This is a genomic window from Streptomyces shaanxiensis (genome assembly GCF_039537145.1).
GTDB lineage: Bacteria > Actinomycetota > Actinomycetes > Streptomycetales > Streptomycetaceae > Streptomyces > Streptomyces shaanxiensis.
The window spans coordinates 244144-301814 of sequence record NZ_BAAAZY010000008.1 but is presented as its reverse complement, the minus strand read 5'-3'; the positions used below and the strand labels follow the sequence as shown (position 1 = coordinate 301814).

Below are 57671 nucleotides of genomic sequence, written 5' to 3'. Positions count from 1 at the left end.
GGACCTGCCGGTCGAACTCCCCGGCACCCGGGACCAGATCACCACCCGGGGCCTGGCGGAGTTCGTCGCGCTGAGGTCGGAGGTGGGGCGGGCGGTGCGCAACCGGTAGGCCGTCAGCCCAGGCGCACGTCCTGCCACACCAGCCGGTGGTCGGACGTCGGCACCGTCTTCCCGTCCCCGACCAGGCGGTACAGGGGGTCGTCGGACGTCGGCCAGAAGACGCCGTTCGCGCCCGGTATCAGCCCCTTGGACGGAAGGACGTAGTCGACGCGCAGATTCCCGGGAGCGGTGTCGCCGAAGTCGGAGGTGTCGTATGCCGGGTTGCCGGTGTGCGAGGCGTTGGCACCGCCCTGGAGCCTCGCGGCCTCCACGCCGCCCGCGCTGGACGGCGGGTTGGCCGGGAGGTTCACCGCGGGATGGTCGAGCAGCTGCCGTATGGCGTGGTCGAAGCTGTCGCCGTCGTACGGGTCGGCGTTGTTGTCACCGGCGATCACGAACCGCGCCCCGGGCCGCAGTCCGCCGCACACGCCCTTGTCGTCGTACAGGTAGGAGCTGCGCCGACGCCCGCCGATGTAGTCGGCCCAGAGCCGGATCTCGTCGTGGTTGCGCCGTCCGTTGCGGTCCTCGGCGCCGTCGAAGGTGGGCGGCGTCGGGTGCGAGACCAGGAAGTGCACGGTGGAGTGCCCGATGCGCACCGGCACGTCCCAGTGGCTCTTCGACGACAGCCGCAGGATCGCGCGGGCCTCCTCGCTGTAGTAGCCCGGAGGCATGATGTGGCCCGGCATGTCCTTCCACAGGAAGCGCTGGAAGGTGCGCACCGCGCGCGTGTCGATCGGGTACTTCGACAGGACGGCCATGCCGTACTGCCCCGGGAACCAGCCGTAGCCGAAGGCGTCCTGCCCGTACGCGTCCGAACCGGGCGTCGTGACGGCGCCGTTCTTCCCGTCGAGGTCCACCCCGGTGGCGACGCCCGTGTTCACCGGGCCGGTGAAGTGGTACGGGTAGCGGACCGGCTCGGCTCCGTTGTGGCCGACGGACAGGTAGTTGCGCAGGAACAGGCGGACGGCTCTGCCCTGCTCGTCGTAGTCGAACTCGTTGATCAGCAGGATGTCCGGGTCGACCCGCTGGATGGTCTCGGCGGCGTTGCGCGCCTGGGCGTTGTCCGGCGTGGACAGGTCGGTGATCAGCGCGCCCTGGGCGGAGCGGTTCAGGGAGGCGTTGAAGGTGGCGAACCGAACGGACCGGCGGCCGTGCCGCTCGGCCGCCGTGGCCGGGAACGCCGCGGTCGTGGCCAGCGCCGCCCCGGCCAGGGAGGCCAGCGCGGTGCGGCGGGAGGGAGATCGGGAGAGAGATGCGGTGTGGTTCATCGCGACTCCGGGGAGGGAGAGGGACACGGGGGACACATGAAGCTCGAAAAGTCTGCGCGCGTAGAGATGAACGCCACAAGGCCCGGCGAGAACTCCCGGATTCACCCACGATTCACGCGATGGTGTGATCATGTGCCGCGCCGCGGATGCCTGTTGGGACCCGGGGGTAGGGCCGGGCCATGACGCAGCAGCCCTTCGAACTCCCGCACTTCTACATGCCGTATCCCGCGCGGCTGAACCCACATGTCGACGAGGCGCGTGCCCATTCGACCGAGTGGGCACGCGAGATGGGCATGCTGGAGGGATCCGGGGTCTGGGAGCAGGCCGACCTCGACGCGCACGACTACGGACTGCTCTGCGCCTACACCCACCCCGAGTGCGACGCCGACGCTCTCTCCCTCATCACCGACTGGTACGTGTGGGTCTTCTTCTTCGACGACCACTTCCTGGAGATCTTCAAGCGCACCCAGGACCGCGCCGGCGGCAAGGCCTATCTGGACCGGCTCCCACTGTTCATGCCGATGGACCTGTCGACCCCGATGCCCGAGCCGCAGAACCCGGTCGAGGCGGGCCTCGCCGACCTGTGGACGCGTACGGTGCCGGCGATGTCGGTCGACTGGCGCCGCCGGTTCGCGGTCGCCACCGAGCACCTCCTCAACGAGTCCCTGTGGGAGCTGTCCAACATCAACGAGGGCCGCGTCGCCAACCCCGTCGAGTACATCGAGATGCGCCGCAAGGTGGGCGGCGCCCCCTGGTCGTCGGGCCTGGTGGAGTACGCGACGGCCGAAGTCCCCGCCGCCGTCGCGGAGTCCAGGCCACTCAGGGTCCTGATGGAGACGTTCTCCGACGCCGTGCACCTGCGCAACGACCTGTTCTCCTACCAGCGCGAGGTCGAGGACGAGGGCGAACTCAGCAACGGCGTCCTGGTGCTGGAGAAGTTCTTCGGCTGCACCACCCAGGAAGCCGCCGACACCGTCAACGACGTCCTCACCTCCCGGCTCCACCAGTTCGAGCACACCGCCCTCACCGAAGTCCCCGCCGTGGCGTTGGAGAAGCGGCTCACCCCGCAGGAGGTCGCGGCGGTGGCGGCGTACACCCAGGGGCTGCAGGACTGGCAGTCCGGGGGCCATGAGTGGCACCTGCGCTCCAGCCGGTACATGAACGAGCACGCCGTCTCCACCGCCCCCTGGCGGGGCCTGACCGGCCCCGGAACCTCCGCCGCCGACATCGGCGCGCTGCTCGCCTCGGCGGGTGCGGAACGCCTGCGCGCCTACACGCATGTGCCGTTCCAGAAGGTCGGCCCGTCCCGACTGCCCGACTTCTACATGCCGTTCCAGGTGGAGCTGAGCCCGCATCTGAACGACGCCCGCCCGCGCCTGACCGAGTGGATGCACCGCATGGGCATGCTCCAGGAGGGTGTCTGGGACGAGGACAAGCTCGCCGCCTACGATCTCCCGCTGTGCTCGGCGGGCCTCGATCCGGACGCCACACCGCAGGCCCTCGACCTCAGCGCGCAGTGGCTGGCCTGGGGCACCTACGGCGACGACTACTACCCCCTCGTCTTCGGCAACCGCCGCGACCTGGCCGCCGCGCGGCTCACCACCCAGCGGCTGTCGGACTGCATGCCCCTCGACGGTGAGCCGGTGACGGTCCCCGTCAACGGCATGGAACGCGGCCTGATCGACCTGTGGGCGCGTACGACGGCGGACATGACACCCGACCAGCGACGCACCTTCAAGGACTCGGTGGACGTCATGACCGAGAGCTGGGTGTGGGAGCTGTCCAACCAGCTCCAGAACCGCATCCCCGACCCCGTCGACTACCTGGAGATGCGCCGCGCCACCTTCGGCTCCGACCTCACCCTCAGCCTGTGCCGGATGGGCCACGGGCCCGCCATCCCGCCGGAGGTGTACCGCAGCGGGCCCGTGCGCGCGCTGGAGAACGCCGCCGTCGACTACGCCTGCCTCATCAACGACGTCTTCTCGTACCAGAAGGAGATCGAGTACGAGGGCGAGATCCACAACGCGATCCTCGTCGTGCAGAACTTCTTCGGCATCGACTACCCCACCGCGCTGGAGGTCGTGCACGATCTGATGACCCAGCGCATGCAGCAGTTCGAGCATGTGGCGGCCCACGAACTTCCCATCGTCTACGAGGACTTCGGGCTCTCGGACGAGGCTCGGGAGATCATGGGCAACTACGTCGTCGACCTGCAGAACTGGCTGGCGGGCATCCTGCACTGGCACCAGCAGGTCGACCGTTACAAGGCCGAGTACCTGGCCCGCCGCGCCCACGGCTTCCTGCCGGACCGCGCGCCCGCCGTGCCCGTCCTCAGCTGACCTCCCACACCCGGGTGGCAGTCTCCTCGGCGAGCTCTCGTACGCCCTTCGCGGCGTTCTCCGAGAGCTCGCCGAGTATCGCGTCGGCGGCCGTGAGGAGAGCGCGGGCATCCTCCGGAAGGTCCGCGTCGGCCAGGGCGAGGGTCAGCCGGTAGTGCTCCTCGGCGATGAAACGGCCCAGGTTCACACCCTGCCAGTGCTGCAGGGAGTCGTCCGAGGGCTCCGCCAGGATCTCGACCAGAGCCGCCAAGGTCCGGACGGCCTGCGAGAGTTCACCGGCCGCACGCTCCAGGCGGGCCTGGTCCAGGCGGGCCGATACCCGGTCCCACGCCGACTCCTGCAAAGCGGTGTACAGGCGCTGGGCGCGCAGTGCCTGGGGCAGGTCGCCGAGCTCCTCGAAGTCGTGGGCGAGGGCGCGCAGTGGGGCCGTGGTCAGCGCACGTGGCGCGTGGGGGCGGCGGAGTCTGCTCTGGTCCATGAAGATCCCGTCGAGCTCGCGGATCAGCGAGACCCGGGCGAGTTCGGTCATGCCCTGGTCCCGGGCCAGGTCGGTCCAGGTGCCCACCGGTTCGTCCTCGGGATCCGCACCGAACAGCGAGTCGTCGAGCCCTCGCGCCCACTCCCGCAACTCGTCCGAACTCGCGCCCGCTTCCGGCATCCCGCCGAGGCCGCACGCGGTGTCGAAGTCCGTCTCCCGCACCTCGTGCAGCAGCGGCAGATCCCGGGTGTCGCCGCGCAGCCCCACCAGCACGGCGGCGAGCCGCAGTTCGTCCGTCATCGAGGACTGCGCCTCATGCCGCACCAGATGACGCAGCAACTGCAGGTCCCCCTCGGCGCGGTCGAACTGCGCGGCCCGCAGGGCGAGTCGACGCCGTACGGGATCCTCGGCGACCGCGTCCAGGGCCGTGCGGTCGCCCGCCCGCAGCAGCGCGAGGTCGGCGCGGCCCGCCGCGAGTACCGGCTCCCACAGCGGAGGAACCGGCGGGCCGAGCAACTCGTACGCGCACCCCTCGTCGGCGTTGAGCAGCACGAAGTCGGGCTCGGTGCGCAGGAGTGCGGCATGCAGCATGCCCACGAGCTCGACGGGGGAGCGCTCCGGGAAGCCCAGCGCGGTGCGGAGTTCGGTCCGCTCCTCGTCGATGCCGTGGTACTCGCGGATCTCCTCCTCGGTCTCCGCGACGCACGCCAGGATCTTCTCCGCACCGTCGTCCGGCGACAGGCGTGTGTAGTCGTGCCAGCCGGGCAGGCCGATCATGATCTCGAGCGCCTCGTCGACACCGGAGCCGATGATCCCGGCGCTGCCCTCCGAGTCGGCGTACAGCATCGAGCCGTCCGCGCACACGAAATACGTACCGCCCGTGTCGTCCCCCGCCACCATCTCCAGCGGCCCGCCCGAGGCGAGGCGGACCTCCTCGACATGGCCGTGAGCAGCGCGGGCCAGGTCGAAGTTGAAGGGGAAGGCGGCCAGTTCGGCCAGGCGGGGGTTCTGCCGGAGCAGCCGCAGCGCGTGATCGGTCATGTCACAGAACGTAACAGCCGCCGCTGACAACGGACTTCCGGCCTCCGGGTGCCATTTCCGAAACTTTTCGTACGGAACGGGATATTCCGGGAACTTCGGCGGTGCGCCGCGAGTCTTCTGGGATGAGGGGAACAGACGACGAGAACACACGGGGGTGTTCGACCTTGACCGACATCATCGAGAGGTTCACGGACAGCGACGCCAAGACCGAGACGGGGGAGCGGTCGCTCGACACCGGCGAGCTCACGCCGTACGTGGCCCCGCTGCCCGTCCCGACCGTCCTGCGCCCGGCCTCCGACGACGTCCTGCGTGAGACCGAGATCGCGCTGCGCCCGACCTGGGTCCGCCTGCACCCGCAGCTGCCGCCGACCCTGATGTGGGGGTACGACGGCCAGGTGCCGGGCCCGACCATCGAGGTGCGGCGCGGACAGCGGGTGCGCATCGCGTGGACCAACCGCATTCCCAAGGACGGCGAGTACCCGGTGACCTCGGTGGAGGTGCCGCTGCGTACGGACGGCCGCCCGCAGTCCTCCACCGAGCCCGGCCGCGACGGCGTGGAGCCCAACAAGGACGTCGCCGCCCTGCCCGCCTGGTCGGTGACCCATCTGCACGGCGCCCAGACGGGCGGCGGCAACGACGGCTGGGCGGACAACGCGGTCGGCTTCGGTGACGCCCAGTTGTCCGAGTATCCGAACGACCATCAGTCGGTGCAGTGGTGGTACCACGACCACGCGTGACTGAAGAGAGCAACAGGTTATCGCGAACCTCTGACCAGGGGCTATGGCTGGGCAGCAGGAAGCCCCCGCCCGGTGCGTCTCGGGGGATGTACGCACTCAGACGGGGGCAGTCTTCATCCCCAGCGAACGGGCTCAGCGTCGCCGCCTACGCACACGGGGCAGGGAAGCCGTTCGGTCCACCCGCAGCGCCGACACCCGCCGAAGCCACAGCAGCTTTCGCACCAAATTTCACGGTGGCCAGCGCAGCATCCGCATAGTTCGCCGTGCTTCCACAGGGACCAGGGCTCTTCGCCAGGGGTTCGACTTGCGCGGGGAACGGCTCAACGCACCGGCAGCAAGGGCGCTGGAAACGGCGCTACGCGAGACTATGAGCCCGCGCTGAGGCCAGACAGCCCCGTTCACCCGCCGGGGGAGGGCAGAGGAACGGGGCTGGAGGGTTAGGCGCTCCGGACGGGTACAGGGTTGCCGGGCGAGTCCAACCACACATGCTCGCCGTCAGCGTCCACCGTCAACCCGAAACGGTCGAAGCCGGGGCGGCCCTGCTTTTCCCACCAGAGATAGGCGGCCTCCACTTCATCCCAGAGTCGGCGTGGGCCGGACTGATAGACCTCGAATTCCTCTCGGCCCTTTTCGTAGTCCGCCGTTGCCCATGACGTTACGGCCGTATCCCGGAGCCACAGCGTGTATGAGCCGTCGTCGTATGACTCCATCCACGGAAAGGCACTGGGCACCTGCACGCCGATGGCGAACATGATGGGCCAGTCGCCTACAGCATCCGGGGAAACAGCCGTAACGCTGCGGGTGCCGTCCGCTGGCCACTTCCGACCACCGAGGTATTCCCGGACGTGCGTGCGCTGGACTCGCTGAGCGCGAAGCCGCATGAACGCCGACGAGCCGACGAACCAGCCGGAAGCCGATCCATCCCCGGACACGCTCAGCCGCACAACGGCTTCCCCGCCGTACGTCGGTCCCCACGGCGCGAGGATGATCCCGCCCGGCTTCGTCTGCTCGATCCATCGCCGGGGAACGCTGCCGATTGAGGCCGTGGCAATCAGCCGGTCGTACGGCGCTCCCTCGGGGTAACCCTCTGCCCCATCGCCGATGATGGACACGGGATCGAATCCCGCGTCATTCAGGCGTTTACGCGCTTCCCTCGCGCTGGTCCCGTCCAGTTCGACCGTGAACACGTTCTCGCCCCCGAGCCGGTGAGAGAGCAGGGCGGCATTCCAGCCGGTACCGGTGCCGATTTCCAACACCCGCTGACCCGCATCAACGTCCAGCGCATCGAGCATCGAAAACACCATGGTCGGCATAGAACTTGAGCTAGACGGAATCCTGCCTTTTCCGGGGCCGGTGTACGCGCCGTCATCCCATTGCGTCGTAATCGGAGCGTCCTGGTAGACAGCCTCCCACCACGTGTCAGGTTCCTCGCTGCGAATGACTCGGTCACCCTGCCGATTCATGCCAGCGCGCCCCGGCCAGATCACGTCAGGAACGAACAGTTCGCGTGGTACGGCCTTGAACGCTGGCAGCCAATCGGCTTTCAGCGCACCCTTTTCCATGAGTACGGAGGCGAGCCCCTCAGGGCCCGCCCCCTTCGTACCGGGAGTGCTCACTTACTTGCCGTCCGCCGGTCCCTGGCCGTCGTTCGTGTTACCGCCCTCATCCGAACCGCCTCCACCGTGCTTGTTCCCGCTGTCGCTGTCGTCCTGCCCACCGTCGGCCATCGTCAGCCACAAGTCACGCACTTGGGTACCTCCCGGTTGATGTTGCCGCTGGAACCGTCCCGCTGTCTGCGAAACGGCGACGGATATTGATCACCATGGAAGGGGCATCAGTTGCCCACCCGCGCACAAGGGACATGGGACCTTGCAGCGATGATTGCAAGACCAACACCCCTCGAATCCGAAACAGATCGGGCACCAGATTTCCCTATGCCCGGTACACATCCCGCAGTATTCACCGAACGACCACAGCGCATACATGGTCGATACGGGCCTACGCGGGTCTGTGCGTGCCACTACAGGATTTCGCCACGGCTTCGAGCGTTGGCCCTGGCGACTCGTTCCCGCAGCGCCGGACGCTCGATACCAGAATGTGGTGCAGGGTCGGCACCATCAGCCGTAGTACCGAGCGCATCGTCAGGATCCTTGAAGACCAACAACTGTCCGTCGTGGCCGAGCATCCGAATCGCGCTGGACAGTCGGGCCCTTGCGTCGCTCGCCATCGTCGCTCGCCCCTTCTGGTCAACTTCCGTCAGCGCACGGGTTATATCGTCAGCGGTGGGGGCAGGGTCGGGCATCGTAGTTCCCTTTCGAAAAAGGCCACCCCCAGCCGGCTCGGAGATCTACCCAGGTCAGCGGCATGGACGGGGATGGGCGGGTGGTTCGCAATCGTGCAGCGAGGCAGGTACCAAAGTTGGTAGGTGCTGTGGTAGTTACGCGCCCTTAAGTCGCCTGAACTGACCGTCCCAGAGGGAATGATGGGGCTTGCACATAGGTGTGTAGTCGGCGGGGTCCGGCGAATAGGCGAACGGCCCATCTTTCAGGTGCGGCACCATCGGGAGTAGTGACCAGCTGGCGGCTGGCGCGCCGCAGTAGCAGGTGTGGTCGGCGGCCTTGCCACGTTCCTTCTCGATCCGCAGATGTGCGTCCCGGTAACGCCTGTGCGGCTCTCTGTTTGCCCCCGTCTGGCGGCGCTGCCAACGTGCACGGCCAGCGGGTGTCTTGTTGTATTTACGATCCCTCTCGCGAGCACACGGCCGACACAGGTAGGCAAACCCGGACCACGTGTTGGAGGCGCGAATTAGGCTGGTTGCGTCTGTCAGGTTTTCGCATTGGCGGCACGTGGCAGCCAGTAGCTTGCGGTATGGCGGCATGATGGATTTCTCCAGAAACGAAGAAAAGGCCCTGTGCCTGCGGAACCGGTCCCCTGCCGCCAGGAAGAGGGATCAGTTCGACGCAGGCACAGGGCCTTTGGTCTGTGGGTGTACGCGTGGTCTGTGCTGGCGGCACCTACGTACGGAGGGGCACGCGCTTCGTCGTGCCTAATCAGTAACTAGCGAGTCGGTCGCCTGTGTAGAAATGTAGGAATGAAGGGCACTCGGGTTTACCCCTATAGGCCTTAGATGGTTGTGGAAATGGCTACAGAACTACATTTCTACATTCTTGCAGGTCAGAAGGGTATTCTGACGGTGTGTCAGATTTGGAACTACATGGGGGTGCGATCACCCGCCCCTCACTCGCTGTGTAGTTGGGGCGCCGAGGCCCTGTGCGCCCGTCTGAGGGCATGAAAAAGCCCCGCTGGGGGAATCCCGTCCAACGGGGCTGTAAGGCGCTGTGTGAGCCTCTCAGGGCTCTACTGGGCCAGTATCTCCGGGAAGCCGAGCATGGCCTGTTGAAGCCGCTCTGTGCGGTCTATTCGCTGCGCCAGGTACACGCTGTCGTCACCAGCGCTGCGGGCGGCGTAGAGCCTGTCCAGTCGGCGGGCAATGGTTCGGTACTCGACCTCGCGCGCCCATGCGATTTCTTCGGCGTCGAACTGGTCTCTGGTCATCTAAACTGGTCCTTCCCTTAGTGGGAGCACCGGTCAGGTCTCTTCCGTCAAGTCGTGGCCTGACCGGTGCTATTGGTTACCGCTGAATCAGACAGCGGATGCCGTACGGCTCTTCTCCCACGCAACCCACGCGGCCTCTACCGCTGGGTTTACGCTGTCGTCGCGCCATTCAGGCTCAAGCCGATCGAGAATGGGTGTCCGGTCGCCCGGCTTAGTCGGCAGCGAAATCGTCAGGCTCTTACACGCTGCCTTGAAAAGTGCCCGGCGCCCCTCGATGCCTTCGGCCTCCCAGATGGCTGTCAGTGCGTAAGGGTCCATCAGCGGCGTGAGATCAGCTTCCACTGACAGCTCATCAAGCTCTGTGCGCAGTTCGGCAACCAGCTCATCCTGTTGCTTGCGCAGTTCTTCAAATGTGGCCTCATCCATCCGGCCGAACACGAAGAATTCTTTGCGAAGCTTCGCCTGTCGCTCAATGGCAGCGTCATACAGGGCCGTTGTCTTCTGTTTGCGCGCTTCTTTCTCGGGATCGGCGTATGCGAGCCACCGCCGAGCAATGTCATGGATCGTAGGCGACTCGGGGGACAAACTGAGGATGTGGTTTATCCAGAGAACAGCTACGGCCTCATCAACTCGTTGGCGTGAAGTTACTGTGCCTTTGCACGCTGTCTCTCCCTGCGATACGCGGGTCTCGCACCTGTAGTTCGTCCCTCCGTTGCTCATGGGTCCCTTACAGCGAGGGCAGAGCAGAATCCACCCTGCCACTGTCTTGTGCTGGCGCACGCCCCGTCCGGTGCCCTTGGTGCGTCCCTTCCCGCGTTCGCTGCCCGTGCGTCCCGCGAAGATCTTCTGAATCTTGAGCCATTCCGCGTATGTGACGACACCCTCGCCACAGCTCACCGGGTTGCCCTTGTCATCGAGCAACGGCTCAGCGCGCTTGATCCACTTGTCCAGCGGGTTTCCGTCCTCGTCGAATACCCGCTCACGGTCCGGGACCAGACCGGCCCACGCTGGGGAGTGTGCAAGGTGGATGATGGTCTGCGCTCGCCACAGTTTGCCTTTGCGTGTGCGCTTCCCCTCGTTGTTGAGGGTCTGTGCGATCCACTGAGGCACTTTGCCGCTGAGGAGGTACTCGGCGATGCGCCGGGCTAGTGGGTGCTCAGATGCGAGTCGTTTTAGCTTCCTTGAGCCCTTGGGCGAGTACAGGCCAAACGGGGCTATCCCGCCGTGCCAATTGCCCTCTCGTTTTTCCTCATCAGAGCTGGACTGTGTACGGTCCGTGATTGACTTGGCCTCTTCGCGTGCGCGGTCAGCGAGGATTCCGAAGACGATTCGCATGCCAGGCTGTGCGGAGTCCAAGCCTTCACTGGTAGAGACGATCCGGGCGCGCTGCTTTCGCTCAAAATCGTCAATGAGCCTGTCTACGGCGCCCATTCCTCGCCGGGACAGCCGGTCAGTGCGCCATACGTACAGCGTCTTGGAAAGCCCGCGCAGAACGGCGTCACATGCGCTGTCGAATTCCTCGCGCCGTACGTGTGCCTTGCTCGCGCTGCGCTGCTCAAACCAGACGTGCCGGATCTGCTTTCGCTCTTCGTGTGCACGGCGGCAGATATCGCGCAGATGACCACGCAGCGCGGTAAGAGTGTCTTTCTTCTTGGAGCGCCTGAGGTAGGCCTCTGCAAAATCGGCAGGGTCACCGGTCGCTGGTTCCCAAAGCCCTAGCTCTTTGATCTCGTCATCGCTGAAGCCAAGTGCTCGCAGCGCTGGAAGGTCTGCCCGTTCCATCGTGTTCCGTTCGCCGAAGTCGTACCGCCCGTTTGTGCTGGGGCGTCGCAGTCTTCGAGCGAGTCGAACGCCAGGTAGACGGAGGCGAATCGCTGGTATGACTCAAAATCCCAGGTCAGAGGCGGTGTTGCACCCTTCGGCCACGACCACGCCATGAACATCACGCGGTGGAACGTGATGACGGGCCTGTACGGCACCTACCTCGTCCGTGACGACGAGGAGGACGCCCTTCATCTCCCCCGCGGGGACCGGGAGATCCCGCTGCTGCTGGCGGACCGCAACCTCGACACCGACGAGGACGGCCGTCTCAACGGCCGGCTGCTGCACAAGACGGTGATCGTCCAGGCGAAGAACCCGGAGACGGGCAAGCCGGTCTCCATCCCGTTCACCGGCCCGTACACCACCGTCAACGGCCGCATCTGGCCGCACGCCGAGGTGGACGCCGCCTGGTACCGCTTCCGGCTGGTCAACGCGTCCAACGCGCGCATCTACAACCTCGTCGTGGTCGACGAGGACGACAACCCGGTCCCGGGCATCGTGCACCAGATCGGCAGCGACGGCGGACTGCTGCCGCGCCCGGTGCCGATCGACTTCGACGGCGCGCTGCCGACACTCAGCGCGGCGCCGGCCGAGCGCTTCGACCTGCTCGTCGACTTCCGCGCTCTCGCGGGCCGCACGCTCCGCCTGGTCAACAAGGGCCGCAACCAGCCGCCCGGCGTACCCGACCCGGCGGGCGACGTGCGCTATCCGGCGGTCATGGAGTTCCGGGTCGGGGAGAGCTGCGAGGCGGACACCTTCGAGCTGCCCGAGGTGCTCTCAGGTTCCTTCCGGCGGCTCACGCACGACATCGAGCACGGGCACCGGCTGATCGTGCTCACCCCGCCCGCCACCAAGGGCGCCGGCGGTCACCCGGAGATCTGGGAGATGGCGGAGGTCGAGCACCCGGGCGACATCCACGTCCCCACCGAGGGCGTCATCCAGGTCACCGGCCCGGACGGGAGGACCAGGACATACCGGCGCACGGCACGGACGTTCAACGACGGCCTCGGCTTCACCATCGCCGAGGGCAGCCACGAGCAGTGGAGCTTCCTCAACCTGGCGCCCATCATCCACCCCATGCACATCCACCTGGCCGACTTCCAGCTGCTGGGCAGGGACGCCTACGACGTCTCGGGCTTCGACCCGGCGGTGGGCGGCACCCGCGGCCCGATCCGGTTCGACGCCGGTTCGTCGATCCCGCTCGCACCCAACGAGCTCGGGTACAAGGACGTCTTCCAGGTGCCCGGCAACCAGATGCTGCGTGTGATGGGGAAGTTCGACGGCGCATACGGCCGGTTCATGTACCACTGCCACCTGCTCGAGCACGAGGACATGGGCATGATGCGGCCCTTCGTCGTCATGCCCGCGGAGGCGCTGAAGTTCGACCACGGCGGCGGTCACGGCGGTCACGGGGAGGGGCACACGGGCTGACGTACGCGCGCGTGGCGCGTCCCGTGCCGGGGGGGGTGCGTCACGCGCGCGTGGTGGCCTTGCTCGCCGCGTGCTCGACCGCGGCTCGCGCCAGTGCCCGGACGACCGGGTGCGGGCGCGAGCCGTCCCCGGACAGCTCCGGCTGGAAGAGCGTGGCCAGGAAGAAGGGGTGGCCGGGCAGTTCGGCGACCCGGAGGTGGCCGTCCTCGTCGTGCCCGGAGAAGCGCAGCCCGTGCGCGCTGAGGGTGTCGAGGTGGCGAGTGGGTCCGTAGGCACAGAAGTACCGTTCGACGGTTCGCTCCGAGCCGATCACCGACTGGGCGAGCGAGCCGGACTCGATCCGGACCACCGCCTCATGGCCGACCAGCGAGCAGGCCAGGGGTTCGATGAGGAAGTCGTCGGCGTCGGGGTCGTTCTCGGCGTGCGCGACACGGTTCAGTCCGCACACGTCACGGGCGTACTCGAGGAGCGCGTGCTGGAAGCCGCCGCACGTGCCGAGGAACGGGATGCCCTCCTCGCGCGCGGTGCGGATCGCGGACAGCACCCCCGCCTCGCTGCGGTACGGGCTGCCCGGCAGCACCCACACGGCGTCGAAGCCGCGCACCGCGTCGTCGTCCGCCGCGTCCTGCGACGGGATCCAGTAGGCGTCGAGGACGAGCCGGTCGCGTTCGGACAGGGCGTCCAGCAGAAGCGGCACGCGCGTGTGCGAGGCGACATTGGGAGAGCGGTCCCCGACCAGGGCGAGCTTGGCCGTCCGAGCGGCGGTGTGTGTCATGGGCTCATCCTGGGCGCGGCCCCGAGTTCACGTCCAACGATGATTTCTGCATGCTCGATAAGCGAGGCTGATGTCGTACGGGATGCTGTCGGACATGGACCCGCACCTGCTGCGCACGTACGTCACCGTCGCCCGCCTCGCCTCGTTCTCCGAGGCCGCGCGCGAGCTGGGCTACACCCAGTCGGCGGTCTCCCAGCACATCGCCGCGCTCGAACAGGACCTCGGCGCCCCGCTGCTCACCCGCCGCCCCGTCGCGCCCACTGCGGCGGGCACACGGCTGCTGGAACACGCGGACCCGCTGCTGCTGCGTCTGGAGGCGGCCCGCGCGGACGTCGTACGCATGGCGTCCGCACCCGCCCACGGACTGACCCTCGCGGCCTCGTCGACCGCGCTCGGACCACGCGTCCTCGCCGCGCTCCCGGCCTCCGGGGTGACCCTGCGCGTGCTGCCCCGCGACGAGATCCCCGCGGCGGTCGCCACCGGCACGGCGGACCTCGGCCTGGTGGACGGCCTGGCCGCCCCGAGCGACCCGCTGCCCCTGCCCGACGTGGCACCACTGACCACATTCGGCGTGGGCGAGGAGCCCGTCCGAGCCCTCCTGCCCGACACCCATCCGCTCGCCCGGCGCACGGCCCTGCGCCTCGCCGACCTGGCCGACGCCCGCTGGCTCGACGCCCCCGACGCGGGCCTGCCGCTCGCCCACCTCCGCGCCGCGAACGGCGGCCACGGCTTCCGGTCCGCCCTGCGCTACGAGGGCACCGACGTCCGTGCCCTCACCGCGCTCGCCGCCGCCGGTCACGGCCTGACCCTGCTGCCACGCCCAGTAGCCGACGGCGTGCCCGGCACGGTCGCCGTACCCGTCACGGAACCTCGTGTCGTGCACCGGACGGAACTGGTGCACGCGGGGGCACTCGGGGGAGCCGCGGCGGCGCTCGCGCAGGTGCTGGCCGAACGGGAGTGAGGCGGGACCCGCTCGCCGCCCGCCTACCGACGTCCCGTGTCCGTCGTGACGTCCATGGCCTCTTCAGGGGCTTCCCGTTCCTGACCACCGGTCAGTCTCACTCGATCGTGGCTCGTTGTGCGCCGGTGCGCAGGGTAGTCACCAGGCGGAGGCGATCCGATGGAACAGACTGCGTTGCGACCGAAGCCCATGCCAGGTCAGGGGCCCGGCGACGGCGACAGGCCGGGCCCCGGCGCACGGCGCCCGCACGCCGCGCCCCCTCGACGCGGCCGACGGCTCACGACCCTGCTGCTCGCGCTGCTGGCCGGGCTGGTCCTGCTCCTGTCCGGAGTCGGACTCGGTGCGATGGGGGCCACGGTGATCGGTATGAGCAGACTCGCCGAGCTGCGGCACCAGGCGGAGCAGGGCGCCCCCGGAAGCCCGGCCACCTCCGCACTGCCCGGTTCCTCGGCCCGGCCGTCCCGGTCGTCGCCCTCCGCGTCGACTCCCGCCGCCGTCGCGATCCTCGGCGTGGAGGCCGTGGACGCCGAGAAGCCGGGTGCCCTGGTCGTCGGCGTGCACGTGCCCGGTCCCGGATACGCGGCCGGCCTGGTCCGGGGCGACGTGGTCCTCGCGTTCGACAGGACCCGCGTCGACTCGGCCGCCGACCTGGCGCGCGCCGTCGCCGGGGCCCGCCCGGGCCGCGACGCCGTCCTGACGGTGCGCCACCGCAGCGGCGGCTACCAGCAGCTGAGAGTGGTCCCGGGCGTCGTCACCTGACCGCCCCGCACTCCCGGTCGAGGACGCGAAAACCACTCGCCACGCTCCGTCGACAGGGCCACGATGACCCCATGCCGACCAGCCTCATCGCCTTCCTGGGGGCGTGTACCCTCGTCGCCGCCTCGCCGGGGCCCAGCACCGTGCTGATCATCAAGCAGTCCCTGCACAGCAGGCGCTCCGGATTCCTGACCGTGCTCGGCAACGAGACCGGCGTCTTCATCTGGGGCGTCGTCGCCGCGTTCGGCCTGACCGCGCTGCTGACCGCCTCCGAGGCGGCGTACGACGTGATGCGGATCGTCGGCGCGGTGGTGCTCGTCGGCTTCGGCGTCCAGGCGCTGCGGGAGGCACGCCGTGCCAAGGGGGCGCCGGAGGTCGCATGGGAGGGCGCCCGGAAGAGCGGCTGGGCCTCCTACCGCGGCGGGCTGCTGCTCAACCTCGCCAACCCCAAGGCGGCCGTCTTCGCCCTGTCCTTCCTCCCGCAGTTCGTGCCGGAAGGGGCCCCGCACCTGCCGACCATGGTCGGGCTCGCCGCGCTGTGGGCGGTCTACGAGGTCGGCTACTACGGCCTGTACGTGTGGTTCGTCGGCCGGATGAAGACCCTGCTCTCCCGCGCGGGCGTGCGCCGGCGCCTGGAACAGGTCTCCGGGGGCGTGCTGCTGCTCCTCGGCGTCCGTATGGCACTGGACACCTGACGCCATGCCCGGCAGGCCTCGCGGCGAGCCGCCCGAAAGCTCCGCCGATCGGCTCGCGCCACCCCCTCCGTACGGGCAGGATGCTGCCCGTAGTCCTTTCACGCGCCCAGGGAGGCCCGGATGACCGGTACCGCACCCGCGCCCTTCACCGCCGACGACTACAGGGCCCGTATGGCACGTGCCGCGCGGACGGCCGCGGACGCCGGGCTGGCCGGGCTCCTGGTGGCACCCGGCCCCGACCTGGTGTGGCTCACCGGCTACGCGCCCCCCGCGGAGACCGAGCGGCTCACCCTGCTGGTCCTCGTCCCCGGCCGGGACCCCGTCCTCGTCGTCCCCGCCCTGGAGGCCCCGGACGCCGCGAAGGCCGTCGGCGCGCCCGGCCTGACCCTGCGCGACTGGACCGACGGCCAGGACCCCTACGCCGCCACCGCCGCCCTCCTGGACACCAGCGGCCGGTTCGGCATCAGCGACAACGCCTGGGCGATGCATCTGCTGGCGCTCCAGAAGGAGCTGCCCGGCACCTCGTACGCCTCCCTGACCGACGCCCTGCCGATGCTGCGGGCCGTCAAGGACGCCGCCGAGCTGGAGCTGTTGGCGGCCGCGGGTGCGGCCGCAGACGCAACGTTCGAGGAGATCCGGAAGGTTCCCTTCGGAGGCCGCCGCGAGTCCGAGGTCGCGTCCGACATCGCCCACCTGCTGCGACGCTTCGGCCACTCCCAGGTCGACTTCACCATCGTCGCCTCCGGCCCCAACGGCGCCAACCCGCACCACGAGGTCGGCGACCGCGTGATCGAACGCGGCGACATGGTCGTCCTCGACTTCGGCGGCCTGAAGAACGGCTACGGCTCCGACACCTCCCGCACCGTCCACGTCGGCGAACCCACCGACGAGGAGCGGCGGGTCCACGACCTGGTGCGCGCGGCCCAGGAGGCGGGTTTCAGCGCCGTACGGCCCGGAGCCGCCTGCCAGGAGGTCGACCGGGCCGCCCGCGCGGTCATCGAGGACGCCGGGTACGGCGACTACTTCATCCACCGCACCGGGCACGGCATCGGCGTCACCACGCACGAACCGCCGTACATGATCGAGGGCGAGGAGCAGCCCCTGGTGCCGGGCATGTGCTTCTCCGTGGAGCCCGGCGTCTACCTGCCCGGCCGCTTCGGAGTGCGCATCGAGGACATCGTGACGGTCACCGAGGACGGCGGCCGGCGCCTCAACGACACCACCCGCGAGATGGTCATAGTGGACTGACCCGGCGACCCGTCCCGGAGCAAGGAGCCCCCGTAGACCCCCGAGCGACAACGGCGCGACCATGACCCAGGCACCGACACCCACCGCGGACACCGTCCGCCGACTGGTCCGTTCCCTGCTCAAGGACAACGTGGCCGACTCGGCCGGACCCGAGGTCCGGCCCGCCGGAGCGGGCGCCGAACCCGCCACCTGGTGGGTCGGCACCCGCCATGTGCTGCGCCTCGCCCCCGACCGGGAGGCCGCCGTCCGCCAGCGCCGCGAACTGCGCCTGCGCGACCTGGTCCGCCCGCACGTCCCGGTGGCGGTCCCGACGAGCGTCGCGTACGGCGAGTGGGCGCCCGGGCTGAGCTACACCCTGGACAACAAGGTGCCCGGCGGGGCGGGCGCCCAGCACGACGTGTCCGCGGTCGGTGAGGCCGATCTGGCCGGGCTGCTCACGGGGCTGCGAGAGGTCCCCGTACGGCAGGCCGAGACGCTCGGCGTGCCGCGCGCCGCGCCGCGCTCCCTGGAGTCCATGCGGCGCGCCGCCGAACCCGCCGCAGCGCGCCTCGCCGCCGCCGACGAGTTCGACGCCGCCCGCCTGCGTCAGCTCACCCAGCCCGCCGCCGTCCAGCTCGCGGCCCAGCCCGGCACCGCGGTCCTCGTCCACCACGCCCTCACCGGCGACCACCTCGTCGTCAGCGCCGACGGCAGGGTGCGCGGCATCCTCGGCTGGGCCGACACGGTCCTCGGTGACCCCGCCGAGGACATCGCCGGTCTCGCCCTCGCCGTCGGCTCCCCGGCCGCAGTGCGCGCCGCCACCCTGGCCGGTTACGGCGCCCGCCCCTGCCTGCGCGGCCTCTGGCTCGCCCGCTGCGACGCGCTCGTCCACCTCGCGGGGCGCCTCGACGGCAAGGGCGAGACACCACTGCCGCTGCTGAGGACACAGCTCCGCCACGCGTGGGAGGCGATCCTGCTGGAGCGCGTGACGGAGCTGAGGGAGGCCGGGGAGGGCCGGGAGGAGGACGCGGACGAGGAGCTCTGACAGCTTCCCGGCCAGCCCCGCAACAGTTTGATGGCGGACTCCCCGGTCAGCCCGGCAACAGCTCGATGCCGGGCTCCCCGGTCATCCCTGCAACAGCACCACGCCCGACTCCCCGGGCACATGCAGCACCCCGTCCGCGCCCGGCGCCTCCACGGGCTCCCACGCGGCCAGTACGGCCGCCTTGCGGGGGCCCAGCGGGATCGCCGCGGGTTCCTTGGCGAGGTTGACGGCCACGCGTACGTCGCCGCGGCGGAAGGCGAGCCAGCGCTGCTGCTCGTCGTAGGCCACCTTGGTGTCGGCGAGGTCGGGATCCGTGAGGTCGGGCTGCTCGTGGCGCAGGGCGATGAGACGGCGGTACCAGGCCAGCACGCGCGCGTGGGGCTCGCTGTCGAGCTCGGACCAGTCGAGGCAGGAGCGGTCCCGGGTCGCCGGGTCCTGCGGGTCGGGCACGTCCTCCTCCGCCCAGCCGTGCGCGGCGAACTCCCGCCGCCTGCCCCGCCGTACGGCGTCGGCGAGCTCCGGGTCGGTGTGGTCGGTGAAGAACTGCCAGGGCGTGCCCGCCGCCCACTCCTCGCCCATGAACAGCATCGGCGTGAACGGGGCGGTCAGCGTCAGCGTGGCCGCACAGGCCAACAGGCCGGGGGAGAGGGAGGCGGCCAGACGGTCGCCCTGGGCCCGGTTGCCGACCTGGTCGTGGGTCTGGCCGTAGCCGAGGAGGCGGTGCGCCGCCACACGCGTGCGGTCCAGGGGGCGCCCGTGGCGCCGGCCCCGGAAGCTGGAGTACGTGCCGTCATGGAAGTACCCGTCGGTGAGCGTCTTGGCCAGGCCCGCCATGGGGGCGCGGGCGAAGTCGGCGTAGTAGCCCTGGGACTCGCCGGTCAGGGCGGTGTGCAGGGTGTGGTGGAAGTCGTCGTTCCACTGGGCGTGCAGACCGAGGCCGCCCGCCTCGCGCGCGGTGATGAGCCGAGGGTCGTTGAGATCGGACTCGGCGATCAGATACAGCGGCCGGGCGAGTTCGGCCGAGAGGGTGTCGACGGCCGTCGACAGTTCCTCCAGGAAGTGGCACGCGCGCGTGTCCACCAGCGCGTGCACCGCGTCCAGACGCAGCCCGTCGATCCGGTAGTCCCGCAGCCAGGCCAGCGAGCTCTCCACGAGATACGCACGGACCTCGTCCGAGCCGGGCGCGTCCAGGTTGACGGCCGCGCCCCAGGGCGTCTGATGCGTGTCCGTGAGGTAGGGCCCGAAGGCGGGCAGATAGTTCCCGGACGGGCCGAAGTGGTTGTGCACGACGTCGAGGACCACGCCCAGGCCCAGCTCGTGCGCCCGGTCGACGAAGCGTTTCAGCGCCTCGGGGCCGCCGTAGGGCTCGTGCACGGCCCACAGGGAGACCCCCTCGTAGCCCCAGCCGTGCCGCCCGGGAAAGGGACTCAGGGGCATCAACTGGACGTGTGTGACCCCCAGTTCGGCTAGATGCCCGAGCCGCTCGGCCGCCGCGTCCAGCGTGCCCTCACGCGTGTACGTGCCCACGTGCAGCTCGTACAGCACCGCGCCGGGCAGCGGACGCCCGCCCCATTCGCCGCGCCACGCGTACTGCCCGTGGTCGACGACCGCGCTCAGCCCGTCCGGGCCGTCCGGCTGCCGGCGGGAGCGCGGGTCGGGCAGCACAGGGCCCTCGTCGAGTGCGAAGCCGTAGCGCGTGCCGTCCCGCGCATCTGCCTCCCCCCACCACCATCCCGCGCGATCGGGATCGCGCCCCAACGCGCGCGTGGCGCCCTCGCAATGGAGCGTCACTCGGTCGGCCTGCGGTGCCCACACCTCGAACTGCACGGACGGTTCCCCTTCGTCTGCTCACCGTGATGTAGCCCGTCCATGGTGCTTCAAACGAGATCAATCCGCTTTTGAATCTTCCCTTTTGCGGCGGGTGTCGTGACCGGTCCCGTCGGGCACGCGCGCGTGGCCGCCGTTTCCGCGTTTTCTGGACACCTGGGGTTCACTGACCGACAATCAGCAGCGTGACGTCGTCATTCGAGTTCAACACGTACCCCGCGCGGCTCTCCGACGCGGAGCGCGACAAGGCGCTGAAGGTGCTCCGCGACGGCGTCGCCATGGGCCGGCTGTCGCACGACACGTTCGTGCGCCGCATGGAACTCGCCCTCTCCGCCCGCCGCGCGGACGAGCTCGCCGTCCTCACCGCCGACCTCCCCGTCGAGAGCCGTGTGTCCCGCCTGGTGTTCGGCACCGTCGAGGCGGTCTCCGGCTTCACCGTACGACTGCGCAGGGCATGGCAGGCCGAGCGGCTGCCCAAGCTGCTGCTGCCGCACCCCGCGTCCGGCCATCCGCTGCGCATAGGCCGCGACCCCGCCAACGGGCTGCGGCTGACCCACGAGACGGTCTCCCGGGTGCACGCCGAACTGAGCAACCAGGGCGGCATATGGGTCCTGCGCGACCTCGGCTCCACCAACGGCACCACGGTGAACGGCCGACGCGTCATCGGCGCCGTGGTGGTCCGCGAGGGCGACCAGGTGGGCTTCGGCCGGATGTCGTTCCGGCTCGCCGCGAGCTGAGCGCGGCCTCCGCTCCGGCCTTGGCTCTGGCCTCGGCTCCGCGTGACGCTCGACCGAAGTCCCTTTGCTCTCTGTGGTGTTGACGTACCCGTCAACTCGTGACTGACTGTGCGTACACCATGTACACCAGGTGAATCGACGGCACCACATTGTGGAGGTGTGCCCTGCCGCCACTCCTCCGCTACCCGACCTTCGACGAGCTGGGCGCCCGGGCGGCCGCACTCGTCGCCCGCCGTCCCCGTGACGCGCGGCTGCGCCGTGTGGGGACGTCCCGCGCCGGCACCCCGCTGTGGCTGCTGTCCGTCGGTCACGGCACCCGCCAGGCCCTCGTCGTGGCCGGCCCGCACGCCAACGAACCGGTGGGCGGTGCGACCGTACTGCGGCTGGCCGAACGCGTGCTCGCCGACCCCCGCCTGCACGAGGGCGCCGACGCCACCTGGAACCTGCTGCTGTGCCTGGACCCCGACGGCCTGCGCCGCAACGAGGGCTGGCTGCACGGCCCGTACACCCTCGGCGGCTACTTCCGGCACTTCTTCCGGCCCGGATTCATGGAACAGCCCGAGTGGCTGCCCGACGGCGCGGACGCCGCCTCGCTGCCCGAGACCCGCGCCCTGCTCGACCTCCAGGACGAACTGCGGCCCTTCCTCCAGTGCTCCTTGCACGGCGTCGACGTCGGCGGCGGCTTCGTCGAGCTGACCCACGACCTGCCCGGTCTCGCCCAGCGTGTCGCGCACTCCGCCGCCCGCCTCGGCATACCGCGCGAACTCGGCCCCTACGACACCCTGTACTGGCCGGAACTGGGACCCGCCGTCTACCGGATCCCCAGGCCGCGCCGGGGTGATCTGGCCGCCGCCATTACCGAGGCGGCCGTCGAGTCGACCTGGTTCCATCCGCACCGGCACGGCACGGTCACGGCGGTCGTCGAGGCCCCCATGTGGGGCGTGGCAGCAGTGGAGGACGGCGCCCGGCCCGTCGATGAGGAAACGGTCCTGCGCATGGTGAGCCACACCCTGCGCCACGACACCGGGGTGCTGGAGCGGCTGCTGGAGCGCCTGCGCCCGCACCTGCCGGCCGGGCCCGAGACGGCCCGGCTGCTCGCCCCGGTGGACGACTATTTACTGGTCTGCCCGGGGCTGGCCGACACCTGGGACCCCGATTTCCAGGAACCCGGCGACGCCCGCCCCCTTCCCCCGCTCAGCACCGCCCATCTGGCCGCTCTGCGCATCGCCGGGCGGCGCCTCGCCCTGCGGACGGCCGGGCTGCTGCACCAGCTCGTGACGGCCGCCGGACGCGACCCGGCCGCAGTGATGCCGGAACTGAACCGCCTGCTGGACGAGTGGTGCGAGGACTACCGCGACGGCTGCGGGGCGCGCTGGATACCGGTCGCGCGCCAGGTGGAGTACCAGTCGCGGGTCGTGCTCGCCACGTTCGAACTCGCCGGCCGGTACGCGCCCGCGTGTTCCCGTTCGGGTGAGCCGGGCTGGAATGCCGGTGCCGCCGTGCCGATGCATCGGGAATGACACAATCCCTCACGAGGCGCTACCTCACCGGACACTCCCGCGCGGCGAAGGCCGGCCTGGCGGCCGCCACCACCCTCCTCGTCCTCGGCGCCGCTCCGGCGCCCGCGGCGGCGCACGACCCGCTCCTGGAGCCCGGGCCGACGCACTGGCTCTTCCTCACGATCACCCCCGGCGACGGCGGGCGCGCCGACGCGCGTGGCGACGGCGGACACGGCGGGACGCGCGGCGAAGGCGGTCACAGCCGCGGCGTCCTCCTCTCGTGCGACCCGCCCCAGGGGCACGATCGGGCGGTCGAGGCCTGCGCCGAGCTCACGAAGGTGGACGGCGACATCAGCCGGCTCCAGGGACTCCAGCCCAAGAACACCTTCTGCCCGATGATCTACGCGCCCGTCACCGCTCACGCGCGCGGGACATGGGGCGGACGGTCCGTCGAGTACCGGGAGACCTTCTCCAACTCCTGCGCGCTGGCCGCGCGGACCGGTTCGCTGTTCACGCTGGACAGCTGACACGGTGTTCGAGCCGACGGGGCCGCCCGGGTCGCCGCATGCCGGTGGCGAGCCGCACGCGCGCGTGGCGCCGGCCTGCCCGCACGGCGGGGTTCCGTCTCACGCCGCTCGGTCGCGTGCGTGCAACGCCGCCGCGACGACCGTGCGGGACTGGTGCTCGACCTGGTGCTCCAGGGGCACCCAGCGGGCACGGAAGCGTTCGGCGAAGGCGTCGCTCCAGGTCGCCACGAGGTGTTCGAGGCGCGGTGCCGCGCGGTCGTCGGCCTCCTGCAGGACGCGCAGCAGCATGGCCGCCGCCCGCAGCGGGAGCCGGCGCCCGAAGGCGTCCACGCTCCCGACGTACGCCCTGGTGTCGTCGGCGGGCGGTGTGTGCATCCAGTCGGCGGCCAGCCCCGGCACCAGCTCCAGCGCCCACTTCGAGGCCCGCAACAGGGGCCCGTCGAGGCCGTCCAGACGGGGGAGCGCCTCGGCGAGCACCAGTTCCACCTCCAGCGCGTCCCGCCTCAGCCGGCCGCCCAGCCGCCGCATCGCCCCGGCCGGATCCGGATGCGGCGCCGGGTCGTCCACCAGGTCGCTCGCCCACATCGGCACCTCGACGACCGCGGTCAGGCCGCCGTACCGGTGCACGTGATACCAGGTGCTGCTGCGCGCGTCGTCCGGCATGCTCGGGTACGCCGCCCCCGCGCCCGGCGCCGGCATCACATGCACCCCGGGTCCGGCCGCGGGCCAGCCCGCCGCGTCCGAAGCGCCGGTCTCCACCGGGATGTGCAGCTGAGCCGCGGACTTCGCGAACGGCTCGGCGAGCCCGGGAACGTCCTTCGTCAGCTGCACCCAACTGCCGCCCAGATCGGTGCCGTGCAGGGTCACCTGGAGGTAGGGGCGCAGTTCGTCGATGACCCCGGTCAGCACGCGGGTCTCCGGCGGCAGCCGGTCGGGCGGCAGCGCGGCCGGCGCCCACTCCGGCTGCTCCGCGGCAGCCGGCCTGAAGAAGCCGAGGTGGTACTCGAACAGACTGCGGGGCGCCGGAGTGACGTGCAGGCTCGCCCCGTCCGGGTCCGCGCACAGCAGGAAGTGCCAGGAGATGTCGGCCCGAAGGTCCCGCTCGTGCAGGACGCGCTCGGCGACCGCGAGGAGCGTGGAGCTCCCTGTCGGCTCGTTGGCGTGTGCGCCCGCGACGACCAGGACGGCGCGGCGGGCGTGGCCGATGGACAGCAGATGGAGGGGTCTGCCGCCCCGGGAGGTCCCCACCTGTCTCAGCGTGCACAAGCCGGGTCGGTGAGCGGCCAGGGCCCGGGCGGACAGGACCAGTTCGGCAACGGTGGGGTAGCGCAGCTCCGGCAGGAGACTCACCCCCGTCACGGTCACATCCGCCCGGCTTCGCAATCCGCAGTACCCCACGGTCTCGTTGACGTGTCAAGGAGTTCTCGGGGGAGGCTCCAGGGGGCGCCCAGTTGCATTCACCGCCGGCAGGCAGGAACGGTCGGCGTCAGCGGCCGGGCGAGGCCCGCCCGACCGCTCCGGGAGAGCGGCCTGCGCGCCTCAGGAGTGACTCGGCAAGGCGTACGTCCCGCCGAGCACCGCCCGCCGGCCCTCAGGAGGTCGCCGGAGCCTGCCGGCCGGTACGCATCGCCGCTCGTCACCACGCGCCGACCGTCGTACCCGAGCGCCGGGAGCGCGCGCGGGTACGAGCCGGTCGTCGGCAGGACGCCACAGCGCGCGGTGACGTCGTACGCGCCTGACGAGCGCTTCTTCGGCCACGGCGGCCGCGGGGCGGGCGGCGCGAGCGGCACTACGTCCGCTGGGTCCTCTCCGCCCCCTCGGTCCCTTCCTCCGCGCCGACCCGCTCCAGCAACGCCACGGGCAGCCGCTCGAAGAGCTCCTCCACGCGCGCGTGCCCGGTGAACTCCCGCTCCGGAGCCAGCACATCGGCCCACCGCCCCGGCGGCAGCGGCAGCAGCGTGTCGCGCCAGCCGCCCGCCCGGGCCAGCCGCAGCGACAGCCGGGTCACGGCGGTGACGACCTCGCCGGAGCGCTCGAACGCCGCACAGTGGGCGGCCGCCGGTCCCTCGGCGGTCAGGGGCGCGTACGACGCCGAGTTGCCGAACGCGTCGGGGCGCCGCCTGCGCAGCCGCAGCGCGGCCGCGGTGACCGTGCCCTTGTCGCCCGGAGCCTCGTGCGGGAACCGCACCGCCCGACGGTTGTCCGGGTCCACCAGCGCCCGGTACTCGCCCTCGGTGCCCTGGTAGACGTCCGGGACGCCCGGCATCGTCAGCTGGGCCAGGGCCATGCCCAGCAGGTTCGCCCGGATGTGCGGCTCCAGGCTGCTCCGGACGGCGGCCACGCGCTCGCCCGGCGCCCCGCAGGGCCCCGCCGCGACGAACGCCGCCACCGCCTCCTCGTACGGCGGCTCCTGCTCCGTCCAGCTGGTGAACAGCCCGGCCTCGCGCACATGCTTCAGCAGGGCCCCCTGAACGCGCTCCACGTCCGGCTCGCCCAGCCCGAACACCGTCTGCCAGGCGGCCCACGCCAGTTGCGCGTCCGGTACGCCCTCGCCGTCGCGCGTCACCTCCGTCAGGACGTCCGCCCAGCGCTCCGGGCACTCGGTGAGCACGGCCAGCGCGGCCCGTACGTCGGCACTGCGCTTGGTGTCGTGCGTCGACATGACCGTCCCGGTCACGGGCCAGTCGCGCTGCACGCGCGCGCAGTACGCGTGGAACTCGTCCGGCGAGACCGCGGGGCTCCCCGGGTTGCCGCCCACCTCGGTCGCCGACAGCAGCGGCACATAGCGGTAGAACGCCGTGTCCTCCACGGACTTGGCCCGCAGCGCCGACGCCGTCTGCGCGAACCGCGTCCGGAACTCCACGTGCTCCGGCCCGTCACCGGCCCGCCCGAGCACCAGCTCGCGCACGGCGTCGACCGCAGCGGCCTCCTCGGGCACGACGAAGGCGAGCCGGGCCTCCTCGGCGGCCTCCTCGGTGACCACGCGGGCCGCGTCACCGGAGGCGTACGGCCGGTAGACCTCCAGCCGGACGAGGAGTTCCTGCAGCGCGGTGCGCAGCGCCCAGGGCGCGCGATCGCGCAGCGCGAGCTCCGGGGAGGTCACGCACACGCGGTTCGCCACCCGCGTCAGCCGGTCGATCTCCGCGGCCAGCTCATGCGTGAGCACCTTGTACGCCGCCCGCCGCACCGTCGCCTCCCAGTCGCCGCCCCGGTCCGTCTGCGGGGCCGCGAACCGCCGGTACTGGCCCAGGAGTTCCCCGAAGCCCGCCGGGTCGGTGAAGAGGCCGTCCACGTGCCGCAGCGCGTCGTAGCCGGTGGTGCCCGCGACGGGCCAGGAGGCCGGCAGGTGCTCCCCGTCCGACAGGATCTTCTCCACGACCGTCCAGCGCCCGCCGGTCGCCTCGTGGAGGCGCTGGAGGTATGCGTCGGGGTCCGCGAGGCCGTCGGGATGGTCGATGCGCAGCCCGTCGACCACGCCCTCGTGCAGGAGCTGGAGGATCTTGGCGTGCGTGGCCTCGAACACCTCCGGATCCTCGACCCGCACCCCGATCAGCTCCGAGATGCTGAAGAACCGCCGGTAGTTGAGCTCCGTACGCGCCAGCCGCCACCACACCGGCCGGTACCACTGCGCGTCCAGGAGCTGCGGCAGCGGCAGGTCCGCGGTGCCCTCGCGCAGCGGGAACACATGGTCGTAGTAGCGCAGGACGTCGCCGTCCACCTCCAGGTTGCCGAGCTCCTCGCCCAGCGGGTGCCCCAGCACCGGCAGCAGCACCTGGCCGCCCTGCGCCTCCCAGTCGATGTCGAACCAGCGCGCGTACGGCGACTTGGGGCCCTCGCGCAGGACTTCCCACAGGGCACGGTTGTGGCGCGGGGCCATGGCCATGTGGTTCGGCACGATGTCCACCACCAGGCCCAGGCCGTGCTCGCGCGCGGTGCGCGCCAGCGCGCGCAGCCCCTCCTCGCCGCCCAGTTCCTCGCGCACGCGCGCGGGGTCCACGACGTCGTAGCCGTGCCCCGAACCCGGCACCGCCTCCAGGACGGGGGACAGGTGCAGATGCGAGACACCGAGCGAGGCCAGGTACGGCACGGCGGCAGCCGCGGCCGCGAACGGGAACGCGGGCTGCAGCTGCAGCCGGTAGGTGGCGGTCGGCACCGTCGGGTCAGGTCGCTCAGACGTCATGGAAAGCTACGTACCCGCCTCGCCGCGCTTCGTGTCATCGTCCCCGCCACGTGGGGCCGCGCGCGAGACGACGAAACGGTCGCGTCCCGACGCGGGGGAGGACACGACGAGCCGGTGCCGTCCTGACGTCTCCGGCAGGACGAGCCGGTGCCGTTCCGACGTCCCCGGCAGGACGAAACAGTGCCGTCCCGACGTCCCCGACAGGACGAATCGGTGCCGTTCCGACGTCCCCGGCAGGACGAGCCGGTGCCGTCCCGACGTGGACGACAGGACGAAACAGTTGCGTCCCGACGCGACCGGGCAGGCACCCGCCGACACCCGCCCCTAGACCGGCCGCTGCAACACCGTCAGGCTCCGGTCCACCAAGGTCAACCGGTCCCCGGCCTGCACCTTCGCGCCCGTCCCGGGCGGCACCCCGTCCGCGCGGGCCGTGTCGACGACCACCTGCCACTGGCGGCCGTGGTTGATCGGCACGACGAATTCAAGGGTCTTGGGGGAGGCGTTGAACATCAGCAGGAAGGAGTCGTCCGCGATGCGCTCCCCGCGCGAACCCGGCTCCGAGATCGCGTTGCCGTTGAGGAACACGGTCAGCGCCGACGCCTGCGTCCGGTCCCAGTCCCGCTGGGTCATCTCCGTGCCCTGCGGAGTGAACCACGCGATGTCGGACAGATCGTCGTGGGTACCCTCCACGGGCCGCCCGTGGAAGAAGCGGCGCCTGCGGAAGACCGGATGGTCCCGCCGCAGCCACACCATCGCGCGCGTGAAGGCGAGCAGCTCACGGGACAGACCGGCCGCGGCCCCGTCGTCCGAGCCGTCCGCCCCGTCCTCCGGCCACGCGACCCACGCCAGCTCGCTGTCCTGGCAGTACGCGTTGTTGTTGCCGCGCTGCGTGCGCGCGAACTCGTCGCCGTGGCTGATCATCGGCACGCCCTGGGACAGCATGAGCGTGGCGATGAAGTTGCGCATCTGACGGGCACGCAGCTCCAGGACGGCCGGGTCGTCGGTCTCGCCCTCCGCCCCGCAGTTCCAGGACCGGTTGTGGCTCTCGCCGTCCCGGTTGTCCTCGCCGTTGGCGTGGTTGTGCTTGTCGTTGTACGCGACGAGATCGTGCAGGGTGAACCCGTCGTGGCAGGTCACGAAGTTGATGGAGGCCAGCGGGCGCCGCCCGTCGTCCTGGTACAGATCGGACGAGCCCGTCAGCCGGGACGCGAACTCCGCCAGCGTGCGCGGTTCGCCGCGCCACAGGTCCCGTACGGTGTCGCGGTACTTGCCGTTCCACTCGGTCCACAGCGGCGGGAAGTTGCCCACCTGGTAGCCGCCCTCGCCCACGTCCCACGGCTCGGCGATCAGCTTCACCTGGGAGACCACCGGGTCCTGCTGGACCAGGTCGAAGAACGACGACAGCCGGTCCACCTCGTGGAACTGCCGCGCCAGGGTGGCCGCGAGGTCGAAGCGGAAGCCGTCGACGTGCATCTCGGTCACCCAGTAGCGCAACGAGTCCATGATCAGCTGCAGGACGTGCGGGGACCGCATGAGCAGGGAGTTTCCGGTGCCCGTGGTGTCCATGTAGTACCGCGGGTCGTCCGTCAGGCGGTAGTACTGCGCGTTGTCCAGGCCCCGGAAGGACAGCGTGGGGCCCAGGTGGTTGCCCTCGGCGGTGTGGTTGTAGACCACGTCGAGGATGACCTCGATGCCGGCCTCGTGCAGCGCCCGCACCGCCGACTTGAACTCCAGGACCTGCTGGCCGCGGTCGCCCCAGGAGGCGTACGCGTTGTGCGGGGCGAAGAAGCCGATCGTGTTGTAGCCCCAGTAGTTGTTCAGGCCCATGTCGACCAGCCGGTGGTCGTTCACGAACTGGTGGACCGGCATCAGCTCCAGTGCCGTCACGCCCAGCTCGGTGAGGTGCTCGATGACCGCTGGGTGCGCGAGGGCGGCGTAGGTGCCGCGCAGCTCCTCCGGCAGCCCCGGATGGCGCATCGTGAGGCCCTTCACATGGGCCTCGTAGATCACCGTGTGGTGGTACTCGGTGCGCGGGCGCCGGTCGTCGCCCCAGTCGAAGTACGGGTTCACGACCACCGACGACATCGTGTGCGGCGCCGAGTCCAGGTCGTTGCGCTGCTCGGGCCGGTCGAAGTGGTAGCCGTACACCTCCTCGCCCCAGCGGATCGCGCCGCTGATCGCCTTGGCGTACGGGTCGAGCAACAGCTTCGCGGAGTTGCAGCGCCGGCCGTGTTCGGGGGCGTACGGGCCGTGCGCCCGGAAGCCGTACCGCTGCCCCGGCATGACGCCCGGCACGTACGCGTGCCGCACGAACGCGTCGCTCTCCCGCAGTTCCACCGCCGTCTCCGAGCCGTCGTCGTGCAGCAGACACAGCTCTACTCGGTCCGCGGCCTCCGTGAAGACCGCGAAGTTCGTGCCGGCGCCGTCGTAGGTGGCACCGAGTGGATATGCCTCTCCAGGCCAGACCTGCATGGACACGACTCTTTCAGCTCGGGCCCGCCGTCGGGGGCGCCTTGCCGTCGAGTCTCCCCGAAAGTGAGGGAACCACCTATGACTTACGTCCCTCTTACCGGTCGACCAGTGCAGATGCGGGTACGGCCATCAAGGGCGTTACCAGTGGGGCAGAGACGTACTCCCGGGGATGTAGGGGGGAGTAGGGGGAAGATGTGCGCAAGATAGTGCACCGCCATCTGGGCAAGGTGGTGGCAGGTGCGGCCATCGCGGTGGCCGGAACGGCCGTGATGGTCGGGATCACCCTGCCGGGGACGGCGGGGGCCGACACGACGGCAGGGGCCGACGGCAGCGGCCGGTCCGCGCAGCAGGCGGCCCAGGGGCAGGACGGCGCCGCGGCCGTGCAGCCCGGCGTCGTCGAAGAGGCGCCCGTCGAGGGCGACCGCGGCAAGGGTAACGACCCGCTGACCGACGACGAGATCACGCGCGTCGAGAAGCTCGCGGTGAACCGGCAGCTGTTCGACGGGAGCGAGAACGTCAGGGGCGCGCGCGGCCTGCAGCGGATCGAGACTCAGCTCGCCGAGCCCGAGGCCGACGAGGTCGACGACGTGAACGCGCCCCGGCGCGCCGAGGTGACCTTCTACGACTACCGGGACGACACCCTCGTCACCCGGACCGTCAACCTCGACACGGGCAAGGTCGAGCACACCGCCACCCAGCGCGGTGTCCAGCCGCCGCTGAGCCGCTCCGAGGAGACCGAGGCCGCCAAGCTGCTGATCGCCGACCCGCTGGGCGCGGGTCTGAAGGCGGACTACAAGGACGCCACCGGCAAGGAGCTCACCTCCCCGGACCAGCTGCAGCTCAACAGCATGGTGTACAAGGCCAACCCGGGCGGGTCGGCATCGGTCGCCAAGTGCGGCGAGCACCGCTGTACCCGACTGTTCCCGAAGATCAAGAACGGGTCGTGGGTCGACCTCCGGGACTTCGTGATCGACCTGAGCGCCCGCAAGGTGATCCGGCTCGGCTGAGCCGACTCCGTTCACTTTTCCAACCCTGCACCTCCTGTAAGGGAGTCACCTCTTCATGCGCGTCAACAGAATCAGCCGTGCCCGCAGGCGGGCGGCCTTCGGCCTGTCCCTGGCCGCGCTGGCCGCCGGCGCGACGACCGGAGCGGGACCGGCCGTCGCCCAGCCGAAGGCGGCCGCCGCCCCGACCCCCAACTGCAGCGCGGCGTACCGCATCGAGCAGAAACTCTCCACCGGGACCACCTGGCGGATGTGCTGGCGCTTCAACGGCACGGCCGGGGTCATGCTGGAGGACATCTCCTACCAGCCGCCCGGCGAGGCCAAGCCGATCAAGGTCCTCAACAGCGCCAAGCTCGCCCAGATCCATGTGCCCTACGACGACGGCGACTCCGAGTTCAACGACGTCACGGAGTACAACTTCGGCAACGGCCTGCTGAACATGAAGCCGGCGGAATGCCCGGGCGGCACCATCAAGACCGTCAAGGTCCGCGAGCCCGCCTACTCCGCCTCGCAGGACGTCAAGGGCCTGTGCGCCACGACCCGTTCGCGCGGCCACGCGTACCACATGCAGACCGATCCGCTGAACGGCGGTATCGGCAAGACCTACCAGGCCCAGGGCAAGGACCTGCTGCTCTACACCATCAACAAGGTGAGCTGGTACGAGTACATCACCGAGTGGCGCTTCTCGGACGACGGCACGGTCAGCATGAACGTCGGCGCGACCGGCAGCCTCGCGCCCGAGGACTACGACGCCGGTGACGGCCGCGGCTGGCCCATCGGCAAGGGCGCCAAGGACTACGCCGACAGCCACAGCCACAACGTCTTCTGGCGGCTCGACTTCGGCCTCGACGGCTCCTCCAAGACCCGGGTCGAGCAGTACGACTCGAAGGTGAGCCCGGCGGCGGGCGACCGCGGGCCGACCAACAAGACGACCGTCACGAAGGTCACCAAGGAACTCGCCGGCGACGCCAAGAACATGCGCTGGTGGCGGGTGGTCAGCGGGACGGGCAAGAACAAGGACGGGCACGCGCGCAGTTACGAGCTCGTGCCGGGTGCCACCACCAAGTTTCCGGGCCGTCCCTTCACCGCGCACGACGTGTACTTCACCGAGTACAACAAGTGCGAGCAGTACGCGAGCGGCAACCTGGGCGCCTGCGGTGCCGGACACCCCAAGGACGTCGACAAGTGGGTCAACGGGCAGTCCCTCACTCACCCCGTGGTCTGGATGAACGTGGGCTTCCACCACATCGTGCGGGACGAGGACCAGCAGCCGATGCCGGTCCACTGGCAGGGCTTCTCCATCGCCCCGCGGGACGTCACCGCTATGAATCCGCTCACTCCGGCGGACCTCAAGGGCATCAATGGCCATGTCGGCCGCGATAGTTGAGAATCCCTCTTGTCCATCCGGCTGCACCGCCGACCGCTCCCGGAGTACCCTTCCTTGATCGTTGGGACGGGGAGTGCTCGGGGGAGCGGAAGGCGGTGCGCGGGTGGGCTCGGGAGGGCTGGAGTTGCCCCCTGGTGACGAGGGTCACGAGGGGAACTCCACAGACGTCCCACCCGGCACGGTGTCCCTGGCCAGGCCGATGGAGACCAGCTCCATCGGCCCGGAGCTGGACTGGGACACCGACGCCTGGCGCGAGGTGCGTACGCGCGCCCAGCGGGCAGGCCGGGCCTACATCTGGCTGAACCTCGTCGAACAGCGGTTGCGCGCCGTCGTGGCCGCTGTTCTGCGTCCCATCTACGAACCCGTCCACGGCGACGACTGGGTCGTGGCGGCGGCCGGGCCGGCCGGCCAGGAGTGGGTGCAGCGCGCGGTCGCCGTCCGCGAGGTCAGCCGCCGCAAGGGCTATCTGCTCGATCCGGCCGACGACAACGTCCTCAGCTTCCTCACGCTGCCGCAGCTGCGCGAGCTGATGGTCCAGCACTGGCCGTGCTTCGAGCCGTACGTCGACGACCGCCGGGACGTCGAACTCGCCCTGGACGAGCTCGAGGTGACCCGGAACGTCGTCTCGCGCAACCGGGCCCTGTCCGAGGCGGTCCTGAACCAGGCCGAGCGGGCCTCGGCGCGTCTGCTCGAGATCCTCGGCACGGGCGGTGACGTCCCGTCCGCGCGCCGGCTGCCCATCGACGCGGTCGAGGACCTGATCGGTGACCGGTACGCCGACGTGGTCGCCGTGCACCCCGACCGGGTGCGGCTGCTGCGCCAGTTCCCGGCCGAGGACATCTTCGGCGGCGCGCGCCGGCTCGACGCCATCGGCATCGGCCTCAACCTGCTCGTGCAGAACTTCTCCGGGCGGCGCCTGGTGCGGCTCGCGGAGTCCGGCTGCCGGGTGCGGCTGCTGTTCCTGAACCCGGCCTCCAGCGCGGTCAAGCGGCGCGAGCGCGAACTGGGCATCAAGCGCGGCGAGCTGAGCCGCGCGGTCGAGATGAACATCCTGCACATGCGCCGGGTACGGTCCAGGCTGCGCGACCCCGGCGCCTTCGAGATCCAGGTCTTCGACGAGACGCCCCGCTTCACGGCCTACCTCGTGGACGGCGACGGCTCCGACGGCATCGCGGTCGTGCAGACCTATCTGCGGCGGACCCGAGGGCTGGAGGCGCCGGTCCTGGTGCTGCGCAACGGCAGCAGGGTGGTCAAGTCGGACGAGATCGACGAGGGCGGGCTCTTCCCGACGTATCGCGAGGAGTTCGAGCTCATGTGGGCGGATTCGCGTCCGGTGTCCTGAACTGTCCCGCGGTGCCCACCTCCCACCGCACAAACGGAATGCGGTCCCTTGATTGTCAGTGGCCCATGGGAAGGTGGAGACCACTGGGGGAAAGCACCACCAAGAAGGGGGACCGCCCATGGGCTGGCACCGGGAGCTGCTGATCGGCTTCGACCTGGAGACGACGGGAACCGATCCGCGCGAGGCGCGCATCGTCACGGGCGCCGTGATCGAGGTCAGGGACGGGCAGCCCATAGGGCACAAGGAGTGGCTGGCGGATCCGGGCGTCGAGATCCCGGCGGACGCGGTCGCGGTCCACGGGATCAGCAACGAACGCGCGGCCGCCGAGGGCAGCCCGGCCGACCAGGTGGCCGACGCCATCGCGGACGTCCTCGTGACGTACTGGAAGACGGGCGTGCCGGTCGTCGCCTACAACGCGGCCTTCGACCTGAGCCTGCTCTCCGCCGAGCTGCGGCGGTACGGACTGCCGTCCCTGCGCGACCGCCTGGGCGGCCAGGACCCGGCCCCGGTCATCGACCCGTACACCATCGACCGCTGGGCCGACCGCTACCGCCGGGGCAAGCGCAACCTCGAAGCGGTCTGCCGGGAGTACGGCATCTCCCTCGACTCCGCGCACGACGCGTCGGCCGACGCCCTTGCCGCGGCCCGGCTCGCCGGTGCGATAGCCGTCCGCCACCCCAAGATCGCGGCTCTCGGCCCGGCGGAGCTCCACCGCCGCCAGATCGAGTGGTACGCCGAATGGGCGGCGGACTTCCAGAACTTCCTGCGCCGCAAGGGCGACGCGACCGCGGTGGTCGACGGGACGTGGCCGCTGAGGGAGCCGACGGGGGAGAAGGTCGCCGGGGAAGCGGTCTGAGGGCCGGCGGGCAGTCGGGCCCGGTTCGGGTCGAGTCCGGCACGCCGGTGTGCCCGTGTGCCGGTGCGCGGGCCGGTGGCCGCAGCGCCCCGAGCCTTCCCCGCGCCCTCCCTCACCCCTCCCCGGGTCCCGCGATGCGCTCGACCCGAGGCTTGGCCAACCGCTCGTAGTCGGCGCCCGAGATGAGGAGCGAGCGGTCGAGCCGGGCGGCGTTGAAGTACAACTTCGGCCGGTCCAGGACGTCCGGGTCGGCGACCAGTTCCAGGTCGGGATCGAAGCTGAACGGCAGCACCGTGCCGGGGACGGCGCGGGCCAGCCGCTCGGCGGTCTCCGGGTCGCTGAAGCCGACGTAGCGCGCGGCGAACAGTGTCCGGACGGCGTCCAGGTCCACCCGTCGGTCCCCGGGGACGACCGCGAGGACGTGACGTGTCGTGCGCCGGTCCACCTTCACCCGCAGCACGATGCACTTCGCGGCCTCCGAGGCCGGGTGCCCGCGCAGGGCGCAGACGGCCTCGGTGCTGCCTTCGGGCTCGTGGTCGATGAGGCGGTAGTCGACGGAGGAGGAGTCGAGCAGGGAGATCAGGTGGTCGTAGGTGTCGTGTGTGCTGTCGGGCATGCGGATTCCTTGTCGAGGGCGTGGGTCGAGGGGAGTCGGCGTTCCGGTGCGCTCCGGTGGGCCCGTTCCACCGACTGACCCCAGTACGTGCCGGCGAGCATCAGGGCAGCGCCGAGGCCGGTGAGCGGGGTGAGGTGCTCGCCGCCGAGGGCGACGCCCACCGCGACGGCCCAGATCGGCTCGGTGCCCAGCAGCAGGCTGGCCCGGCTGGCCGAGGTGCGCTGCACGGCCCAGGTCTGGGCGAGGAAGGCGAACACGCTGCAGAACAGGGCGAGATAGACGAGCTGGGCCCAGGTCGCCGGGTCCGCGTGGACCAGCGTCGGCAGGTCGAGGACGGCGGCGGGCAGGAACAGGGCCGTGCCGACGAGGGTCTGCACGGTCGTCAGCTGCAGCGGGCGGATCGCCCGTCCCGCGGTACAGCGGCCGACCAGCACGACATGCCCGGCGCGGATCAGCGCGGCGACGAGCATCAGCAGGTCGCCGAGGCGCGGGGCGTGGAAGCCGTTGCCGGACATGAGCAGTCCCACGGCCAGCACGCACACGCCGGTCGCGGCGAAGAAGGGGGCGGGCAGCGTGCCGCGGCGGCCGCCGCGGTCGAGGAGCGGGGTGAGGACGATGGTCAGGCTGATGATGAGTCCGGCGTTGGCGGCGCTGGTGTGGGCGACGCCGTACGTCTCCACGACCAGGACCGCGGCCTGGGTCACCCCCAGGGGCACCCCCGCCCGCAGCTCGTCCCGCGTCCAGCGGCGAGACCCGCGCCGCCGGACGGCGACGACACCGAGACAGGCGACGGCGGACAGGGCGTAGCGGGCGAACAGCACGAGCAGGACGGGGAGTGCGGCGGTGGCCGTCTGGGCGGACAGATAGCTGGAACCCCAGACGAGCGCGACCAGGAGGAGTACCGCATCGGTACGGCGGACTTCGGACACGCCCTTACGGTGCACCGGAGGCGACCCTGAAGCCCAGTACCACTTTCTAAAACGATCATTTAGCAGCACTACATCGTCCCTAGACTGGGGCCATGGACGAACGGCAGCTGCGGATCCTGCGGGAGCTCGGCGAACTGGGCAGTGTCACCGCGGTCGCCGAGGCGCTGCTGGTGACACCGTCGGCGATCTCCCAGCAGCTACGGCTGCTGCAGCGCGCGATCCCGGTGCCGCTCACCGAGCGTCAGGGGCGCCGCCTGGTGCTCACCGACGCCGGGCAGGCGCTGGCGGGCGCGGCCGTCGAGGTGGAGACGGCGCTCGCTCGGGCGAGGCACGCGGTGGAGGAGTTCGTAGAGCGACCGGAGGGGGAGGTGTCGGTGGCGGCCTTCCACAGCGCGGCCACCGCGTTCTTCCCGCTCCTCCTGCGAGCACTGGCCGGCCCGGGCAGGCCGGTGCCGAGGCTGGCCGACGAGGACGTACCCCAGGAGGACTTCCCGCGGCTCACCCGGGAGTACGACATCGTCCTCGCCCACCGCCTGGACCACGCCCCGCCGTGGCCGAACACGGTGGCCACGACGACGCTCCTGCGCGAACCACTGGACGTGGCCATGCCCGCCGACCACCCCCTGGCCGCCAAGCGCCGCGTCACCCCACGCGACGTGGCCGACGAGCCGTGGATCACCGTGCACGACGGCTTTCCGGTCCTGGCGGTCATCGAGGCCGTCGCCGCAGCGGCGGGCCGCCGCCTCCATCTGGCCCACCGCATCAACGAGTTCGCGGTGGTGGCGGAGGTCGTGGCGGCCGGCGGCGGGATCGCGCTGATGCCGCGCTGGACGATGCGCCCGCATCCGGCGCTCGTACTGAGACCGCTCAGCGGGGTGCAGGCGCGACGCCACATCGACGCCCTCTACCGCCCGGAGCGCACGGCAAGAGCAGCCGTCCGCGAGGTCCTGACCGAGCTGCGCCACGCCGCGCGGACCATCCAGTAGAGCGATATCGCCGGAGAGGAGAAGCGCCCCAAAGGGGCGCGGGGCCGGGGATATGCGGCTCCGCCGCGGGGGCGCGACCAGCCACATCGGTCCCGCAGTCGCCAGGCAACGGCGAGCCTTCCGGGCAGCAAGGCGTCAGAACGGATACCACCGCACCGTCTCATCGCCCTCGCGCAGCGAACCCACCCGCCGCCCGAACTCCACCAACGCCTTCGGATTGCCCGGCGCGTGCTGCGCCACCCACGCACAACTCGCGGTCTCCCGGGCCCCGCGCAGCACCGAACACCCCTCCCACTCCCGCACGTCCCAGCCGTAGGCCGAGACGAACGACTCGTAAGCCGCCGCGGGCAACCCGTACCGATCGCGCGAGAGCGCCATCACCACCAGGTCGTGCTCCCGCAGATCGAAGGAGAAGGTCTCCAGATCCACCAGTACCGGCCCGTCCGCCCCCACATGCACATTGCGCGGCAGCGCATCCCCGTGAATCGGCCCCGGCGTCACATGCGGGGTCAGCCCCGCCGCAGCCGCCGCGAACCCGTCCCGTCGCTCACGCAGATACGCCGCGTCCGCCGGATCGATCGCCTCGCCGGCCAACCGCAACCACCGCTCCACGCCGCCCAGCAACTCCCGCGGAGGCAGCTCGAAGGAGGGCGCGGGCAGGGCGTGCACGACCCGTAGCAGTTCGGCCAAATCCTGTGGCTCGGCGGGCCGTACCGGATCGGGCAGCCGGTGCCACACGGTCACCGGGTGCCCCTCCACGAGCAGCGCCTTGGGCTCGGCCGCCCGCACCGCCGGTACGCCCGCCTCGGCCAGCCATCCCGCGATGTCCAGTTCGCGTCGGGCCCGGTCGAGGAGTTCCGCGTCGCGGCCCACCTTGACGACCAGGTCACCGGCGGCGAACACCGCGTTCTCGCCGAGGGCGAGCAGTCGCGCGTCCCGCGCCGGAGCGGGCAGCACGCCCGCCGCGGCCAGTACGTCCCGCGCCCGTGCCTCGTCCATCGTCCGCCTCCGTGTGGTCGTACGCCTCCGTGAACGGCGTCGGATTCCCGCCATCGGCGCTCAGTCTCGCATTCCCACAGGTCGGACCGCGTGCGCGCGGTCTTGACGGGGCATAGCGCCTTCACGACCATGACCGGGCCCACCCGAGCCGCGCAAAGGGGCTGATTCCGTGACATCGGTGACCGAGGCGCAGAGGGCGGTGAGACGCGCGCCCCGGAGCAGGATCCCGCGGCGCGTCGCGGATCACGGCGCCTGGTTCCTCGTCCTGCCCGCGCTGATCCCCATCCTGATCCTGAGCGTCGGTCCGCTGCTCTACGGCATCCTGCTGGCCTTCACCGACGCGCAGTCCGGACGGACCGCGCCCACCCAGTGGATCGGCGGTCTCAACTTCCGGGATCTGCTGCAGGACACGCTGTTCTGGGAGTCGTTCCGGATCGGCCTGGTCTGGGCCGTCGGCGTCACCGTCCCGCAGTTCCTGCTGGCGCTCGGTCTCGCCCTGCTCCTCAACCAGGACCTGCGCCTGCGCTGGCTGGCCCGCGCCCTCGCGATCGTCCCGTGGGCCATGCCCGAGGTCGTCGTCGGCGTGATGTGGCGGCTCGTCTACAACCCCGACGCCGGCATTCTCAACGAGACGATCCGGAACCTGGGCCTCGGCGACGGCCGCGACTGGCTCAGCGGGCTCGGCACCGCGCTGCCGGCCGTCATCGTCGTAGGCATCTGGGCAGGCATGCCGACGACGACGGTCGCCCTGCTCGCCGGCCTGCAGAACACCCCACGCGAACTCCACGAGGCGGCGGCCGTGGACGGCGCCGGTGCCTGGCGCCGCTTCCGCACGGTCACCTGGCCCGCCCTCAGACCGGTCGCCCTCTCCATCACGGCACTCAACCTGATCTGGAACTTCAACTCCTTCGCCCTGGTCTACGTGCTCACCAGCGGCGGCCCCGGCGGCCGCACCCGGCTGCCCATGCTGTTCGCCTACGAAGAGGCCTTCCGCTACGGCCAGTTCGGCTACGCGGCGGCGATGGGATGCGTGATGGTCGCGGCGATCTCGATACTCCTCACCGTGTTCCTCGCCGGACGGCTCAGGGGAGGTGACGAGGCGTGAGAACCAGCCGAACCGGCCGCGCCGGCCAGTACCTCGCCCTGCTCGCCTACCTCCTCTTCCTCGCCTTCCCCTTCCTCTGGCTGATCTCCACCGCCTTCAAACCGCCCCGCGAGCTGGGCAGTCTGCACCCCACCTGGATCCCCGAGGACCCCACCCTCGCCAACTTCCGCCAGGCCTTCGACGAACAGCCCCTGCTGCACGCCGCCGCCAACTCGCTCATCGCCGCGCTCGGCGCCGCCCTGATCGCCGTACTGCTCGCGACCCCGATGGCGTACGTCATGGCCCGCCACCGCACCCGGCTCGCGCGGGCGGCGACCGGCTGGGTGGTCGTCAGCCAGGCGTTCCCGCTCGTGCTGGTGATCATCCCGCTGTTCCTGGTGCTGAAGAACCTGCGGCTGATCAACTCGATGCCGGGGCTGATCATGGTGTACGTGGTGTGGGCGCTGCCGTTCGCGCTGTGGATGCTCGTGGGATACGTCCGTGCGGTGCCGCCCGAACTGGAGGAGGCGGCAGCCGTGGACGGGGCCGGGCGCCTCAGGACCCTGGTGTCGGTGACCGCGCCGCTGCTGGCGCCGGGGATCGTGGCGACGGCACTGTTCGCGTTCGTCACGGCGTGGAACGAGTTCTTCTTCGCGCTCGTTCTGCTGAAGACCCCGGAGAAACAGACCCTGCCGGTCGTCCTCACCCACTTCATCGGCGCGGAGGGCGTCGCGGACCTCGGCCCGCTGGCCGCCGCCGCGTTCCTCGCGACGCTGCCCTCGCTGGTGGTGTTCGCGGTCATCCAGCGGCGGATCACGGGCGGCATGCTCACCGGGGCGGTGAAGAGCTGATGCGTACGAGAGTGCTGTTGCCCCTGGTCGTCCTGGCTCTGCTGCTCACCGGATGCAGCGGTGACGACGGTGGCGGATCGGACGGGCGTGTCACCCTGCGCTTCCAGTCCCTGGCCTGGCAGGAGGAGTCCGTCGAGGCCAACCAGGAACTGGTGAAGGAGTGGAACGCGAGCCATCCGGACGTCAAGGTCGAGTATGTCCAGGGGAGTTGGGACAGCGTCCACGACCAGCTGCTCACGTCCTTCGAGGGCGGTGAGGCGCCGGACATCATCCACGACGCCTCGGACGACCTCGCGGACTTCGCGTACGGCGGCTACCTCGCCGACCTGACCGACCTGCTGCCGCGGCGGCTCAGGTCCGACATCCCGCAGCGCAGTTGGGACACGGCGACCTTCGGCGGCGGGATCTACGGCGTGCCCTTCCTCCAGGAGCCCCGGGTGCTCATCGCCAACGCGAAGTGGCTGAAGGACGCCGGCGTGCGCATCCCCACGCCCGAACGGCCCTGGAGCTGGGCGGAGTTCCGGAAGATCACCGATGAGCTGAGCGGGGACGGCAAGTACGGCGTCGCCTGGCCGCTCAAGGAGCCCGTCTCCGCCACCCTCAATCTGTCGCTGTCGGCCGGCGGACAGCTGTTCCACCGAGACGCCGACGGCAAGGTGACCGTCCGCTTCGAGGCGGCCGACGAGGTGATGCCGCGCACCGTCCACGACCAGGCCAACACCGACCGCAGCGCCTCGCCCACGACCCTGGGCAGCGGCGGCTCGGACACCCTGCCCGGCTTCTTCGGCGGCCGCTACGCGATGGTCCCGCTCGGCTTGTCGTACCGCCAGCAGATCGTCCAGCAGGCGCCGAAGGGCTTCGACTGGCAGGTGCTGCCCGCCCCGGCCGGCACCGACGGGCTCACGCAGGGCGTCAGTCCGCAGACCCTGTCCATCGCCGAGGACAGCCCGTACAAGCGGGAGGCGGCCGAGTTCATCGACTTCCTGCTCCGGCCGAAGAACATGGTCCGGCTGGCGCTCGGGGACTGGATGCTGCCGACCGGCACCGAGGCGCTCAAGGACCCGGCCCTGCACACCGCCGAGAACGACTGGGCCACCGGCACCGCCCTCGCCGGGCATCTGCGCTCGGCGCCCGCACAGTCCGTACGGGGCTATCCGGAGTGGAAGGACAAGGTCGCCACGCCTGCCTTCCAGGAGTACTACAGCGGGGCCATCGGCCTCGCCGAGCTGCGTCGACGTCTGGAGGACGACGGGAACCTCGTACTCGCCCGCTACCAGCGCTGACGTGCGCCACGTATGCCACGTACGCCTCCACCGCCTCGCGTTCGGCGCGGGCGTAATTCGGTTGTCCGCGTCCCTGGCCCCGCCTAACGTGCCGTCCGTGGCAGCGAACAACGCGATCATCAACACCGGTCTCGGCCGGGGCTACGCGCACTCCGTACGGATGCGCCGCGGCCCCGGAGCCCTGACCGGTCCGGGGAGCCACGCCCGCTGATCCGCGGCGGACCCACTTCTCCGCCTCCCCCTTTCTCCTGTCTTCCGGTCAGGGCCTTCGGCTGCCCTTCTCCCTCTCCACGGAAGACAAGGACCGCAGGCCATGGCCCGCCCCACCCGCGTATCCCGCGCGCTCTCCCAGAACTTCCTCGCCGACCGCGCCGCCGCCGGACAGCTCGCCCGGCTAGCCGTACCGTACGGCCGCGAGGCACCCCTGCTGCTCGAAGTCGGCGCCGGAAAGGGCGCGTTGACCGAGCTGCTCGCTCCACGCTGCCGGCGTCTGCTCGCGTACGAGATCGACCCACGGCTCGTCCCCGTCCTGCGCACCCGCTTCACGGGCACACCGCAGGTCCGCATCGTCGGCGAGGACTTCCTCACCGCACGGCCCCCGCGCACCCCGTTCTCCGTCGCCGGGAACGTGCCCTTCTCCCGCACCGCCGCCGTCGTCGACTGGTGCCTGCGGGCGCCCGCCCTCACCGACGCCACACTCCTCACCCAGCTCGAGTACGCCCGCAAACGCACGGGTGACTACGGCAGTTGGAGCCGGCTGACGGTGCTGACCTGGCCCCGCCACGAGTGGCGGCTGGTCGGCCGGGTCGGGCGGCGCAGTTTCCGGCCGGTGCCGGGCGTGGACGCCGGGATCGTACGGATCGAGCGGCGCCGCACCCCCTTGCTCGACGCCGGCGCGTACGACAGCTGGCGGCGCCTGGTCGAGCTGGGCTTCTCCGGAGTCGGCGGCTCGCTGCACGCGTCGCTGCGCCGGGCCCACCCGAGGTGGCGGGTCGACGCGGCGTTCCGCGTGGCACGCCTCGACACGCGGGTCCTCGTCGGGGAGGTGCCGCCGCAGGCGTGGCTGAGGCTGCACGAGGTGCTGGTGCCGTGAGCCGAGCTGCAGGAGACGTGTCCGTGAAACCGCGTTGCACGAGACGTCTCGTCTCGTTTAGGGTCGACCTCATGACCAGTGCCGCTCACACCCCCCGCCCCGCTCACATCGCCATGTTCTCCATCGCCGCCCACGGCCACGTGAACCCCAGCCTCGAAGTGATCCGCGAGCTCGTGGCGCGCGGCCACCGGGTCACCTACGCGATCCCGCCGGCCTTCGCCGAGAAGGTCGCCGAGACCGGCGCCGAGCCGAAGCTCTGGAACTCCACGCTGCCCGGGCCCGACGCCGACCCCGAGGCCTGGGGGAGCACCCTGCTGGACAACGTCGAGCCGTTCCTGGCCGACGCGATCCAGGCGCTCCCGCAGCTGATCGAGGCGTACGACGGCGACGAACCGGACCTCGTGCTGCAGGACATCACCGCCTACCCGGCACGTGTCCTCGGTCACCGCTGGAACGTGCCCGTGATCTCGCTCTCGCCGAACCTCGTCGCCTGGGAGGGCTACGAGGAGGAGATCGCCGAGCCGATGTGGGCCGAGCCCAAGCAGACCGAGCGCGGCCAGGCGTACTACCGCCGCTTCCACGCCTGGCTGGAGGAGAACGGGATCACCCTGCACCCCGACGCGTTCGGCGGCCGCCCCGACCGCTCGCTCGTCCTCATCCCCCGGGCGCTGCAGCCCAACGCCGACCGCGTCGACGAGACGGTGTACACGTTCGTCGGCGCCTGCCAGGGCGACCGGGCCGCAGAGGGGGACTGGCAGCGGCCGGCGGACGCCGAGAAGGTCGTCCTCGTGTCGCTGGGGTCGTCCTTCACCAAGCAGCCCGCCTTCTACCGGGAGTGCGTGCGCGCCTTCGGCGACCTGCCGGGCTGGCACCTGGTCCTGCAGATCGGCCGGCATGTCGACCCGGCCGAGCTGGGGGACGTACCGGCCAACGTCGAACTGCGCTCCTGGGTACCGCAGTTGGCGATCCTGCAGCAGGCCGACCTGTTCGTCACCCACGCCGGCGCCGGCGGCAGCCAGGAGGGCCTGGCCACCGCCACCCCGATGATCGCCGTACCGCAGGCCGTGGACCAGTTCGGCAACGCGGACATGCTCCAGGGGCTCGGCGTCGCCCGCCACGTCGCGACCGAGGACGCCACGGCCGAGGTCCTGCGCGAGACCGCCCTGGCCCTGGTCGACGACCCCGAGGTCGCCCGGCGCCTGAAGGACATCCAGGCGCAGATGGCCGAGGAGGGCGGCACCAGGCGGGCGGCGGATCTGATCGAGGCCGAACTGGCCGCCGCGCGAGAACGGTGACAGAACACCTCACAGAAACAGGGCCCGTTGACTCCCCCGGAGTCAACGGGCCCTGTCCGTGCAGGTCGGGCAGACGGCGTCAGACGGGCACCCGCTCGCCCTCGTCCTCCCGGGCCGTCCCGCGCGTCACGGCTTCGGGCGCCTCGTCGTGCGTCAGGTCCGGCAGGCGGTGCAGCCACTTCGGCAGGTACCAGTTGCGCTCGCCCAGCAGCGCCATCACCGCCGGGAGCAGCACGCCCCGGATGATCGTCGCGTCGATGAGCACCGCGGCCGCGAGGCCGACGCCCATCTGCTTCATGGACTGCATGGACAGCGTGCCGAAGATCGCGAACACGGCGACCATGATGACCGCGGCGCTGGTGACGACCCCGGCCGTGGTGACCACGCCGTGCTGGATCGCGTCCTTCGTCGTACGGCCCCGCAGCCGCGCCTCGCGGATCCGCGAGACCACGAACACGTGGTAGTCCATGGACAGGCCGAACAGGATGACGAAGAGGAACAGCGGCAGCCAGGTGATGATGGCGCCTACGCCCTCCGCGCCCACCAGGGACGCGCCCCAGCCGTGCTGGAAGACGGCGACGAGGATGCCGTACGCCGCGCCCACCGACAGCAGGTTCAGCACGATCGAGGTGATCGCGATGGTCAGCGAGCGGAACGACAGCAGCATCAGGCCGAAGGCGAAGACCACGACGAACGCGAAGACCGGGACGACCGCTCCGGCCAGCTGGTCGTTGAAGTCCTTCGAACCGGCGACCTGGCCGGTGATCGGTGCCTCGACACCGTCGACCTTGCCGAGCGTGGCGGGACGTACGTCATCGCGCAGCTTGTCCAGGCTCGCGCCCGCCTTGTCGAGGTCGGAGCCGCCGACCAGCGGGACGTACACGAAGGCGATGTTCTTCTCGTCGTGCAGCTTGATCTCGACCGGGCCGCGCGAGGCACCCGAACTGATCGCCCGCTCACGGAAGTCGGCGAGCGCGGACTGCACCTCGGGGGCGTTGATGTCGTCGGCCTTGACGACGACCTCGGCCGGGTCGGAACCGCCGGGGAAGGCCTCGTTGAGGCGGTTGTACGTCTGCACGATGGGCAGCGAGTCGCCGAACTCCTGGTCCAGCGTGAGGTTCTGGGTCTTCATGCCGAGCGCGGGAGCCGCGATGGCGAGCAGCGCACCGGCCGCGACGACGACCGAGATGACCGGCCGGGCGAGCACGCCCTTCAGTACGGCCGTCCAGAACCGGCTCTCGCGGTTGCCGCGCCCACGGTTGCGACGGAGCTTGCTCTGCGGGTGCAGGAACGGGATCTTGCCCTTCTCGACCCGCTCGCCGAGCAGCGACAGCAGCGCCGGCAGCACGGTCACCGACCCGACCATGGCGACCGCCACGACCATCAGCGAGGCCAGGCCCATCGCCTCGAACTCGGCGAGACCGGTGAACAGCATGCCCGCCATCGCCACGCACACCGTGACACCGGAGACGATGATCGCGCGGCCGCTGGTGGCGGCGGCGACCCTGAGGGCGGTCTGCGCGTCCCGGCCGGCCTCGCGCTCCTCGCGCTCGCGGCGCAGATAGAACAGGCAGTAGTCGACGCCGACGGCCAGACCGACCAGCAGCATCACGGAGTTCGCGGTGTCGCTCATCGGCATCACATGGCTGACGATGCCCATCAGGCCCATCGTCGCCATGATCGCGGTGACCGCCAGCAGCACCGGCAGCAGGGCCGCCACCAGCGCGCCGAAGGCGATGAGCAGAATGCCGAGGGCCACCGGCACCGCGGAGTACTCGGCCTTCTGGAAGTCGTCCCCGAACGCGTCGTCGAACGTCTTCATCATGCTCGCGCCGCCGATCTCCTCGATCCGCAGCGACTCATGATCCTTCTGGACGTCCTCGACGGCCTTCAGCACGGGCTCCACGCGCTCACCCGCGGTGTCCGACTCGCCGCGCATGTCGAACTGCACCAGCGCGCTGCGGCCGTCCTTCGAGATCGTCTGTGTGTCGTAAGGCGACGTCACGTCCGTGACCTTGCCGGTGCCCTCGACCGCCTTCACCACCGCGGTGACGGCCGACCTGAACTCGGCGTCCGTGGCCTTGAGGCCGCCGTCCTTCGCCTGGATCAGGACGGTCTCGCTGGCCGGCTCCTCGATCCCCGCGTCCTCGATGATCCTGGCCGCGGTGTGTGTCTCGCCCTTCAGCTGGTCGCTGTCCTTGACGTCGACCCGGCCCGCCGCCGAACCGAGCCCCATCGCCAGGACGACGAACAGCACCCAGATGCCGACGGCCGCCCATCGATGGCGGGCGCTCCAGCCGCCTGCGCGGGCGGCGATGCCCCGCACGCGTGTGTCTCCGTTCCCCATGACGGGCTTGCCCCCTTGGTTGCGGTGGCGGCCCCCTGCCGCCTCCTTTCGTTTCGAAGGTATGAGCCGGATAAAGGCATCTCGTCGTGCTGCCCGGTGAAGTGCGGCGGCCGGAACTCATCCCCTCGGCCCCCGGGCTCTCCCCACTGGGGAGGATGGGGGTCCCTTACATCTATCCGGTGGTGTCGGGGACGACGGTCAGGGCAAAAGCGGTTGTGCTCGTGCTGACCGGTAAGTAACTTACGGGCCCGGGCGGCTGTCGTGCCCACCCCCACGGGGCATGACAGCCGCCCTCGGTCGGCCGGACCGCCTTAAGGTGGCCGGATGACGACGTATGCGGCACTCCTGCGCGGAATCAACGTGGGCGGCAGCAGGAAGGTCCCGATGGCCGACCTGCGCACCCTGCTGACCGGCCTCGGCCACGACGGCGTGCGCACCTATCTGCAGAGCGGTCAGGTGGTCTTCACCGCCGACCACGGCGACGAGGAGTCCCTGGCCGCGGAGCTCGCGTCGGCGATCGAGAAGCACTTCGGCTTCGCCGTGGACGTGATCGTGCGCGACCACGCCTACCTCCGGGCGATCGCCGACAACTGCCCTTTCCCCGCAGCCGAGTTGGAGCCCAAGCAGCTCCATGTCACCTACTTCTCCGCCCCGGTCGACGCCGACCGCTTCGCGGAGATCGACCAGGCCGCCCACCTCCCGGAGGAGTTCCGCCTCGGTGACCGCGCGCTGTACCTGTACGCCCCGAACGGCCTCGGTCGCTCCAAGCTCGCCGAAATGCTGTCGCGGCCTCGGTTCAACAAGGGTTTGATCGCCACCAGCCGTAACTGGAACACCGTCGTGAAACTCGTGGAGATGACAGGTGACCGAACCTGATTCCGCCGTACAGGCCGCCATCGAGGGCGAGTTGAGGCTGCTCGACCCCGAGGTCCGCCGCTCGCCCGAACTGCTCGGGGCGCTGCTGCACCCCGAGTTCCACGAGTTCGGTTCGTCGGGCCGGCGCTGGGACTGGGAGTCGACCGTGTACCGCGTGCCCGCCGAAACCGACACGGCGGACCGCTATGTCGTCACGTCCGAGATCCAGGGCGTCCGGCTCGCCCCCGACGTCGTCCACCTCACCTTCGACACGGTGTACGACGGCCAGTACGCCCACCGCAGTTCACTGTGGCGGCGGACCGACGACGGCTGGCGGATGTGGTTCCACCAGGGAACGCCGTTCACTGCCTGATCCGCTCCGAACCTGACGGGGCAGTGCCGTCCGAGGGTGCTTCGGGTTTCGAGCGGAGGATCTCGCGGGCCTGTTCCGCGGCGCGTGCGGTGCTCTCGGAGACGAAGTCGAGGAAGCGGGCGATGTTCTCCAGGCGGGTGGCGGCCGGGGTCCCGGAGACGAAGACGCGGACGCCCTGCCGTGCGGTCTCGACGAGCTGGGCGATGGCGCGGGAGCTGGCCATCATCGACTGGTACCAGACGTCGTCGTCGACGACGTAGCGCTCGCGACGGCCTTCGCCCTGTTCCCGGCGGACCATGCCCTGGCTCTCCAGGAACGCGATCGCCTTGGAGACGGACGCCGGGCTGACCTGGAGGCGCTGGACGAGTTCGGACGCGGTCAGGCTGCCCGAGTCGGTGAGGGTGAGGCAGGCCATCACCCGGGCCGGCATCGTGGGCATGCCCGAAGCCGTCATGACGGTGGTGAACGTCTCCTCGTACTCGTGCACGGCCTCCGCGTCGCGTCCGTAGGCCTGTTCGGGCGCCTGTGGCCCCCGGGGCGCGGACTGCCTGCGCCGGTGGGCGCGGCGTTCGGTGGCGCGGTGGGCCGCGTCGGCCCGGTAGGCGGTGGGGCCGCCGTTGCGCATCACCTCGCGCGTGACCGTCGAGGTCGGGCGGTCGAGACGTCTGGCGATCTCCGCGTAGGCGAGGCCGTCGGCCAGTCCCAGCGCGATCTGCTGGCGGTCCTGCTGGGTGAGTCTGCCTCCCGGCATCGGCGGTCTCCTTCGTGCTCCTTGGTGTCGTCAGCATAGCGTTCATTCCCAATTCATTGCAATGAACGGGTAGCTGATGTTGCGTTAGTTTCAGATCCATTGCAACGATTTCTCGGCCTTTACCTGCACTGATGCCGATCTCGCGCAATGAATGTATTGAAGGATCTTTGAATGCAACGTAGCTTTTCCGTCATCAGAAACAGTGAGTCGAAGGAGAGCACGATGCAGAAGTTCGACACCCCCGCCCCGGTCTCCGCCGTCCTCGACATCCCCGCGGGACGCATCCGGTTCATCGCCGCCGACCGGGCCGACACCACCGTCGAGGTCCTCCCCGCGGACGCCTCGAAGTGCCGCGACGTGAAGGCGGCGGAGCAGACCAGGGTCGAATACGGCGACGGTGTCCTGCGGATCGAGGTCCCGGCGAAGAACCAGATCCTCGGCCCCTCCGGGGCCGTCGAGGTGACCATCCAGCTGCCTGCCGGCTCCCGCGTCGAGGCGAAGGCGGCCGCCGCCGAGTTCCGGGGCGTCGGACGCCTCGGCGACGTCGTCTTCGAGAGCGCGCACGGCTCGGTCAAGCTCGACGAGACCGACAGCGCCCGCCTCACCCTCCTCGCCGGTGATGTCTCGGTCGGCCGCCTGGGCGGCCCCGGCGAGATCGGCACCCAGAAGGGCGACATCCGCATCACCGAGGCCGTGCGCGGCACGGTCACGCTGCGCACCGAGCACGGCGAGATCTCGGTCGGTGCCGCCCGCGGAGTCTCCGCGTCCCTGGACGCCGGCACCTCCTACGGCCGGATCCGCAACGCGCTGGTGAACACCGACGGCGCCGCCGCCCGGCTGGACATCCACGCGACCACCGCCTACGGCGACATCACCGCACGCAGCCTCTGACGAGCACCGTCAGAACGAACACACAGCTGTGCGAGGCTCCTCCCATGCGCTACATCATCATCGGGGCAGGGGCGATCGGCGGGGTCGTCGGCGGCCGGCTCGCGGGCTCGGGACACGAGGTCGTACTGGTCGCGCGGGGACCGCACTTCGAGGCGTTGCGGGAGAGCGGGCTGCGGCTGCGGGTGCCGGAGGGCGAGCTGACCCATCGGCTGCCGGTCGTCGACGGGCCGGCCGCGCTCGGTGAACTGCGCACCGACGACGTGCTGATCCTCGCCGTCAAGACGCAGGACAGCGCGGCCGCGCTGCAGACGTGGGCATCCGTACCGGTCGCCGGCGGCGGTACGGCTGCCGAACGCCTGCCGCTGTTCTGCATGCAGAACGGCGTCGAGAGCCAGCGCCTCGCCCTGCGGCTCTTCCGGCGGGTGTACGGCGTCTGCGTGTGGCTGCCGTCGACGTACGTCGAACCCGGCGTCGTCTCCGCCGCCGGCCACCCCCTCACCGGCATCCTGCACCTAGGGCCTGTCTGGCAAATCCCCGCCTGCCGGACAGGCCCTGGCCGCCACCCGCACGGCACCGACGAGACCGCCCGCCTCGTCGCCGCCGACCTGGAGAAGTCCCACTTCGAGGCGCCGGTCGTGCCGGACGTGGCCCGCTGGCAGTACGCCAAGCTGCTGGCCAACCTCGGCAACGCCCTGGAAGCGGTGGCCGGCCCCGTCGACAGCGAGGAGGGCGCGGGGCTGTTCCGGCGGGTACGGGCCGAGGGCGCGGCCGTCCTCGACGCCGCCGGGATCGCCTACGCGGGCGCCGAGGAACAGCGGGCGGTACGGGGCGACAAGGTGTCCCAGGTCGCCCTCGACGGCGCCCCGCGCGGCGGCGGCTCCTCCTGGCAGTCCCTCGTCCGCGGCACCGGCACCATCGAGGCCGACTACCTCAACGGCGAGATCGCCCTGCTGGGCCGCCTGCACGGCGTACCGACCCCACTCAACGAGCTCCTCCAGCACCTCGCCGACACCTTCGCGCGGGAGCGGCGCGCGGCGGGATCGATGCAGGTGGGGGAATTGGTGCGGCTGGCCGACGACGCGGTCCGGGCGGCGCGCTGAACCGCTGCGGGTGACTCGCCCGAACTCCGGGACAAATGGCGGGCGTTGTCCCTATGGTGAAGCGCGCGAGAACAGCAGGAAGGGCAGGTCACCGTGGCGGGCAGAGGGTTACCGTCGTTGCCGCAGTACCGCAAGGACGGGGTGACCCGGCGGCTGTGTGCGTCGGTTCACGTGGATGACGACTTCGCCTTCGAGGTCGACCGGGATCTCACCGGGGACCGGCTGCGCGCCATCGGGTTGACCCTCGGCGTCAACTACGTGGCCCTCGCCCGGCACGCGCGCGTGGCCGTCCGGCGGCGCGAGGCTCTGGACCGGCAACTGGCCTGGCTGGGACTGGCGTTGCTGATCGCCCTGCTGGTCGGCCTGTCGGGGCTCACCGGCGGCAACGGTTCGGTCGCTCAGGTCGGGCTGTACGGCCCCCTCGGCATCCTCGCGGCCTGCTGGTGGCTGGTCCACCGCACACAGTCCCAGGCCCGCGCGGGGGCGCAGGAGGTGCTCCGCAACCCCGACAAGGCCGAGAAGCTCGCCCCGCCCGTCGAGCCGGAGGCGGAGGCCTGGCTGCAGGACCTCAAGCGGGCCAACGTCCTGCCGTACGCCGACGCGGCCGCCCTCACCAACCCGTTCGTCGGCAGCGGCAGCAAAATCAAGGAAGTCGTCTGGCAGCCCATCGACGTGAGCAAGCCCGCCGAGGCACCGAGCGGCGGCAAGCTCCCCATGAAGCCCTTCGACGCCGTCGACCTCCACACCTACGTGGCCCGCCACATGGAGGGCATCTCCGGCCTGGACGGACTGCGGGCCAGGAACCGGCTCTACGTCCTCGGCAGCAACGCCTACATGCTCGGCGAGCTGGTGCCCGACCGCACGCGCCGGCCGCGCGCCCAGCTCCCCAAGCAGCTCGTCCAGGCCGGCCTGCTGAACCCGGGCGCGGGCATGCGGACCCACCTCTGCCTGGAACGCGTCGGAGAGGGCGGGCGGCTCATCGTCTCCCTGTACCTGCGGGCGATCCTCAACCAGCCCAGCCTCACCTGGGAGGTCGCCGCTTATGCGATTCCCCCGCTGAGCGGGCGCTTCCACCGGGTGGACCGGCTGCCGGTGGCCCCCTTCGACCGCTGGTGGAGCCTCGTCTCGTACGCCACCACACGCACCTGGCCCGAGCTCAGCGGCGCCCTCGGCCGCATCCGCGAGCGGGGACGCCGGCGCCGGGCCGGAGCGCGGTTCCTGAAGAAGGTGCGCCGCGACATCACCGACCAGCACGTGATCTACGACTACGGCGCCCCCGACAGCTTGCGCGAGCGGCACGCCGACTGGGACGAGGCGGGCTACGCCGAGCGCATCGACTCGCAGGACTTCCTGTTCCGGCTCCAGCAGGGCGTGCTGACCGCGACCGAGAAGTTCCTCCAGGACCACAACGTCGACACGAGCTCGTTCGACAAGGCGCAGCAGATCATCAGCAACCAGACGTACAACATCGAGAACGTCAGCAACAGCAACCTCGGCAACCAGGGCCAGATCAACAACAACGGGCAACAGGGGAGCGGTCCTTCAGGGCCCCAGGGCGGCGGCGGGGCGCCTCCGGCCAAGCCCTGAACCGCGCACATCACAGGAGACGGGACATGGGCACGTACAACATCGGCAACATCAACGGTCCGGCCAACATCGGCGACCACGGACGTATCGAGATCAACAACGGCGCTGACCCGGCCGCGGTCGTCCGCCTCGCGGAGCAGCTCGTCGAGCGACTGCGCACCGACAACCCGGCGCTCGTCCCGCAGGCGCAGATCATCCAGGGGGAGCTGGCCGACGCCGGACAGGACGGCCGGCCCGCCAACGGCGGCCGCATCCGCTCCGCCCTGGAGACCATCGGCATCGGTGTGGCGGCGGGCAGCGGCAGCCTGGCACTGGTCCAGGAGATCGGGCGCGTGCTCGGTCTGTGAGGGGGGTGCGCCCCACAGGAGGATGTGGGGCGCACCACCAGGTCACTTGGCCCGTACGACCGCCCGCACCCCGCTTCCGAGGTCCAGCTCCAGGCCCGAGCGCAGGGGGGCCGTCTGGCCGGGGCCGATCTGCTGGGCCGTGCCGTCGGAGCGGGTGCCCGTCCAGGTGTCCTTCGAGTGGTTCTTGATGCCGAAGCGGCCCGGTTTGCTGGGGTGTTCGACCAGTTCCGCGACGAGGGAGGCGTCCGAGAAGTCGTGCCGCGTCGGCTCGGGCAGCAGATGGTGGGCGTGCACGCGGGCCGCGCGGCGCAGCCGGATGTGGTGCTGGGCGCGTGGCGGAGGCGTGGTCACCGTCAGCCGGGGCGGGAGCACCAGATGCGTCCCGCATCCCCAGCAGGCGCGCGACGGCGGGTTCTCCCCCGGCTCCGTCATGTTCTGCCGCCCGCAGGACGCGCACTCGACCACCGAGTCCAGCACCGCCCGCAGCGCGTTGCGCCACTCGGTCTCCCGCACCCGGGCCGCCGGGTCGTGCAGCCCGATCGTGAAGCTGCGGCGGAACAGCTCCTGGAGTGTCCCCACCGCCGCGTCCCACGTCGCCAGCACGGTCGTGTGCTCCATCGGGTCGGGCGCGTTGGAGTCGTCCGCCGGGTCGAAGACGAACAGCGGACTCTTGCCGTACAGCCGCTTCTCCGCCGCCTCGTCAAAGCAGTGGATCCCCAACTCCCGCTTACCTTCGAGCGGATGATGGTTCATCAGCAGCATGAACAGCAGCACGGCCAGCGAGTGCAGATCGGACTGCGTGCCCGGCCGCGCACCCGGCTCGGCGCGCACCAGCTCCGGCGCCATGAACTTCATCGTCCCCGAGATACCGCTGACGTCGCCCTCGACGACCGCGTTGTCGTTGTCGCAGACCAGCACCTCACCGGTGGCCGGGTCGAAGAAGACGTTCCCCCAGGAGATGTCCCGGTAGGCGATACCGCGCGAGTGCAGCGCCTGGTACGCCTCCACCGTGTACAGGCACGCCGTCAGCAACGCCCGTGTGGTGGTGCGCAGTTGGCGCCGGAAGAGATCCGGCAGCCCCTTGAAGCGATCCGGGCGCAGCGCCATCAGATAGCCGAACGAACCCCGGTGCGCGCTGACGTACGCCTCCGGCCACAGGAACCGGTCGTCGTCGAAGTCCCGGCTCACCAGCTCCTTGACGATCGCCTCCTGCTCGGGCGTGGCACACGTCGGGTAGTACCACTTGAGCGCCTTGTCACCGCCGGGCGTCCGCACCCGGTACACCTCGCCCTGCCCGCCGGCCCCCAGCATGTCGATGATCTCGACCTCGTCGCCGTTCTCCGCGGTCAGCCGCGTCCCGCTGTCGAGCATGCCGCTCATCTTCTACGTCTCCGTCTTCCGTTCCGTTTCCATGGCCCCGCCGTCCTCGGGCACCGGGCCGACCGGGCGCAGCGCTGCCGCCAGAGTCGTGTCGTCCCCGGAGTACTGCGAGGCCTGCCGCAGCCACTCGGGCAGCGCGGAACGCACGCCCTCGCTGCCCTCGGCCGCCAGCCGATCGTCCAGGCCCGCCACGAACTCCCGGTACCCGTCGGCCGAGGCGAAGCTCTTCGACAGCCCGTCCGTCGACAGCACCACCAGCCGCGGAGTCCGCGCCTCGTCGAACACCGGCGCCCAGTGCGTCCGCACCGCACGCCAGGCCTGCGGACCGCACAGCGACTCCGTCTCGTCGCCCAGGTCCTCCTCGGCGGGCGCCAGCGGCCGGCGCAGCACCCCGTCGTGCTCGACGACCGCCAGATCCCCGTCGCCGATCTGCCACGCCACGAACAGCCACGGCGTGAGCACCGCGCCGATCAGCGTCGTGCCGTACAGCACCAGTTTCTCGTCCTGCTCCGGCTCCCGCGCTCCCTCGTCGGCGACCGACCGGTTGCGGGCCCAGTGACCGAGGGCCGCCTCCCGCCAGTCGTGCACCAGGGCACGCGGGAAGTCGTCCCGGGCGTACGTCATGAGCCGGGCCAGCCGCCCCGGCTCATGGCAGTCCCGGGCGGCCCGCCCGAACTCGGCCGCCCGGAGCAGGAACCGGTCCACGGCGAACCGCGCACCGAGCCCGCTGCGCGCGTACTTGGCCGAGCCGTGCCCGTCGGCGACCGCCAGCACCAGCGGGTCGTCACCGCCGCCGGTGCCCTCGCAGGCGTACCAGTCCTGGTTGTGCCGCTTGTTGACCCCCTGGACGCTGTCGCCGAGCGTCTCCCAGCGCCGCACCCCGAGCGTCACCACACGTCGTCGTCATCGTCGTCGAGGACCGGCGGCGCGTACGGCTGCTTCACGGCGCCCGAATCCACCGGGGCCGCCACCTGCTGAGAGGCCGCCTTCACGGCCGCCGTCGACGCCCAGCGGATCGCGGCCGCGAGCTGCTTGGGGCTGTTGGCGTCCAACGGCTGGAGCTCGGGGTTGCCGAGGAACTCCTGGAGCACCGAGCGGTCCGCGTCGGCGCCGATCGCGATGGCGACCCGCACCGCCTTACGGCCCCACGGCGTCGCGTCGATCGCCTTGAGGCCCGCCTTCCAGTCGTCCGTGGGCACCCCGTCCGACACCAGCGCCAGCACCGGCTTCAGCGCCCGCTGCGGCATCGGCGGGCTCTGCAGCTCCCGCGAGACCAGGGACAGCGCCTCGCCGAGGTTGGTCATGCCGTCCACCTCGACGTCCTGCCAGGTGAAGTCGTCGACCGGGACCGGCGTCGGGTGGTGCCACTGGGCCGTGGTGGAGAAGGTGATGGTGCGCAGCAGCAGTTGTGCGGCCGGGTTGTCGTGGGCCACGGAACGCATCTCGGGAATCGCTTCCCTGATCGCGTAGTTGAGTCTGGCGATCTTCTCGCCCTGCATCGAGTACGAGCAGTCGAGCAGCCAGATGAAGTGGACCGGCCGGTTGGCCATGGGCCCGCCGGGAATGTCGCTCACTTGGCTTGTCCTTTCCGGTGGTTGGGTTGTCCGTCAAAAGTCGGGGATCACGGCAGCAGCCACAGCGCGAGCAGGGCCAGGGCGGCTGCCGTCAGGACGAGCGAGGCGACGAACAGGCCTGCCGCCATGCGCCGTCCACGCCCGATCGGTCGGGTCACCTGGGTCATGCCGGGCCTACCTCCTCTCGCCCTGGTCGCCGGGGCCGATCAGCGCCCCGGTCTTCAGCCCCGAGGCCGCGAGCAGCCACAGCACCGGCTCGGCGGCCCTGCGCTGTTCGGGCTCCAGCGGGCCGGTGCCGGTGGCGGCGTGCGCGCTGACGGCCCAGTAACGCGCCGACCTGGAGTCGTGCCCGAGGGCCCGGACGAGGTTGCCCAGGCCGATCTCCTCCAGCCAGCTGTCGATGCGCGCGCCGGCCACGGGCAGCGAGCCCAGCTGGTCCAGCACGTCGCGCTTGGTGACGACCGTCGCCACCGACAGCCGCCCACGCCGGCCGGCCAGCGCCGTCAGCTCGCCGATCAGCCGCTGGTACGTCTCCCAGGGGCCCTGCGGCGAGGGGCGGGCCGCCTTGGCCCGCTGGGCGTCGTCGGCGCTCAACTGCCCGCGCACCTTGGGTTCGGCGAGGACGTCGGCGACCAGGACCACACCGTCGGTGTGCGCCAGGTAGTGCTGGGCGCGCACGCGTTCGGCGTCGCTCACCGACTCGCCCATCGGGTCGTACAGGTAGAGCAGCCTGCGCCGCCGGCCGCGTCCCACGGTCAGCATCAGGGCGCGCGGCTGGCCACCGGTCGTGGCATGGGCCCAACCGGTCTGCTTCAGCTCCTGGTTGAGGTCGCCGGCCGTACGGCGGTCGTCGGCGGAGGCGTACTCGATGGTCAGATCGCCGCGCCGCGCCCACGCGTGCAGGCCCTCCACCATCGCCGCCATCAGCATGGTCTTGCCGGACGAGGTCCCGCCGACCAGCGGCGCGTGCACCACGCGCGTGCTGCCGGCCGTCTCCGGCAGCGGCCGGTCACAGTGCGGGCACAGCGCGGTCAGCTTCCCGCGTCCCCCGAAGCGGGTCGTCGGCAGCCGGTGCCCGCACCCGCACGCGTGCCACAGGACGCCGTACCGTCCCGGCCGCAGCCCGCGATGCTCGGCCCGGCAGGTCGGGCAGCGGTACACGGCCAGCGGGACGGGCTGGTAGCAGCCGGGATACGGGCACTTGACGCGCACCCCCCGCGCCAGCAGCCACCCGCGCTCCACACCCCGCAGCACCGGCACGGCAGCCGCGCAGCCCAGCCACACCAGGCCGAGCAGCAGGGCGAACACGGCATGGACGACGCCGAGGACGACGGTGGCGAGCGCGGCACCGAGCAGCGCGCCCAGGGCGACGCCGGGGGCGACGAACACGACCATCCAGAAGCGGGAGCCGGGTGAGCTGCCGCGGATGCCCGACGGGCGACGCCCGTGGAAGAGGTTCCGTACGAACCGGCCCATCCAAGGGTCGGAGAGCACGGTCCAGACGACCCGCATCCCGTAGCCGGCGGCCGAGACGGCGTCCACCCACATCTGCCGCCACCAGTAGCCGAGTTGAGCGGGCTCGCCCTTCCCGACGACCGGCACGCGCTGATCGGTCCGCCCCGTCTGCCAGGGCCCGAGCCCCAGCCACACGGCACGCACACCGACGCCGAGGAACACCCACAGCAGACGGAAGACACAGAGGCCGACGCCTATGAGCAGGGCGGAGCCGAGCACGAGGGCGAGGGGAAAGGCCAGCGTGACCGTGTTCATCGGCGGCCCCCTTGACGAGGCGAGTCGGGGGTGGCCGTGGTGATGACGTGGGTGGCCGTGGTGATGACGGGCGTGGCGAACGCCTCGGGCGGGAGGCCCGTGCGTAACGCCGGGCTCGGTATGGTCCGGCGGGGATTTCCGCCGGAGGGCGTGCCGGGCCTGCCACCGGCGGATATGGCGGCGCTTCCCCCGGTCATGACGGCGTTCATCGGCGACGCCCCTCGGTCGGCGGCTCCACGTCCCCGGGCCACACCGGCGGCTGGTCCGTGCCGCGGCGGCCGCGGCCGGACAGGCGGCCGGCGAGACGGCCCAGCGCGCCGGGGCGGTTCCAGGTGCGGAACGCGTCGAGCCTGCCGCGGCCCGCGCGGCCGAGGGCCTCCTCGACCGCGGCGACGTCCTCGGCGGGCAGCGCCCGCACGATCGGCCGCAGCACCTTCGTCAGCAGGGCCGTCCGTGTCTCGTCCCACGCGGGGCGGGTCCCGGCGAAAGAACTCCAGGCGCCGAAGCAGGTGGCGACGTACGACGGCACCGTCCGTAGCCGGTCGCCCACCCGGTCCGAACGCGCCGCCCGCTCGTACGCGGCGAGCAGGCCCGGCTCGGCCGCCCTGGCCAGGGTGTACAGCTCGCTCTCGGGCGCCGGTCCCAGGACGAGCCGCCGCGCGAGGGCGTGGAACACCCGCTCCACGACCGTCTCCGCAACGGGCTCGGCCGCACCGTCCCGCAGGGCCAGCGCCCGGCCGACCCAGTCCTCGCCCTCGCCCTCGGTGCCGAGCAGACCGGCGAACTCCAGCAGGAGCAGGGCCGCGCGCTGCCCTGGCCGCAGCTCCGTCGGGAAGCAGCGGAGCAGGTCGGCGGCGAGATCCGGGACGTCGTGGTCGTCCGGGGGCGCGGCGAGCGCGGCGTCGATCAGTATGTCCCGGGTGCCCGCCGCGCGGTGGATGTCCGACCCCAGTTGGTTGAGCAGCAGGCTCGCCTCCTGCCCCGTCGGCAGATCGCCGGACCACACCAGGCCGAGCGCGGTGCGCAGGACCGCCGTGTCGGCGTGCGGTGACACACCGGCGGTGCGCAGGACGCCGTGGAACCGCCCGAGCCGGTCACCGCCGGAACCGCCCGCGGACTCGCCCGCCATGACGCACATCCGCAGATGCGGGAACCCGGTCTGCAACTCGACGGGCAGCCCCGACCCGGCCAGCCTCCGCGCGACCCCGGGCGGATCGGCCGCGGCCAGCGCGTTCAGGGCGCCGAACAGCGCGATGCGCAGGGCTGGGTGCTCGTGTACGGCGTCGAGCAGGGCGGGGGAGGGGGAGGAGGAGTACGGGGGCTGTGCGGGCGGGCCGCCCGCCGCCGCGGTGTTGGGGCCGTCGGCCGGCGTCCTGCCGAGGCTGTCGGTGGGGGCCTGGCTCCACCACGCGTCGCCCGGGCGACGATCCGTGCCGTCGGCCGACGGACGCTCCGCGCAGTCGGCGGACCGGCGGCCCGAACTGTCGGTGGCTCGGCGGCC

The 57671-nt window shown here is 70.9% G+C and carries 46 protein-coding genes and 2 pseudogenes (1 of these 48 running past the window's edge); 28 read left to right on the top strand and 20 right to left on the bottom strand.

What is annotated here, in order from left to right:
• On the top strand, nucleotides 1–109 hold the end of the coding sequence (locus ABD932_RS12985) for an ABC transporter ATP-binding protein (protein WP_345011960.1). It extends 641 nt beyond the left edge of the window; the window shows 109 of its 750 coding nt (coding positions 642–750); the start codon falls outside the window, past its left edge; the stop codon is at nucleotides 107–109.
• Between the two features lie 4 nt (nucleotides 110–113).
• Here the strand turns inward: ABD932_RS12985 and ABD932_RS12980 are convergent, their stop codons facing one another.
• Entirely contained in the window at nucleotides 114–1367 is a 1254-nt protein-coding gene (locus ABD932_RS12980; RefSeq protein WP_345011958.1) for an endonuclease/exonuclease/phosphatase family protein, read from the bottom strand.
• 179 nt (nucleotides 1368–1546) lie between these two features.
• Between ABD932_RS12980 and cyc2 the strand changes: the two genes are divergently transcribed.
• On the top strand, nucleotides 1547–3706 hold the full coding sequence (gene cyc2 / locus ABD932_RS12975) for a germacradienol/geosmin synthase Cyc2 (RefSeq protein ID WP_345011956.1): 2160 nt from the start codon (nucleotides 1547–1549) through the stop codon (nucleotides 3704–3706).
• Here the strand turns inward: cyc2 and ABD932_RS12970 are convergent.
• The gene (locus ABD932_RS12970; protein WP_345011954.1) at nucleotides 3699–5225 is read right to left on the bottom strand and encodes a hypothetical protein; all 1527 of its coding nucleotides are present in this window, start codon (nucleotides 5223–5225) and stop codon (nucleotides 3699–3701) included. The two genes, cyc2 and ABD932_RS12970, sit on opposite strands and share 8 nt — an antisense overlap.
• A gap of 164 nt (nucleotides 5226–5389) precedes the next feature.
• Between ABD932_RS12970 and ABD932_RS12965 the strand changes: the two are divergent.
• Nucleotides 5390–5959, top strand: a pseudogene (locus ABD932_RS12965) (multicopper oxidase domain-containing protein); the annotation flags it as partial.
• Nucleotides 5960–6399: 440 nt separating this feature from the next.
• Here the strand turns inward: ABD932_RS12965 and ABD932_RS12960 are convergent.
• The 3 genes from ABD932_RS12960 to ABD932_RS12950 form a co-directional block, all read right to left on the bottom strand.
• Complete coding sequence (locus ABD932_RS12960; protein WP_345011952.1) at nucleotides 6400–7524, bottom strand: methyltransferase domain-containing protein; 1125 nt, start codon at nucleotides 7522–7524, stop codon at nucleotides 6400–6402.
• Nucleotides 7525–9319: 1795 nt separating this feature from the next.
• Nucleotides 9320–9517, bottom strand: a complete 198-nt coding sequence (locus ABD932_RS12955; RefSeq protein WP_345011950.1) for a hypothetical protein — start codon at nucleotides 9515–9517, stop codon at nucleotides 9320–9322.
• A gap of 87 nt (nucleotides 9518–9604) precedes the next feature.
• Nucleotides 9605–11299, bottom strand: coding sequence for a recombinase family protein (locus ABD932_RS12950; RefSeq protein ID WP_345011948.1), 1695 nt, complete (start codon nucleotides 11297–11299; stop codon nucleotides 9605–9607).
• A 141-nt stretch (nucleotides 11300–11440) separates the two neighbouring features.
• On the opposite strand from ABD932_RS12950, the pseudogene ABD932_RS12945 reads away from it, so the two are divergent.
• Nucleotides 11441–12769 (top strand): annotated as a pseudogene (locus ABD932_RS12945) (multicopper oxidase domain-containing protein); the annotation flags it as partial.
• Between the two features lie 40 nt (nucleotides 12770–12809).
• On the opposite strand, the gene ABD932_RS12940 reads toward ABD932_RS12945, so the two are convergent.
• On the bottom strand, nucleotides 12810–13544 hold the full coding sequence (locus ABD932_RS12940) for a CTP synthase C-terminal region-related (seleno)protein (RefSeq protein WP_345011946.1): 735 nt from the start codon (nucleotides 13542–13544) through the stop codon (nucleotides 12810–12812).
• A gap of 94 nt (nucleotides 13545–13638) precedes the next feature.
• Between ABD932_RS12940 and ABD932_RS12935 the strand changes: the two genes are divergently transcribed.
• The 5 genes from ABD932_RS12935 (at nucleotide 13639) to ABD932_RS12915 (ending at nucleotide 18228) form a co-directional block, all read left to right on the top strand.
• Complete coding sequence (locus tag ABD932_RS12935) at nucleotides 13639–14505, top strand: LysR family transcriptional regulator (protein WP_345011944.1); 867 nt, start codon at nucleotides 13639–13641, stop codon at nucleotides 14503–14505.
• A 159-nt stretch (nucleotides 14506–14664) separates the two neighbouring features.
• Nucleotides 14665–15264 (top strand): PDZ domain-containing protein, encoded by a 600-nt coding sequence (locus tag ABD932_RS12930; protein WP_345011942.1) that lies wholly within the window; start codon nucleotides 14665–14667, stop codon nucleotides 15262–15264.
• Between the two features lie 71 nt (nucleotides 15265–15335).
• Entirely contained in the window at nucleotides 15336–15956 is a 621-nt protein-coding gene (locus ABD932_RS12925) for a LysE family translocator (protein ID WP_345011940.1), read from the top strand.
• A gap of 120 nt (nucleotides 15957–16076) precedes the next feature.
• On the top strand, nucleotides 16077–17204 hold the full coding sequence (locus ABD932_RS12920; protein ID WP_345011938.1) for an aminopeptidase P family protein: 1128 nt from the start codon (nucleotides 16077–16079) through the stop codon (nucleotides 17202–17204).
• 61 nt (nucleotides 17205–17265) lie between these two features.
• Nucleotides 17266–18228, top strand: coding sequence for a phosphotransferase family protein (locus ABD932_RS12915; protein ID WP_345011936.1), 963 nt, complete (start codon nucleotides 17266–17268; stop codon nucleotides 18226–18228).
• An 81-nt stretch (nucleotides 18229–18309) separates the two neighbouring features.
• Here the strand turns inward: ABD932_RS12915 and treZ are convergent, their stop codons facing one another.
• Entirely contained in the window at nucleotides 18310–20055 is a 1746-nt protein-coding gene (treZ, locus tag ABD932_RS12910) for a malto-oligosyltrehalose trehalohydrolase (protein ID WP_345011934.1), read from the bottom strand.
• A 185-nt stretch (nucleotides 20056–20240) separates the two neighbouring features.
• Here treZ and ABD932_RS12905 point away from each other — a divergent pair, with 185 nt between their 5' ends.
• The 3 genes from ABD932_RS12905 (at nucleotide 20241) to ABD932_RS12895 (ending at nucleotide 22818) form a co-directional block, all read left to right on the top strand.
• Nucleotides 20241–20792: an FHA domain-containing protein gene (locus ABD932_RS12905; RefSeq protein WP_345011931.1), complete on the top strand. Its 552-nt coding sequence runs from the start codon at nucleotides 20241–20243 to the stop codon at nucleotides 20790–20792.
• Between the two features lie 149 nt (nucleotides 20793–20941).
• Nucleotides 20942–22312 (top strand): M14 family zinc carboxypeptidase, encoded by a 1371-nt coding sequence (locus tag ABD932_RS12900; protein ID WP_345011929.1) that lies wholly within the window; start codon nucleotides 20942–20944, stop codon nucleotides 22310–22312.
• Nucleotides 22309–22818, top strand: a complete 510-nt coding sequence (locus ABD932_RS12895; RefSeq protein ID WP_345011927.1) for an SSI family serine proteinase inhibitor — start codon at nucleotides 22309–22311, stop codon at nucleotides 22816–22818. Before ABD932_RS12900 ends, ABD932_RS12895 begins: the two co-directional genes overlap by 4 nt.
• Nucleotides 22819–22917: 99 nt before the next feature.
• On the opposite strand, the gene ABD932_RS12890 is transcribed toward ABD932_RS12895, so the two are convergent.
• From ABD932_RS12890 to glgX, 3 genes are all read right to left on the bottom strand, one after another.
• Nucleotides 22918–24168, bottom strand: coding sequence for a M14 family zinc carboxypeptidase (locus tag ABD932_RS12890; RefSeq protein WP_345011925.1), 1251 nt, complete (start codon nucleotides 24166–24168; stop codon nucleotides 22918–22920).
• 439 nt (nucleotides 24169–24607) lie between these two features.
• Nucleotides 24608–26998, bottom strand: a complete 2391-nt coding sequence (gene treY / locus ABD932_RS12885; protein ID WP_345011923.1) for a malto-oligosyltrehalose synthase — start codon at nucleotides 26996–26998, stop codon at nucleotides 24608–24610.
• A 324-nt stretch (nucleotides 26999–27322) separates the two neighbouring features.
• A complete protein-coding gene (gene glgX, locus ABD932_RS12880; RefSeq protein ID WP_345011921.1) occupies nucleotides 27323–29470 on the bottom strand; it encodes a glycogen debranching protein GlgX in 2148 nt (715 codons plus the stop codon).
• A 194-nt stretch (nucleotides 29471–29664) separates the two neighbouring features.
• Here glgX and ABD932_RS12875 point away from each other — a divergent pair, with 194 nt between their 5' ends.
• The 4 genes from ABD932_RS12875 to ABD932_RS12860 all read left to right on the top strand — a co-directional run bounded on the left by ABD932_RS12875 (nucleotide 29665) and on the right by ABD932_RS12860 (nucleotide 34059).
• Nucleotides 29665–30477 carry a Tat pathway signal sequence domain protein gene (locus ABD932_RS12875; protein WP_345011919.1) on the top strand — a complete coding sequence of 271 codons (813 nt, stop codon included), beginning with the start codon at nucleotides 29665–29667 and terminating at the stop codon, nucleotides 30475–30477.
• 55 nt (nucleotides 30478–30532) lie between these two features.
• Entirely contained in the window at nucleotides 30533–31861 is a 1329-nt protein-coding gene (locus ABD932_RS12870) for a copper amine oxidase (RefSeq protein ID WP_345011917.1), read from the top strand.
• A 103-nt stretch (nucleotides 31862–31964) separates the two neighbouring features.
• Nucleotides 31965–33203: an SAV2148 family HEPN domain-containing protein gene (locus ABD932_RS12865; RefSeq protein ID WP_345012006.1), complete on the top strand. Its 1239-nt coding sequence runs from the start codon at nucleotides 31965–31967 to the stop codon at nucleotides 33201–33203.
• Between the two features lie 118 nt (nucleotides 33204–33321).
• Nucleotides 33322–34059 carry a 3'-5' exonuclease gene (locus ABD932_RS12860; RefSeq protein ID WP_345011915.1) on the top strand — a complete coding sequence of 246 codons (738 nt, stop codon included), beginning with the start codon at nucleotides 33322–33324 and terminating at the stop codon, nucleotides 34057–34059.
• A 112-nt stretch (nucleotides 34060–34171) separates the two neighbouring features.
• On the opposite strand, the gene ABD932_RS12855 is transcribed toward ABD932_RS12860, so the two are convergent.
• Together ABD932_RS12855 and ABD932_RS12850 are read right to left on the bottom strand one after the other, a co-directional pair.
• A complete protein-coding gene (locus ABD932_RS12855) occupies nucleotides 34172–34675 on the bottom strand; it encodes a YbaK/EbsC family protein (RefSeq protein ID WP_345011913.1) in 504 nt (167 codons plus the stop codon).
• Nucleotides 34639–35604 (bottom strand): DMT family transporter, encoded by a 966-nt coding sequence (locus tag ABD932_RS12850; protein ID WP_345011911.1) that lies wholly within the window; start codon nucleotides 35602–35604, stop codon nucleotides 34639–34641. Before ABD932_RS12850 ends, ABD932_RS12855 begins: the two co-directional genes overlap by 37 nt.
• Nucleotides 35605–35696: 92 nt before the next feature.
• Between ABD932_RS12850 and ABD932_RS12845 the strand changes: the two genes are divergently transcribed.
• Nucleotides 35697–36590: a LysR family transcriptional regulator gene (locus tag ABD932_RS12845; RefSeq protein WP_345011910.1), complete on the top strand. Its 894-nt coding sequence runs from the start codon at nucleotides 35697–35699 to the stop codon at nucleotides 36588–36590.
• Between the two features lie 135 nt (nucleotides 36591–36725).
• On the opposite strand, the gene ABD932_RS12840 is transcribed toward ABD932_RS12845, so the two are convergent.
• Nucleotides 36726–37589, bottom strand: a complete 864-nt coding sequence (locus ABD932_RS12840) for a phosphotransferase enzyme family protein (RefSeq protein ID WP_345011909.1) — start codon at nucleotides 37587–37589, stop codon at nucleotides 36726–36728.
• A gap of 169 nt (nucleotides 37590–37758) precedes the next feature.
• Here ABD932_RS12840 and ABD932_RS12835 point away from each other — a divergent pair, with 169 nt between their 5' ends.
• The 5 genes from ABD932_RS12835 (at nucleotide 37759) to mgt (ending at nucleotide 43195) form a co-directional block, all read left to right on the top strand.
• Nucleotides 37759–38694: a carbohydrate ABC transporter permease gene (locus ABD932_RS12835; protein ID WP_345011908.1), complete on the top strand. Its 936-nt coding sequence runs from the start codon at nucleotides 37759–37761 to the stop codon at nucleotides 38692–38694.
• Entirely contained in the window at nucleotides 38691–39524 is an 834-nt protein-coding gene (locus ABD932_RS12830) for a carbohydrate ABC transporter permease (RefSeq protein ID WP_345011906.1), read from the top strand. Before ABD932_RS12835 ends, ABD932_RS12830 begins: the two co-directional genes overlap by 4 nt.
• Nucleotides 39524–40807 carry an ABC transporter substrate-binding protein gene (locus tag ABD932_RS12825; RefSeq protein ID WP_345011904.1) on the top strand — a complete coding sequence of 428 codons (1284 nt, stop codon included), beginning with the start codon at nucleotides 39524–39526 and terminating at the stop codon, nucleotides 40805–40807. Before ABD932_RS12830 ends, ABD932_RS12825 begins: the two co-directional genes overlap by 1 nt.
• A 313-nt stretch (nucleotides 40808–41120) precedes the next feature.
• Nucleotides 41121–41900, top strand: a complete 780-nt coding sequence (gene erm, locus ABD932_RS12820) for an ErmE/ErmH/ErmO/ErmR family 23S rRNA (adenine(2058)-N(6))-methyltransferase (protein WP_345011902.1) — start codon at nucleotides 41121–41123, stop codon at nucleotides 41898–41900.
• Between the two features lie 71 nt (nucleotides 41901–41971).
• Nucleotides 41972–43195, top strand: coding sequence for a macrolide-inactivating glycosyltransferase (gene mgt / locus ABD932_RS12815; protein ID WP_425587453.1), 1224 nt, complete (start codon nucleotides 41972–41974; stop codon nucleotides 43193–43195).
• Between the two features lie 79 nt (nucleotides 43196–43274).
• Here the strand turns inward: mgt and ABD932_RS12810 are convergent, their stop codons facing one another.
• Nucleotides 43275–45542 (bottom strand): MMPL family transporter, encoded by a 2268-nt coding sequence (locus ABD932_RS12810; RefSeq protein ID WP_345011900.1) that lies wholly within the window; start codon nucleotides 45540–45542, stop codon nucleotides 43275–43277.
• Nucleotides 45543–45866: 324 nt separating this feature from the next.
• Here ABD932_RS12810 and ABD932_RS12805 point away from each other — a divergent pair, with 324 nt between their 5' ends.
• Together ABD932_RS12805 and ABD932_RS12800 are read left to right on the top strand one after the other, a co-directional pair.
• Complete coding sequence (locus tag ABD932_RS12805) at nucleotides 45867–46418, top strand: DUF1697 domain-containing protein (protein WP_345011898.1); 552 nt, start codon at nucleotides 45867–45869, stop codon at nucleotides 46416–46418.
• Entirely contained in the window at nucleotides 46405–46770 is a 366-nt protein-coding gene (locus ABD932_RS12800; protein WP_345011896.1) for a nuclear transport factor 2 family protein, read from the top strand. Before ABD932_RS12805 ends, ABD932_RS12800 begins: the two co-directional genes overlap by 14 nt.
• Here ABD932_RS12800 and ABD932_RS12795 read toward each other — a convergent pair.
• On the bottom strand, nucleotides 46760–47521 hold the full coding sequence (locus tag ABD932_RS12795; protein WP_345011894.1) for a GbsR/MarR family transcriptional regulator: 762 nt from the start codon (nucleotides 47519–47521) through the stop codon (nucleotides 46760–46762). The two genes, ABD932_RS12800 and ABD932_RS12795, sit on opposite strands and share 11 nt — an antisense overlap.
• A 222-nt stretch (nucleotides 47522–47743) precedes the next feature.
• On the opposite strand from ABD932_RS12795, the gene ABD932_RS12790 reads away from it, so the two are divergent.
• The 4 genes from ABD932_RS12790 to ABD932_RS12775 all read left to right on the top strand — a co-directional run bounded on the left by ABD932_RS12790 (nucleotide 47744) and on the right by ABD932_RS12775 (nucleotide 51446).
• Nucleotides 47744–48412, top strand: coding sequence for a DUF4097 family beta strand repeat-containing protein (locus ABD932_RS12790; RefSeq protein ID WP_345011892.1), 669 nt, complete (start codon nucleotides 47744–47746; stop codon nucleotides 48410–48412).
• A 44-nt stretch (nucleotides 48413–48456) separates the two neighbouring features.
• Nucleotides 48457–49512 carry a ketopantoate reductase family protein gene (locus ABD932_RS12785; RefSeq protein WP_345011890.1) on the top strand — a complete coding sequence of 352 codons (1056 nt, stop codon included), beginning with the start codon at nucleotides 48457–48459 and terminating at the stop codon, nucleotides 49510–49512.
• A 117-nt stretch (nucleotides 49513–49629) separates the two neighbouring features.
• On the top strand, nucleotides 49630–51099 hold the full coding sequence (locus ABD932_RS12780) for a hypothetical protein (RefSeq protein ID WP_345011888.1): 1470 nt from the start codon (nucleotides 49630–49632) through the stop codon (nucleotides 51097–51099).
• Between the two features lie 26 nt (nucleotides 51100–51125).
• Complete coding sequence (locus ABD932_RS12775; protein WP_345011886.1) at nucleotides 51126–51446, top strand: hypothetical protein; 321 nt, start codon at nucleotides 51126–51128, stop codon at nucleotides 51444–51446.
• A 42-nt stretch (nucleotides 51447–51488) separates the two neighbouring features.
• Here the strand turns inward: ABD932_RS12775 and ABD932_RS12770 are convergent, their stop codons facing one another.
• From ABD932_RS12770 to ABD932_RS12750, 5 genes are all read right to left on the bottom strand, one after another.
• Nucleotides 51489–52826, bottom strand: a complete 1338-nt coding sequence (locus ABD932_RS12770; protein ID WP_345011884.1) for a protein kinase domain-containing protein — start codon at nucleotides 52824–52826, stop codon at nucleotides 51489–51491.
• Nucleotides 52827–52829: 3 nt separating this feature from the next.
• On the bottom strand, nucleotides 52830–53720 hold the full coding sequence (locus tag ABD932_RS12765) for a PP2C family serine/threonine-protein phosphatase (protein WP_345011882.1): 891 nt from the start codon (nucleotides 53718–53720) through the stop codon (nucleotides 52830–52832).
• Entirely contained in the window at nucleotides 53714–54376 is a 663-nt protein-coding gene (locus tag ABD932_RS12760; RefSeq protein WP_250087693.1) for a vWA domain-containing protein, read from the bottom strand. The genes ABD932_RS12765 and ABD932_RS12760 overlap by 7 nt, the downstream gene beginning before the upstream one ends.
• Nucleotides 54377–54574: 198 nt before the next feature.
• Nucleotides 54575–56170 carry a TRAFAC clade GTPase domain-containing protein gene (locus ABD932_RS12755; protein ID WP_345011880.1) on the bottom strand — a complete coding sequence of 532 codons (1596 nt, stop codon included), beginning with the start codon at nucleotides 56168–56170 and terminating at the stop codon, nucleotides 54575–54577.
• A 205-nt stretch (nucleotides 56171–56375) separates the two neighbouring features.
• The coding region (locus tag ABD932_RS12750; protein ID WP_345011878.1) for a GTPase-associated protein 1-related protein at nucleotides 56376–57671 on the bottom strand (1296 nt) is incomplete at its 5' end.

What these genes read in the sequence shown, in the direction of transcription:
- ABD932_RS12960 (WP_345011952.1), bottom strand. Translation starts at nt 7,524, where the DNA reads ATGGAAAAGGGTGCGCTGAAAGCCGATTGGCTGCCAGCGTTCAAGGCC.
- ABD932_RS12870 (WP_345011917.1), top strand. Translation starts at nt 30,533, where the DNA reads ATGCGCGTCAACAGAATCAGCCGTGCCCGCAGGCGGGCGGCCTTCGGC.
- erm (WP_345011902.1), top strand. Translation starts at nt 41,121, where the DNA reads ATGGCCCGCCCCACCCGCGTATCCCGCGCGCTCTCCCAGAACTTCCTC.
- ABD932_RS12970 (WP_345011954.1), bottom strand. Translation starts at nt 5,225, where the DNA reads ATGACCGATCACGCGCTGCGGCTGCTCCGGCAGAACCCCCGCCTGGCC.
- ABD932_RS12775 (WP_345011886.1), top strand. Translation starts at nt 51,126, where the DNA reads ATGGGCACGTACAACATCGGCAACATCAACGGTCCGGCCAACATCGGC.
- ABD932_RS12770 (WP_345011884.1), bottom strand. Translation starts at nt 52,826, where the DNA reads ATGAGCGGCATGCTCGACAGCGGGACGCGGCTGACCGCGGAGAACGGC.
- ABD932_RS12915 (WP_345011936.1), top strand. Translation starts at nt 17,266, where the DNA reads ATGACCCAGGCACCGACACCCACCGCGGACACCGTCCGCCGACTGGTC.
- mgt (WP_425587453.1), top strand. Translation starts at nt 41,972, where the DNA reads ATGACCAGTGCCGCTCACACCCCCCGCCCCGCTCACATCGCCATGTTC.
- cyc2 (WP_345011956.1), top strand. Translation starts at nt 1,547, where the DNA reads ATGACGCAGCAGCCCTTCGAACTCCCGCACTTCTACATGCCGTATCCC.
- ABD932_RS12825 (WP_345011904.1), top strand. Translation starts at nt 39,524, where the DNA reads ATGCGTACGAGAGTGCTGTTGCCCCTGGTCGTCCTGGCTCTGCTGCTC.
- ABD932_RS12920 (WP_345011938.1), top strand. Translation starts at nt 16,077, where the DNA reads ATGACCGGTACCGCACCCGCGCCCTTCACCGCCGACGACTACAGGGCC.
- ABD932_RS12925 (WP_345011940.1), top strand. Translation starts at nt 15,336, where the DNA reads ATGCCGACCAGCCTCATCGCCTTCCTGGGGGCGTGTACCCTCGTCGCC.
- ABD932_RS12840 (WP_345011909.1), bottom strand. Translation starts at nt 37,589, where the DNA reads ATGGACGAGGCACGGGCGCGGGACGTACTGGCCGCGGCGGGCGTGCTG.
- ABD932_RS12755 (WP_345011880.1), bottom strand. Translation starts at nt 56,170, where the DNA reads ATGAACACGGTCACGCTGGCCTTTCCCCTCGCCCTCGTGCTCGGCTCC.
- ABD932_RS12785 (WP_345011890.1), top strand. Translation starts at nt 48,457, where the DNA reads ATGCGCTACATCATCATCGGGGCAGGGGCGATCGGCGGGGTCGTCGGC.
- ABD932_RS12805 (WP_345011898.1), top strand. Translation starts at nt 45,867, where the DNA reads ATGACGACGTATGCGGCACTCCTGCGCGGAATCAACGTGGGCGGCAGC.
- ABD932_RS12795 (WP_345011894.1), bottom strand. Translation starts at nt 47,521, where the DNA reads ATGCCGGGAGGCAGACTCACCCAGCAGGACCGCCAGCAGATCGCGCTG.
- ABD932_RS12940 (WP_345011946.1), bottom strand. Translation starts at nt 13,544, where the DNA reads ATGACACACACCGCCGCTCGGACGGCCAAGCTCGCCCTGGTCGGGGAC.
- ABD932_RS12930 (WP_345011942.1), top strand. Translation starts at nt 14,665, where the DNA reads ATGGAACAGACTGCGTTGCGACCGAAGCCCATGCCAGGTCAGGGGCCC.
- ABD932_RS12950 (WP_345011948.1), bottom strand. Translation starts at nt 11,299, where the DNA reads ATGGAACGGGCAGACCTTCCAGCGCTGCGAGCACTTGGCTTCAGCGAT.
- ABD932_RS12790 (WP_345011892.1), top strand. Translation starts at nt 47,744, where the DNA reads ATGCAGAAGTTCGACACCCCCGCCCCGGTCTCCGCCGTCCTCGACATC.
- ABD932_RS12760 (WP_250087693.1), bottom strand. Translation starts at nt 54,376, where the DNA reads ATGGCCAACCGGCCGGTCCACTTCATCTGGCTGCTCGACTGCTCGTAC.
- ABD932_RS12980 (WP_345011958.1), bottom strand. Translation starts at nt 1,367, where the DNA reads ATGAACCACACCGCATCTCTCTCCCGATCTCCCTCCCGCCGCACCGCG.
- ABD932_RS12845 (WP_345011910.1), top strand. Translation starts at nt 35,697, where the DNA reads ATGGACGAACGGCAGCTGCGGATCCTGCGGGAGCTCGGCGAACTGGGC.
- ABD932_RS12935 (WP_345011944.1), top strand. Translation starts at nt 13,639, where the DNA reads ATGGACCCGCACCTGCTGCGCACGTACGTCACCGTCGCCCGCCTCGCC.
- treY (WP_345011923.1), bottom strand. Translation starts at nt 26,998, where the DNA reads ATGACGTCTGAGCGACCTGACCCGACGGTGCCGACCGCCACCTACCGG.
- ABD932_RS12860 (WP_345011915.1), top strand. Translation starts at nt 33,322, where the DNA reads ATGGGCTGGCACCGGGAGCTGCTGATCGGCTTCGACCTGGAGACGACG.
- ABD932_RS12895 (WP_345011927.1), top strand. Translation starts at nt 22,309, where the DNA reads ATGACACAATCCCTCACGAGGCGCTACCTCACCGGACACTCCCGCGCG.
- ABD932_RS12855 (WP_345011913.1), bottom strand. Translation starts at nt 34,675, where the DNA reads ATGCCCGACAGCACACACGACACCTACGACCACCTGATCTCCCTGCTC.
- ABD932_RS12955 (WP_345011950.1), bottom strand. Translation starts at nt 9,517, where the DNA reads ATGACCAGAGACCAGTTCGACGCCGAAGAAATCGCATGGGCGCGCGAG.
- ABD932_RS12810 (WP_345011900.1), bottom strand. Translation starts at nt 45,542, where the DNA reads ATGGGGAACGGAGACACACGCGTGCGGGGCATCGCCGCCCGCGCAGGC.
- glgX (WP_345011921.1), bottom strand. Translation starts at nt 29,470, where the DNA reads ATGCAGGTCTGGCCTGGAGAGGCATATCCACTCGGTGCCACCTACGAC.